The organism is Streptomyces sp. NPDC059080, from assembly GCF_042739975.1.
Classification (GTDB): domain Bacteria; phylum Actinomycetota; class Actinomycetes; order Streptomycetales; family Streptomycetaceae; genus Streptomyces; species Streptomyces benahoarensis.
The window spans coordinates 18280-73986 of the sequence record NZ_JBHYGX010000009.1; the positions used below are offsets into that span (position 1 = coordinate 18280).

The following is a 55707-nucleotide window of genomic DNA, read 5'->3' on the forward strand; positions in this document are numbered from 1 at the left end:
CGCCCCGCCCGGCGCCGCGCCGCCGGCGGGCCCGCCCCGCGCCGCCCCCCCCCCCCCCCCCGCCGCGGGCACGCTCAGGCGGCGGGCGGTTGACCGCCGTCCAGCCGGGCCAGCAGCCGCTCGGCGAGCGGGCGGGCCGAGGCCGGGTTCTGGCCGGTGAGCAGCCCGCGGTCCTCCACGAGGTGCTCGGCCCAGGGCGCCGGTCCGGACGAGAAGTGGGCGCCCTGACGGACCAACGACTGCTGCGAGGTCCACGGCAGGACGTCGAGCAGGGCCACGTCCTTCTCCTCGGCGTCGGTGAACGACGTCATCCGGTAGCCGGTGAAGAGCCAGTCCCCCTGCGCGTCGGTACAGGACAGCAGCGCGGCGGGGCCGTGGCAGACCGCCGCGACCGGGCGCCCCGCCCGATGGGCGTCGGCCAGGATGCGTCCGCAGTGCGGGTCGCACCAGAGGTCGATCATCGGGGCGTAGCCGCCGGGTACGAAGACGGCGTCGAAGGCTTCGCCGCGGATCTCCTGCAACGGCACGGGGTGCGCCAGCCGTTCCCGGTGTCCCGCCACGGCGTCGCGGAGCGCCTGACACCCGTCCGGTGAGAGGCCGGTGCCCTCCGGGGTGAAGCCCGCCGGGTCCGCCTCGGCGGGCCGTCCGTCGGGGGTCGCCGTGGTGACATGCACCCCGGCCTTGTCGAAGACCGCCAGCGGTTCGGTGACCTCCTCGGGCCAGAATCCGACGGTCCGGGTCCTGCCGTCCGTCAACGGCATCCGGGTGGCGGCGGACAGCATCACGAGAATGCGAAGCATGAGTCTTCCTCTCTTCTTACGGGGCCCGGGGCCCGAAGGCCCCGGGCGGTGCGGGCGGTCAGGACCCGTCGAACGGACCGGTGTCCTCGGCGTACAGGCCGAGGGTCCGGAGGAGGGGGGACTCGTCGGCGGAGAACAGCACGGCTTCGCCGGTGCCGCTGCGGTGGGTGTGGTGGTGCCGGGCCCAGGACGGCACGCAGAAGGTGTCGCCCGCCGACCACTCGAAGTCGGTGCCCTCGATCGTGGTCGTACCGGTGCCCTCCGCGACGACGTACACCACGGCGCCCGTACGGCGGTGCGTCCGCGTCCGCTCCCCGGCCCGCAGGAGCTGGAGACGGCAGCCGGTGGTCGGGGTGACCGGGCCGCCCGTCGCCGGGTTGGCGTACTCCAGCACCACCGCGTCGTGGGGGTCGTGGTGACCGGCCCGGGCCGCGTTCTCCAGGGCTTCCCGGCACTTCTCCCACGGGTAGGCGTACAGCGGGGAGCCCTCGTGCCGACGCCGGGTGTCGGGCAGCAGCAAGCCGCCCCAGGTGGCGTGGGTGTCGCGGCGCGGGGTCGTCGGCAGGTGGGTGCCGTCGGGGTGGAGCTCGAAGAAGTTGGCGCCGAGCGTGTTGACCAGGGGGTCGTTGGTGAGGTCCTGCCAGATGACCAGGCCCTCGTCGGCGTCGTTGCCGTGCTCGTGCCAGCGCCGGCCCGGGGTGATGATCACGTCCCCGGTGCCGACGTCGATACGGTCCCCGTCGACGGCCGTCCAGCCACCGTGCCCCTCGTGGACGAAGCGGACGGCCGACGCCGCGTGCCGGTGGCAGGTCATCGACTCCTGCGGTTTGAGGGCCTGCAGACCCGAGTAGAGGTGCCCGCAGGCCGCCTCGTACCCCCGGTGTCCGGGGTTGAGATGGGTGAGGACCCGGAGCGCGGCCGCGTCGCCCTTGACGAACTCGGCGGCCTCCAGGACGAACGGCCGCAGGTTCGCGTACCGCCACATGCAGGGCAGGGACTGGGGGGCCGGGGTCCACGGCAGGTTGTCGTTGACGGCCGACCAGCGGCCCACGGCGTAGAAGGCGCCGAGGCGTTCGGTGAAGGTGTCGGGGTCCGCGGTCGCGGTCGCGGGCGCGGGCGCGGGCGCGGGCGGCGAGGCCGTCACAGGTGGCCGCCTTCCTGCCGCGCCGCGGCGGTGAGTTCGTCCCAGAGGGCGTCGACGTCCTCGGCGCGGGTGTGGATGTTGCCGATCGAGACGCGGATGACATAGCCGTCGTCGGTGACGGTGTGCGAGACGTACGAGCGGCGCCCGGCGTTGACGCGGTGGTGGATGCGGCGGTTGAGGTCGTCGGTCGCCGTGCGGTCGAGGCCGTCCGGCGCGTACCGCAGGCAGACCAGCGGGAACGGCGTGTGCGCGTTGGTGACCTGCCAGTGCGGGGCGGCCGCGGCGACGGAACGCAGCCGGTCGGCGAGGGCCGTGGACGCGGTGAGGCGGGCGGCGATCCCGTCGGTGCCGAACGTCTTGAGGATCCACCACAGCTTCAGCGCGCGGAACTGCCGCCCCAGTTGCAGGGAGTAGTTCATGAAGTCGACGCTGCCGTCCTCATGGCGCGTCGTCAGGTACTCGGGAACCAGCCGGAAGGTGTTGGTCAGCGCGTCGCGGTGGCGGGACAGCAGGGCGCTGGCCTCCATCGGGCAGAGCAGCACCTTGTGCGGATTGGCCACCAGCGAGTCGGCCACTGCCAGGTCGGGCAGGTGCGGCCGGACGGGCCCGGCCAGCCGCCAGAACCCGCCGTACGCCGCGTCGACGTGCAGCCAGACGCCGTGCCGTGCGCAGAGTTCGGCGATGGCGTCGAGCGGGTCGATGCCGCCGGTGGAGGTGGTGCCGACGTTGGCGACGACGGCGAGCGGGCGGTAGCCGTTCCTCACGTCCTCGCGCAGGCGGGCGTCGAGGCCGGCCGGGTCCATGCTGCCGTCGGGCCGGGCGGGCAGGCGCACCACGTTGTCCAGCCCGATGCCGAGGGTGATGGCCGCCTTGTCGATGCTGCTGTGGGTCTGGTCGGAGGCGTACACCCGCAGGACGGGCCCGCCCGCGAGTCCGGTGCGGCGGACGTCGAGACCGGTGAGGTGTTCGCGGGCCGCCGCGAGGGCGTACAGGGTGGCCAGGGAGGCGCCGTCGACGAGTACGGCGTCGCCGTCGGCCGGATAGGCCAGCATCTCGCAGAGCCAGCGCAGCACGGTGGACTCCACCGCGGCGGCGGCCGGTGCCGCGTCCCACAGCATCACATTGACGTTCAGGGCGGCCGCGGCGGTCTCGGCGAGGATCGCCGGGCCGCTGGAACTGTTGGAGAAGTAGGCGTGGAAGCGGGGGTGGTTCCACTGCGTGAGGTGCGGCCGCACGTCCCGCCATGTCTGGTCCAGTACGGCGGCGAAGTCCTGCGGGTCCCTCGGCAGCGGCTCGTCGAACAGCTGGTGGATGTCCTTCGCCGACCGGTCGGTGGTCACCGGCTGCGTCCGTAAGGAGGCGAAGTGCTCGCTGAGCCGCTGCAACAGCAGACGCCCGTTGCGCTCCAGCTCCTCCGGTGTCCAGTCCCCGACCGCCGGGGGCGGGCCGGCGGGCGGCGCGGACGGCGCGGCGAGGTGGTCAGTGGTGGTCATGGTCGACCTCCACGGGCAGCTCCACGGCGTAGCGGACCTCGCGGGGGCGGGTGCAGTACTCGGCTATCAACGGTCTGACCAGGTCCTCTTCGGACTTCAGCAGATCGGCGTGGTCCTCCGCGCTGCGCCAGGGGTAGACCCAGGTGACGACGCGCGGGTCGTCCCGGTCCTGGAGGAAGGTGGCGTGGCCGTTCCAGCCCGGGTGGTGGTGGGCGTTGTCGCCGAGCGCGTCGTCGATGAGCTGCATGGTGCGGGTGGCCTGCGCCGCGGCCTCGTCGGTCAGGTACCAGGTTTCCACGATGGTGAAGGACATGGGCCCTCTCCTTTACTTTCCGCTGGTGGCGAAGTATTCCTGGAGCAGGGATGTGCCGCCGGGAACGAATTTCTCGCAGATGAGCTTGTGATTCGCGCGATTACGCGACTGCTCCCGCCACAAATCGCGGGCCGCCTCGTTCACGTCGTCCGGCGCCCGGCCGTCGCGTGCGGCCTTTTTCAGGGGAGTACGGACGGATTTCAGCAGATCGAGCATCCGCTCGTGGTCGGCGTTGAACTTACCGGAGAATCCGGGGCTGACCCACGGCGGCTCCATCGCGGGTCGCAGCAGGCCGTGGTAGGCGTCGGCGGGGAAGTCCGACGCGTACTGCATCGACGCCGTGGAGGCGCGGTAGAGGCGGGTGAGGGTGGACAGCAACTGTCGGCAGGTGGGCCATTCCTCGCTGTCGAGCGCGGTGTGTAACGCGAGGAGATGGGAGTTCATCATCGTTAAGTGGAGGTGGAAGATGTGATGGCCGAGTTTCCACCTGCGGATGGCGATTTCCTGGTCGCTGGTCAGTTTCATGCCGACATCCTTTGATCTCGGTGCCCGGGGCCGGGCACACCGCATTACGGAGGTCACGGTGAACTTTCGAGCGGGCCGCGCTGGGGAAATTCGCTACCGGCCGGCGGTGAGGGCCAGGGCGTGCTGGAGGAGGAGATTCATCCCGTCCAGCAGATCGGCTCGTTCCGCCTCGCCCAGGCTGGAGTCCCGCAGGTCGTCGGCGACCTTGCGGGTGACCGCGAGGGCCTGCTGCGCCCAGGCGGCATCGGAGACGTCGTCGTAGTGGATGCGGAAGAAGGCGTCGTACTCGTCCGGGCCGCTGAGCTTCCCGGGAGCCGTGCCGTCACGGGGCAGGCTCACCGGGGCGATGAGGCCGTGGTCGTCGGCCGATAAGCGTTCCATCTCGTTTCCCTTTCCGGGGCGGGCACGCGTGGCCCGCGCCGCTACGCGCGGGGGCGCACCACAGGCTTCATCCGAGGGGGTTACCGGTCCCTGCCGTCGCGGTCGCTACGCGGGACGCACCGCGGGCTTCGTCCGGGGTGTGCGGTTGCTGGTCCACACCGCCGCGATCACCAGGGCACAGCCGCCCAGCTGGGTCGGAGTGGGCGTCTCGCGGAGGATGAGGAGGGCGAACGCGATCGCCATGACCGGCTGGAGGAGCAGCAGCGCCGCCGCGGTGTTGGGCGGGAGCAGCGGCCCTCCCTTGCTGATCAGCAGCCAGGCCGCGACCTGGCCGAGGAGCGCCAGCGCCACGATCCAGCCCCACGAGGCGGCCGGGACCGCCAGCGGCAGCCCGGTCGTGAGCAGGCTGATGACACCGGAACTGACGGTGGCCGCGGCCGTCGAGACGCAGACCGGGGTCACCACATGCCGGGGCGAACGCTGGCCACAGCGGCGGATCAGGTACAGATACACCGCGTAGGCGCTGCCCGCACCGATGCCCAGGAGTGCCCCCCGCACGGGGTGCACGGCCTGCGCGCCGGAGTCGACGACGCCGCCCGCCAGTGCGATGCCCACCAGCATCAACGGACAGGCCAGCAGGAAGCGGCGCGTCACCCGCGTGCCGTCCCAGACCCGTGCCAGCAGCGGGAAGACGATCACCTGCACGTTGATGAGCACGGTGGACACCGCGGCGCCGATGTCCAGGATGCTGAGGGTCCACATCACGTAGTCGGCGCCGAGGAACACGCCCGCGAGGATCGCGTTCCGGTGCAGCGCGGCGGGCATGCCGCCGCGCCGACGGGTCTCGTACACGCACATCGGCACGAGGGCGATCAGCGCGATGGCGCAGCGCAGAAAGGCCGCAGTGCCCGCGTTGACGTCGGCGAGTTTGACGAAAACCGCCGACATCGACAGGCAGGCCGCCCCTCCGATGATCAGAGCGGCTGCCTTCGTCTGGGTGCCCGACGTCTCCGGGGCACGCTCGGGGGCGGGGGTTCGGGGCTTCGGTGCGGCTTCCACGTCAGGCAGCCTTCCACCCTCGACGCGACACCACTACTTACTGTTTGTTCGCTGTATTCATTAGCCTTCGCACATGGTGAGTTGGGAGAGAATGCGCGTCTTCGACGCGGTGGCGCGACTGGGGTCGGTCCGCGCGGCAGCCGAGGCGCTGCACGTGACGGGGCCCGCCGTCTCACAACATCTGCGCCGCCTGGAACGCGAGGCCGGCTCCGCCCTCGTCGAACGCGATGGCCGGGGCATCCGTCTCACCCACGCCGGAAGGGTCCTGGCCGCGTCCGCCAACCGGATGACCGAGACGGCGGCGCAGGCCGACGCGGACCTCGCGGCGATCAGCGGCCTGGTCGCGGGGCCGTTACGGGTGGGCGCGGTCGCCTCGGCGTTACGTTCGCTGCTTCCGCAAACCCTGCTGGCCCTCACGGACGCCCATCCGCGTCTGGAGCCCGAGGTCCAGGACGGCGAGGCGTCGGACCTGCTGCCGGATCTGGAAGCCGGCTGGCTGGACGCGGTGGTGATGGAGAGCTGGACCCACGCCCCGGCCCGCATCCCCCCGGGCGTGCTCACCCACCCCCTGGTACGCGAGAACGCGCTCCTGGCCGTCCACCACCGCCACCCGCTCGCCCACCTGACGGAAGTCCCCCTGAACAGCCTGCACGGCCTCGTCTGGGCGAGCTGCCCGACCGGCAGCGACGCCCACCAGGCCCTCGTCGAACTGCTACGCCGCCAAGCGGTCACCGACGTCCAGGTCCGCTACTGCGTGGCCGACTACAGCACCCAGCTCCAACTGGTGTCCGCCGGCCTCACCGCCGCCCTGGTCCCCCGCATGGCCGTCCCCGCCCACCACCCGGGCGTACGCCTCATCCCCTGCCGCCCGGTCGTCACCCGCACCATCTGCGTGGCGACCGCGCCGCGGTCGCAGACCCCTGCCGTACAGGCGTTCATCGCGGGGATGGCGCGTGCGGCGCAGGGGATGGGGCCGGGGGTGCCTGGTCCGGCTGAGCAGGGGGGTGGCGTGGGCGAGGGGGTGGTTCGGGGGTATCGGTCGCATGAGTAGCGGTCGCAGCAGGGAGGGAGCTGATGTGGCGTCAAGGGCGGGTTCGCCCCTACCCCCTTCTGATCGGCCTTCCACCTTGGAACGTGCGGCGGAGTAGCCCTTGTCCGCTCGCGCCGTGCTGGGGCCTGGTCCGGGGCCTTGTAGCCATGCCGGGTTCCGGCAGCTGGCCGATCCCGCTGAGTTCTGTGATGTGGGACTTCTGCAGTTTCCGCGAGAGAGAGCACGCCTCCCCACGCCGCAGTCAGGTCGACAGGGCCGTCCAGGGGTCGACCGGGACCACTCGGGTGCTGCGGCCCTGTTCGTCGAGGATGCGGCCGTAGACCTTGGTCATCTGCAGGACGAGCCTGCGGTCCACCACCCTGGCGTCGGGGTGCTCGCGGGCGATCTTGATCAGCAGTTCGTCCAGGTGGTTCAGGGAGCGCAAGCCCACGATCAGGCCCAGGTTCGCCGGGCTGGTCACGGCCGCGCAGTGCCGGGTCTCCGGCCAACTGCCGAGCGCATTTCCGATGCGCTGCACCTCGACGTCGGGCACAGTCAGCCACAGCAGCGCCATGGTGGGCCAGCCGGCGAGCGGCCGGGCGACGTCGCAGCGGAACGTGATGTCGCCGTGCCGGTGGAGCCGCTCCAGGCGGCGCTTGACCGCCGGCGGAGTGGTGTTGAGCTCGTCGGCCAGGCTCGCGTAGCGGCGCCGGCCGTCGTGCCCGAGCGCCAGGAACAGGGCTCGGTCGGCGGCGCCGAACGGCCGGATCTTGCGTGGCAGCGGGCCGATCGCCTCACGGACCTGGTCGGCCTGGCTGCGGTTCATCACCCCAAGGCGCCAGATGATGCCGCCGAAGGTGCTGCCGAACACGTGGCTGCGGACCTTGGTGACCTGCTCCGGTAGCGGCAGCGTCTTGAGGAGCACGGTCGAGATCGCCGCCAGGGACGGCGCCATGATGAGGGCGAAGACCTCGTACTCGCCGGTGGTCACGCCGACCGTGATCACGTGCGGTAGTTCGGCGAGCCGTTCGGCGACCTGCGTGGCGGTGCCCGGCGCGCAGGAGAATTCGACGATCGCGCCCTTCGACAAGCTGTTGCCCAGTGCCACGGTGATCCAGGCCGCGCCGTCGTCGGTGAGCCGCTGCCAGCGGCGGGCCAGCGTGATCGGCGCCAGCTCCAGCACCTCGGCCAACGTGGTCCAGCTGGCCCGCGGGTTGATCTGCAGGGCGTCCACCAACGCGAGATCGGTTTCGTCCAGCACCCGTGGCCCCCTCGTACATGACAGCCGCATGGCCATGCCGTTGTTTTCCCACATTCTAGCCGGGCCTGATGGAGATATTCATCATTCTGCGGCTCCTGTGCCGAAGCTTCCCCATGCTGCTCCGCATGATGAGCAGTGAGCAGCAGATCGACCTGGTCCTGGCGGGTGCGCGGGTGATCGATCCGGAAACGGGTCTCGACGAGGTGCGCAACGTCGCTGTCAGCGGCGGTCGGATCGTGGCGGTGACCTCGGATCGACTGGCCGGGGACGTGGTCGTCGACGTGTCGAACCGCGTGCTGACGCCGGGTTTCATCGACCTTCACAGCCACGCGCAGACAGTCACCGGGCTTCGGCTGCAGGCCCTCGACGGCGTCACCACGGCGCTGGAGCTCGAAGCGGGCGCGCTGCCGGTCCGAGCGGCCTACGCCGAGGCGGCCGCGGAAGGGCGGCCGATCAACTTCGGCTACTCCGCGGGGTGGGCGCTGGCGCGGATGCGCCTGCTCGACGGCGTGGCCCTGGATGCGTCGTCGTTCGCCATGTTCTCCAAGTACCAGGGCGCACCGAACTGGCGCCGCCCCGTGGGCGCCCGCGACATGGCGAGGGTGCTGGACCTGCTTGAGGAGCAGATCCACGACGGAGCGCTCGGCATCGGGATGCTGGTCGGGTACGCGCCCGACTCGGGCCGCGACGAGTATGTCGCGGTCGCCTCGCTGGCCGCGAGGCTCGGCGTGCCGACGTTCACCCACACCCGCTTCATCTCCACCGAGGAGCCCGGGACCTCGTTGGAGGGCGCGCTGGAGGTGATCGCGGCGGCGGCCGGCACCGGCGCGCACATGCACATGTGCCACATCAACAGCACCTCCAACCGGATGATCGACGACGTCGCGGCGGCGGTGGAGCGGGCTCGGGGAAACGGCCTGCACATCACCACCGAGGCATATCCGTACGGCTCGGCGTCGACCGTGATCGGGGCGGCGTTCCTCGCACCCGAGCTGCTGCACCGGCTCGGCATGGTGCCGAAGAACATCCTCTGCCTGTCCACGGGGGAACGTGTCGCGGACGCGGCGCGGCTGGCGCAGCTGCGCCAGGAGGATCCCGGCGCGCTGATCCAGTTCGACTGGCTCGACGAGTCGAACCCTGCGGACCTGGAAACGTTGCAGCACTCGTTGCTGTTCGCCGACACCGCGATCGCCTCGGACGCCGTTCCGCTGGTGGGGCGAACCAGCGAAACCTGGCCGGTCGCCGACGATGTCTTCACCCACCCACGCAGCGTCGGCTGCTACGCGCGCACCTTCGGCTGGCTGGTCCGCGAGCTGGGCGTAATGCCGCTGGCCGAAGCGGTCCGGCGCTGCACCCTGTTGCCGGCGCAGATCTTGGAAGCGGCCGCGCCCGCGATGAAGCGCAAGGGCCGGATCCAGGTCGGGGCCGACGCCGACATCGTGGTCTTCGACCCCGACGCGATCGCCAGCGGGGCCACCGCCACCCGAGTACGCCCCTCCACCGGCATCGACCACGTGCTCGTGGGCGGCACCTTCGTGGTCCGCGACGAGCAGATCCAACTCGACCACCTGCCCGGAGAACCGATCTTCGGTCGCCACCGCACCTGAAGGAGCAAACATGGCCATGACAAATACGCCAGTGGCGCGGGATGTGCTGTACCGGCGGGTGGGCTGGCGGATCCTGCCGCTGCTCGTCCTCTGCTACACCTTCGCCTTCCTGGACCGGGTCAACATCGGGTTCGCCAAGCTGGCCATGCAGCAGGACATCGGGATCAGCGAGTCGGTCTACGGGCTGGCCGCCGGGATCTTCTTCCTCGGCTACGTGATCTTCGAGGTGCCCAGCAACCTGCTGCTGTCCAAGATCGGCACCCGTAAAACGCTCTGCCGCATCCTGCTCCTCTGGGGGCTCACCGCGGCGGCGATGATGTTCGTCAGCGACCCGACGAGCTTCTACGTGCTGCGCTTCCTGCTCGGCGTGTTCGAGGCCGGTTTCGCTCCCGGCATCATCTTCTACCTCACCTACTGGTACCCGCCGGCGCGGATGGCGGCCCCGCTGGGGCTGCTTCTGCTGCCCGGCCCGATCGGCTCGATGATCGGCGGTCCGGTGTCCTCGTGGCTGATCACGCACTTCGAGGGAACCGCCGGACTGCACGGCTGGCAGTGGATGTTCCTGCTGGAAGGACTGCCGTGCCTGGTGCTCGCGCTGGCCGTCTGGAGGAGGCTGGCCGACTCGCCGGAGCAGGCGACCTGGCTCAGCGCGGAGGAGAAGGAACTGCTGCGCCGCGATCTCGTGGTGGACGGCGACCAGGGCAAGCACGACTTCCGGAAGGTGCTGCGCGATCCCCGCGTCTACGCCCTGGCCCTCGGCCTCTTCTGCCTGATCAGCGGCCTGTACGCGGTGAGCTTCTGGCTGCCGACCATCCTCAAGGAGAACGGGCTCACCGACATCGGCTCGATCGGCCTCTACTCGGCGCTGCCGTACGCGTTCGCGATCGTACTGATGGTGGTGCTGGGACGGCGCTCGGACCGCACCGGTGAGCGCCGCCTGCACAGTTCGATCACCGCGCTGATCAGCGCCGTCGCGCTCGCGGTCGCCGCGTTCACCGCGAGCAGCTTCGTGGTCTCGCTCATCGCCATCATCGTCGCGACGGCCTGTATGTGGGCGTCCTACTCGGTGTTCTGGGCGTTGCCCTCGACCTACCTGAGGGGCACGGCAGCGGCCGGCGGGATCGCCCTGATCAACAGCATCGGCCTGCTCGGCGGCTTCATCAGCCCGACCCTGATCGGTTTCGTCAAGGACGCCACCGGCAGCACGGAGGTGGGCCTGCTCTCGGTGGTGGCCCTGCTGCTGGTCGGCAGCCTCACGATCTACGCCAACCGGCTGCCGGCCGGCGCCCAGCGATCAGCCAGCTCATCCTCATCACCTGCCGCGTCATAGAGCGTGAAACCTACGGCCCCAAAGTCAGGAGAACCCATGGATCACGACACGCCGCTTGGCGGGTGCCGGCCCCGGAGGGTGCCGGAGCTCCGCCTCAACCTGCCCGCGCTGGATCACAATGTCCAGCTCATGGCGGACTGGTGCCGCGATCAGGACGTCGAGCTGGCTCCGCACATCAAGACCACCATGACGCGCCCCATCGTCGAACGGCAGATGGCCGCGGGAGCGTGGGGCGTCACGGTTGCCACCGTGACACAGGCCGACAGTGCCCTGGAGTGGGGGATACGGCGTGTGATCATCGCCAATCAAGTGATCCACCGCGCCGACCTCGCCCTGATCCGGCGGCGGCTCGACGAGATGCCGGGGCTGGAGGTCTACTGCTTCGTCGACTCCCTCAGCGGGGTCGGCCTCGCCCGGTCGGCCATGGACGGTGCACCCCATTCCCTGCGTGTCCTCATCGATATCGGAGCGGACGGATGCCGGACGGGCGTGCGGGAGCCTGCCGCGGCCCGTGACCTGGCCACGGCTGTCCAGGCGTCACCCGGACTCCTTCTTGCCGGTGTTGCGGGCTATGAGGGTGTGCGGCCCAACCTCCGGGACGCCGCCACCCTCACGGATGTCGACGAGCACTGCCGGAAGGCGATCGCAGTGTTCCACAGCCTCACTCCGCTGTTCGAGACCGCGCATCCGGTCTTCAGCATGGGCGGCTCCGCCTTTCCCGACCGAGTCGTCCACGTCCTTGCAGAAGCCGCGCCGCACCGGGGTGATCTGCCGATGGTGCCCGTTCTTCGGTCGGGCTGCTACGTCACCCACGACCATGGCACATACGAACACGTCTCGCCCCTGCCGGGCCTGAGCGCGGCGTTGACGGTCCGGGCTGTGGTGCTCTCCACGCCGGAATCAGGGCGTGCCATCGTCGGTGCCGGGAAACGTGAACTGCCCTACGACGCGGGCCTGCCGGTGCTCGTCAGCGCGCACGACGCGCAGGGGCTGCCGCGACCGGCCACCACGGCGACCGCGACCCAGATCTACGACCACCACCTGGTCCTCACCGAGGCATACGGTCTGCACGTAGGCGACGAGGTCGACCTCGGGATCTCCCACCCCTGCTCCGCCTTCGACCGCTGGCCCGACATCACCGTGGTCGACGACCAAGGCCACGCACGTGAGGTGTGGCACCCGCAATTCCACGGATCACAGTGACCGACCTGGCCCCGGCGTCCCAAGAAGGTCGCCGGCTACCGCCGCCACCGCACGCGTGATCATCAAGAAAGGTACGGACATGAGCATCATCGAGAAGAAGATCGAGGCAATGGGGCTGACCCTGCCCGTGGTCGCCGCACCACTCGCCGCATACGTGCCGGCCGTCCGGTCCGGCCCGTACGTCCACACCGCCGGGCAACTCCCCCTGATCGACGGCACGCTGCCCCTCACCGGCAAGGTCGGTGCCGACATCACTCCCGAGCAGGCCAAGGACCTGGCCCGCACCTGCACGCTGAACGCCCTCGCGGCCGTGAAATCGGTCGCGGGCGATCTGGACCGCATCAAGCGTGTCGTCAAGGTCGTGGGATTCGTGGCCTCCGCACCGGACTTCACCGGCCAACCCGGCGTCATCAACGGTGCCAGCGAACTGCTCGGCAACCTCCTCGGCGACAAAGGCAGCCACGCCCGCAGCGCTGTCGGCGTCGCGGTCCTCCCGCTGGACGCCCCCGTCGAGATCGAACTCCAGGTCGAACTCGCAGACTGAGACCGCTCACCGGTGCCTGGTCATCGCCGAACAACCCGACCGGGGCTCAAACCCCTCTTCGGCGCGCTCGCCGACCGCCGCGACCGTCACCCTCCGCTGGGGATATGCCGCGCTCGCCGCACCGGCCGCTCCGCCGGCGATGAGGGTGCGCCGCGCTCCGCGCCGGCCCTCTGCTCAGGGTCGGGCGGCGGCGGCTTCCTCGTCGCCGCCGGCCGGGCGGGGCGGGTCGGCGAGGCCGAGTTGCAGATGCTCGATGTGGTACACGGCCTGATCCAGCAGCGCGGCGACGTGGTTGTCGTACAGCGCGTACACGATCGAACGGCCCTGGCGGGTGCCCGTGACCAGGCCGAGGTTGCGGAGCAGGCGGAGCTGGTGGGAGCAGGCGGACTGTTCCATGCCGACCTCGGCGGCCAGCTCCGTGGCGGGCAGCGGGCCCTCCCGCAGCCGGGCGAGGATCAGCAGCCGGGAGGGGGTGGCCAGCGCCTGCAGGGTGGTGGCCACCCGGGCGGCATGGGCCGCGTCCAGGCGTGTGCGCGGGACGCTGTCGGCAGGCGGTGCGGCTCCATGACCCATGCACCCCATACTAGGGGCCCTTTCCATGAATAAATGAATGTCTCTTCATGCATTCCTGTTACGGTGGCAGGGTCCCCCCTCTCCCCTGCGTGAAGGGCCCCGTGCCGATGCCTTCCACCCTCACCCGCCCGGCGGCCTCGGGCACGGATGCCCGCGAGGCAGTGGCGCCCCGGCGGCGCACCCGGATCTTCGCCCTGCCCGAGGCCCGCTGGGCAGCCGCCGCTCTGGTGCTGTTCCTGATCGCCCTGCCGCTGCATCTGACCGGCGCGCCGGGGTGGACGTGGGGCCCGTTGTTCGCCCTCACGTACGCCACCGGCGGCTGGGAGCCCGGCTGGGCGGGGTTGCAGGCGCTGCGGGAGAAGACCCTGGACGTGGACCTGCTGATGGTGGTGGCCGCGATCGGCGCCGCCGCAATCGGGCAGGTCCTGGACGGGGCGCTGTTGATCGTCATCTTCGCCACCTCCGGCGCGCTGGAGGCGGTCGCCACCGCGCGCACCGCCGACTCCGTACGCGGTCTGCTCGACCTCGCGCCCTCAACGGCGACCCGCCTGGCCGACGACGGCACCGAGGAGACGGTCCCCGCGCAGCAGCTGCGGGTGGGGGATGTCGTCCTGGTGCGGCCCGGTGAGCGGGTCGGCGCCGACGGCCGCGTCCTGGACGGGGCGAGCGAGGTGGACCAGGCCACCATCACCGGCGAGCCGCTGCCCGTGGCCAAGCAGGAGGGCGACGAGGTGTTCGCCGGGACCCTCAACGGCACCGGCGCCCTGCGTGTGAAGGTCGCACGCGACCCGTCGGATTCGGTGATCGCCCGGATCGTGGCCCTGGTCGAGGAAGCCTCCGGGACCAAGGCGCCCACCCAGCTGTTCATCGAGAAGGTCGAACAGCGGTACAGCCTCGGCATGGTGGCCGCCACGCTCGCGCTGTTCACGGTGCCGTTGCTGTTGGGCGCGGCACTGCAGCCGACGCTGCTGCGGGCCATGACCTTCATGATCGTCGCCTCCCCGTGTGCGGTGGTGCTGGCCACGATGCCGCCGCTGCTGTCAGCGATCGCCAACGCCGGACGGCACGGCGTCCTGGTCAAGTCGGCCGTGGTGATGGAACAGCTCGGTCAGATCGACGCGGTGGCGCTGGACAAGACCGGCACCCTGACCGAGGGCATCCCGTACGTCACCGACCTCCGTCCGCTGGCCGGCTCCGGCCTGAGCGAGGAGGAGTTGCTACGGCTCGCGGCGGCGGCCGAGCACCCCAGCGAACACCCGCTGGCCCGCGCCGTCGTCGACGCCGCCCGCGCCCGCGACCTGGCGCTCCCCGTGGCGGAGGACTTCACCTCCGCTCCCGGCACCGGGGTGACGGCCACCGTCGGCGGCCGCCGGGTGGCGGTCGGCAGCCCCGCCCGGCTGCTGAACGGGCGTACGGACCATCCGGCCGCCGCGGCCGCCGCCCGCTTGGAGGACGAGGGCCGTACCGCCGTCCTGGTCGAGGTCGACGGCGCCCTTCTCGGGGTACTGGGCATCGCCGACCGGCTGCGCGAGGAGGCCGCCGCCACCGTCGCCGCCCTCACCGGTCTGACCGGAGCCGCGCCGGCGCTGGTCACCGGCGACAACCCGCGCGCCGCCGCCCGCCTGGCACACGAGGCCGGCATCACCGACGTCCGCGCGGGCCTCCTCCCGCAGGACAAGGTCGCCGCGGTCAGGGAGCTGGAGCAGGCCGGGCGCAAGGTGCTCGTGGTCGGCGACGGCGTCAACGACGCCCCCGCCCTGGCCGCCGCCCACACCGGCATCGCCATGGGCCGGGCCGGATCCGACCTCGCTCTGGAGACCGCCGACGCCGTCGTCGTCCGCGACGAACTCGCCACCATCCCCACCGTCGTCGCCCTCTCCCGACAGGCCCGCCGCCTGGTCGTGCAGAACCTCATCATCGCCGCGGTGTTCATCACCGGGCTGGTCATCTGGGATCTGGCAGGAACCCTGCCACTCCCCCTCGGCGTGGCCGGGCACGAGGGCTCCACCGTCATCGTCGGCCTCAACGGCCTGCGCCTGCTGGCCGACGCCGCCTGGCGCCGCGCCCGCAACGGTCGGTGAGCCTCCGCGGGATCAGCGCACCGCCGTCCCTCCCCCGCCTCCTGCGCGAGCTGAGCATCCATGGGGGAACGCAGCTGTGTCAGGTCGGCTGACTGCTCTTCCTGGCGCGCTGCACGGCCGACGCTGCCTCAGAGGTCGCCGTTGACGGCCCCGCCACCGGCTGTCCACCGGTGACCCTGTCGCCGTGGTGACCGGGAGCCCATTTCAGTCTGCCGTTCCGAAGCTCGCTTTCGCCCGCTCCACCACTTGCCTGGTTTCCCCCTCCCGGCCGACCGGCCCAAAGGCGACGATCGCGTACAGATTACCGTCCGCCTCCGCTTCGAACCGGTAGTCGACGGCGAACTGTTCACCCAGCTCTTCGTCGGAGTAGGTGAACTCCCGTAGAGCAACATCACCAACTACTCCATGAAACGGTTCATCGTATCCGTTCTTGGTCATCCTGTCGGAATCCGAAGCCGCTTCTATCGATTCGGAGGGAGTGGCTTCCGTCACCGTGAAAATGATCAGCCGGCTCGCCCTGCTGTCCTCCGATTCGTAACTGACCACGTCCGGTTCTCGGGACTCGTCGAAGCGCTACGCGCCGAAGGCGTGTCCGAGTGCTTCGTCGAGTAGCTCCCGCAGGGCGGAGGAGGTCCGTGCGACGGCGGTGGCAAGCAGTGCCGGGCCGCCCGCCAGCGGTGCGAGGAGCGCGCAGCCGTCCTTGGTCCCTTTGCGGAACAGGACGGGGGCACGCTGGAGGTCCAGCTCCGGGCCCACGACGAGGAGTTGGCCGACCGCGCGGTGTCCGTCCAGGACTGCGGGGCCGTCCCATCCTGGCTCGGGGTCCCCGTAGGCGGTGTGCTGGTCGAGCAGCAGGCGGCCGGCGCGGTGGACCCGGATGCGGCTGACGAGGTGGCCCGGCTTCTCGTTGGCTCTGCCCAGGATTTGCTCCTCGCGCAGCACCAGTTGCGAGGTCGCGGCGAGGTTGACCGTGCAGGTCTGATGCAGATTGCTGTCGGCGGCGCTGATCAGCGGCTTCGGCAGCCAGCGTAGGCAGGCGTGCTCCCCGACGCTCAGCCGTACGTCGTAGGTGGCCGGCGCGGTGGTGGGACCGCGGAGGGCGAGCGTGGCGGCGGCTGTGGTGACATCCAGTTCGGCCCGGTCCTCGGCGGTGATGTCTAGGGTGAGCCGGTCGCCGCCGAGCGGGGCGCTCATCGCGCCGATGACGCCCACCGTGGCGGCCCGGCCGCCTGTGCGCATGCGTCGTAGGTGGAACGGGCCGTCGCTGCGCAGTTCCGGCAGGGTGGTGACGCGTCCGTTGTACGTGGCACGGATGCGGGCGGTAGCACGCACGCCATCCGGGTGTCCGCAGGTTTCCTCGGCGCTGGCGGAGGAACCAGTAGGGTCGAATGCGGCCTTGGGCTGGGCGAGTTGAGCGCCGGCGCTCATGCCGCCGCCTTCGCGCGCCAGCGGGTGAGGTGCCCTGTTACCCAGTCGGCCAGGCCGACGCGGAAGGCGCGGAAGGCGCGGAGACTACGGTCCGCGCGCAGCGGCTCGGGGCCGTACGCGTGGCGAGGGGGCATGGTCACGGGGTGATCGAGGTGCATGGAAACTCCAGGCGGGCAGGGTGGATTCAGGAGGCGAAGAGCCGCATGGTCCAGGCGGCGTGCTGCTCTCCGGTGATGTCCAGCAGCGGGGAGGACGCCGATGGCAGGGCGTCAAAGCCCTCGGTCGTCACGCGGGCCGCCGCCTCGGCGGCGGCCGCAGCGACGGTGTCGGTCAGGGCAAGGGCCGGTCAGAAGAGGAAGTACCTCTGCGCCATGGGGACTTCACTCACGTAGGCGCGCGGTACGGTCGCCCCGTTGAGTTCCGTGCGGGCGTCCCCTGTGGTCGCACCACCGATGGTGACCTCGAAGCTGTTGTGATCGACGTCGAGGCTCTCCGGCACCATGTCGTTCAGCTTCATGTCGGCCTTGGTGACCTCCCGGATGCCCGTCGAGATCTCCACGAACTTCTTGACGAGGCCAAGCCCCCCGGTCTTCACCTCCATGACGTTCCCGCTGCTGTCCTGGACGGTGACGACTCGCGAGTTCAACTTGTCGGCCACGCCCGGGGCCGCGAAGTTGTACGAGTTGCTCTGTGGGGAGCGGCCGGTGGAGCCCCAGACCGCCCGCGGCAGGAAAGGCTGCGGCGTCGTGATCGACGCGTTGGCGTCGCCCACCTGCGCGTACGCGAGCTGCCCGCCCTTGAGGACCATGTGCATCTTGACGCCGAAGAACTTGGGCTCCCAGAGCACCAGGTCGGCGAGCTTCCCGGTCTCCACAGAACCGACGTGGCCGTCGATGCCGTGCGTGATCGCCGGGTTGATCGTGTACTTGGCAACGTATCGGCGCGCCCGGTAGTTGTCGTTCGGGATCAGCCTCCCCGCATGGTGCGAGTGGTCGTTGTCGTCAGCGATCGGGCGGACCTTCGCGTGGTCGAGGTCCTCCTTCAAAGGGCCGTAGCGGGATTTCATGACGTGCGCGGTCTGCCAGGTACGCATGACCATCTCACCGATGCGTCCCATCGCCTGGGCGTCGGAGGACATCATCGAAATGGCGCCCATGTCGTGGAGGAGGTCCTCCGCGGCCATGGTGGAGGGCCGGATGCGGGAGTCGGCGAAAGCCATGTCCGCCGGGATGTCCGGGTTGAGGTGGTGGCAGACCACCATCATGTCGATGTGCTCCGCCACGGTGTTCACCGTCAGGGGGCGGGTCGGGTTGGTCGAGGCGGGCAGGACGTTCGTCTCTTTGACCAGCTCGATCATGTCCGGGGCGTGACCACCGCCGGCGCCCTCGACGTGGAAGATGTGGACCGAACGCTTCTTGCCGTCCTTCGTGAAGGCGTCGCGGGTGCTGTCCAGGAAACCGGACTCGTTCAGCGAGTCGGCATGCAGGGCAAGTTGGACCCGACGGCTCTCGCACACGTCCAGTGCCGCGTCGATCACGGCGGGCGTGGCTCCCCAGTCCTCGTGGACCTTGAAGCCGATGACGCCGGCGTCGACCTGTTCGTTGAGGGCGTCCGGGTTCACCGTGCTGCCCTTGCCGAGCAGGCCGATGTTGACCGGGTAGGCGTCCAGGCTCTCGAAGACCCGGGTGATGTGCCACTCGCCCGGGGTCACCGTGGTGGCCGTGCTGCCCTCGGCGGGGCCGGTGCCGCCACCGATGAGCGTGGTCACACCCGAGGCGAGGGCCTCGTGGATCTGCTCCGGGCAGATGAAGTGGACGTGGGTGTCCACGCCACCCGCGGTGAGGATCCGCCCGTTGCCGGAGATGACCTCGGTGCTCGGACCGACCACGAAGTTCGCCGGCTGCACCGGCAGCTTGTCGCTCGGGGCCGTACGGTCCGGCATCTCGAACTCGTGGGGCGGGATCGGGTCCATCGTCTCGGGGTTGTACGCCTTGCCGATGGCGGCGATCTCACCGTCGCGGAGCCCGACGTCGGCCTTGACCACACCCCACCAGTCGAGGATCAGCGCACCGGTGATGACCGTGTCCACGGGCTGATGCCTGCCCTGAGCATCCCCGTTTCGGGGAATGTGGGACATGCCCATCGACGTGCGGATCACCTTTCCGCCGCCGAAGATCATCTCGTTGCCGCTGTGCTTCGGACCGCCGCTCCAGTCGGCCTCGATCTCGACGGTCAGAACGGTGTCGGCCAGGCGGACGCGGTCCTTGGTGGTGGGACCGTACCGAGCGGCGTAATCGGCCCGCTTCAGCACATTGCTCGACGCCGAGTTCTCCGGTGAGCTCGCCGGCCTGCTGCTCGACGGGGTGCTTGAGTTGGTGCTCACCGGTGCGTCACCTCGCGCAGTCCCTTGACCTGTCGGTCTCCCTGGATCTCCACCAGCTCGACGCTGCACTCGTCGCCCGGCTCGAAGCGCACGGAGGTGCCCGCGGCGATGTTCAGCCGCCGCAGCCACGCTGCCTCGCAGTCCTTGAGGTCCTGGAGCGCCTCCCCCTCCGGACCGGGCGGAACCTCGACCTTGAGGACCTTCAGCCCCGGGTTGACCTCGGCGAAGTGGTAGTGGGAACCGACCTGGATGGGACGGTCCGACACGTTCTTCACCCTGATCCTCGTCCTGCCCTCACCCGGCAGCGTGGTGGCGTCTTCCTGTAGGTCTGCATTGAACTCAATCGCCTTGTACCAGGACGCCGCCTCCTGTTCCCGGCACCTGTCACAGCACGAGGACGCGCCGTTGCCACTGCCGCCATCGCAGTCGACCGGGCAGTCCGGCTTGCGCGGTGGCTCGGGGTGCTCGACCTTGCCCGGGTGGACCTCGGGTTCCTCTGCGGCCTCCGGGAAGGGGTCGTGAAGGGTGACCAGCTTGGTGCCGTCCGGGAACGTGGCCTCCACCTGCACGCTCTTGATCATCTCCGGAACGCCGTCCATCACCTCGTCCCGACCGAACAACTGCCGGCCCGAGTCCATGATGTCGCTGACCGTCTTGCCGGCGCGCGCCTGCTCGAAGACGTGCACCGTCAGCAGGGCCATCACCTCGGGATAGTTGAGGAGCAGCCCACTGTCACGGCGCCGCTGCGCCACGTCGGCCGCCACATGGATCAGCAGGCGCTCCTGCTCATGCGGAGTCAAATGCACGATGAGCCGTTTCTCTTGAGCGGACAGTGCATGCGGCCGGACATGCCAAAGAGAACGAAAGACCTCCCCGGACGACGCCAGGCGCGCCTCGATCATCAGGGGGAGAAGTCATCGAGAAGGCCACGGCACAGCTCGCGTACACGATCAGGTGAATGCGAGCCGAAGAGTGCGCAGTCGCCGCCCCGCCCTGCGCAAGGGTCCGGGACCGAAACCGCAGCAGACGCCCCCGATCTGCGCGAACCATCGGTTATCCGGAGAGCGTCAGACCCCACGGGGCCGGTGGGGCAACGGGGCGTGGGGAACGGTGTGGGTTCACCGGTTGAGGATGCGGCGTAGCCAGCGGACGCGGGCCTCGCGGGCGTCGCGGGCGACGGCGGTGTCGGAGGCGATCTGGTCGAAGCCGTGGAATCCGCCTGACCAGACGTGGAGTTCGGCGTCGCCTCCGGCTTGCCAGATACGGGTGGCGTAGGCGATGTCCTCGTCGCGGTAGGTCTCGGCGGCGCCGGCGTCGATGTAGGCCGGCGGCAGGCCGGACAGGTCGGTGGCGCGGGCGGGTGCCGCGTATGGCGGGACCCGGTCGGTGCCGCGGGCCTCGCCGAGCAGCGACGTCCAGCCGACCTCGTTGGCACGCCGGTCCCACACGCCGCGGCCGGCCATCTGCCGGGCAGAGGGGGTGTTGTTGCGGTCGTCGAGCATGGGGCACATGGCCAGCTGGCCGGCGAGGCGTGGTCCGCCCCGGTCGCGCGCCATGAGCGCGACGGCCGCGGTCAGCCCGCCGCCCGCGCTGCCGCCCGCCACCACGATCCGCTCCGGGTCGCCGCCGATCTCCGCGGCATGCCGTGCCACCCACACCATGCCTGCGTAGCAGTCCTCGACGCCCGCCGGGTACGGGTGCTCGGGGGCCAGACGGTAGTCGACGGAGACCACGACGAGCCCGAGGGGTGCGGCCCACTCGCGCAGGATGCCGGGCATGCCGGTGCGGCCGGTCCCGCCGATCATGCCGCCGCCGTGCAGGTGGTGGATGACGGGTGCGCCGTCGGACAGTCCCGCCGGGCGGGCGATCAGCAGCGGGACGTCCGGCGCTCCGTCGGGTCCCGGCACCGCACGCTCCACCACCTCGAAGCTCCCGCCGTCGCGCAGTTCCTCCAGTGTGGGATCGGGAGCGGCCTCGGCGAGGTGCGCGCGCCACCGCGGCACGTCCGCGGGTGACGACGGCTCGGCGGCGCGCAGGTCGCCCAGCCCGTCCAGGACGATTGCTGCTTCCGGGTCGAACGGCACGGGAGCGGGCCGGTTTTCCTGATCCACCGGAGCCGCGGGAGCCGCCGGAGCCGCGGGGGCCTCGGGAGCCGCGGGGGTCCCGGGAGCGGTGGGGGCCGTCGGAGTTGCGGAGGTGGCCGGATCGGCCGGGGCTGCTGGGCCGGTGGTCCGTGAGGGAGTTGCAGGGGTCTGTTGTGGGTCGTCGTCCGGCACGGGGCGGGTGTTCATGGATTCCTTCTGGACGGGTGTGGGCTGCACACGTACTGCTGTCGAGCTACTGGACCATGGGCGCGGTCCGGCACGGGGACCACATCGCCAAGGTGCGCATCACCCCCGGCCCGTCCGCCGCCGCCGCGGTGGTCCGGCGCGGCATCGACCCGACCTCCGCGCAGCGCCGACAAGGTGTTCGGCCCACCTCGATGAAGCCGTCCTACGCCACGGTTCACCGGTCTGGATGGTCAGGGAGCCCGGCGGGCACGTCTTGCGGCGGTCGTGCGCCGGCACCAGCCATTCGGCAATCGGGGCTGCTCACCAGGGGCCGCGCTCCTTCGTATCGGCGGCGGTTCAGTGTTCGAGTACCACCTTGGCCAGCACGATGACCACTCCGAGCAAGAGATTGACAGCACCGTTGACCAACACCACGCGCACCGTGGCGCCGCCCCGCACGACGGGGACGGTTGCCCAGCCCACCTGCTCGGTCAAGGCGACGATCAGCGCGCACCACGTGGTCCCCGCCACCCCCAGGCCGAACAGCGGGCTGATCACCACCGCGGCGGCGGGCGGAACGGCCACCTTGGCGATCGGCCATTCACGCACAGCGACCCGGCGGACCTCCGCCCAGGTCACGGGGTTATCCAGCAGCCGTTCCCCTGCGAGGCGCGCGTAGACGTGTGCCGCCCAGAACACCACACCGGTGATGAGCAGGAGCAGCACCAGCTTGATGCGAGGAATCGAACCGACCGTCCCGGCGGTGGCCACCACTGACGCCGCAAGGATGGAGCCGTAAACAGCCCCCGCGTAGTCCGTCCGCATCCTTGAAGGCGCCTTCGGTGTGTCCCCGTGAGGGGTAACTCGCCATCGCACACACCCAGGATCCACCCGCGTCCACCAGCCCGCACCGTCGCGGCCCTTCAGCTTCGGCCGTCCGGCCACCACGTCGGAGAGCGCGCTCACGCACCGTGGCGGTGCCCACGCGGGGAGAGAGGCAAACCCTTTCCCGGTGCCGTCACCACGTCCCCCGCATGCAGGGCTCGCTGCCGCTCAAGCCGTCTTCGATGATGGGCCACATCTGCCGATGCGCCCAGCCTCCGCCCCCTCCCCGGCACACACGCCCAGACCGGCCAACGGCCCACCCTGCTCAAGCGGCGTTCGGCACCTGCGGACGCTTCCACGAGGACCAGAAAACGCGGCTGCTCACGACCATCACCCAGGCAGGAAAGATCAGCTCGGACCACGGGACGCTGGTGACGACGAAGAGCAGTACCAGTGCCACGAGGAACCCGAGCCAGCCGAGCCAGCGTGGAAAGAGACCCAGGCCACGCCCGATCGACGTAGTGGACAGGGTGAACACCGCCGCCATACGCATTCCATAACTCAACAGCACCGTGTAGGTGAAATGCCGCCCCGCCTCCCAGCTCTGAGGCGTTGCCGCCAGTTGCGAGACGCCGGCCGGCCCCACCAAGCCCTCGGCCCAGGCTGCCAGCGCGAACAGCATCGCAACGAACAGCAGTCCGCTGCCCAGGAAAAGCGTGGCGAAGAACCTGTCCTCCCGCGCACCGACGTAATCGCGTACCGCACCCATGAACCACAGGAAGAAGACCCCGCCGAACGGCACCAGAGCAAGCGCCGTCTGCAGAGCGTCACGGCGCGATGGATCAGCCACCGCGGCCGCCGCACCGTTAGCCTCGCCAGGGAGCGCGAGACGAACCAGCACGATGACCGCAGCCAGCAGCAGCGCGAACAACACCCCTGCCACACCCGCCGCCCGTGGCGTCCGCAACGCCCGCGCCGGATCTCCACCCTCCACCTGCATGAGCCGCCTCCCTGCACGCGACCGCTCCGGGGCCATCGCCCCACCATCGTGTCGCGCAAGGACGCGATCGGGCGCTCAGGCACACCCCCGGCGCAAACGATCACTCCGACGGGCCCATTCGGTCGGACAGCGGCGACGAGCGGGGACCGTCAAGGTCCGCACGGTGCCGTGGCCGTCGGCGGGCCGATGCGGGTGACCCGCTTCAGCGCCTCGTGGGTAGTCCGGTCCCACAGCCCTTCACAGAGCCGGACCGGGTGTCCGTGCTGGTCGATCACGGGCTTGCCCTGATGCATCAGGAATCCGAGGGCCGCTTCGGACAGCAGAATGTTCCGCAGGCTTGTCGGATGCCAGGGACGACCTCGCGCAGCCTTGCCGTACAGCACAGCCAAATGGTCTGCAGGGCTCGTCTCGCCTGCGCGGTTGAGGCAGGCCGCCTCGCTGCTCGGCGTGACATTCTCGGGATCCGCGAGGATCCGCCGTGCGACCTGGCGGATCACCTCCGCGGCATGCGGGTGCAGTTCGACATGATCGACCGGGCCTCCCGGAAGGAGACGGACGAACCGGAAGCCATAGGACGGCTTCCCTTTCGGGCGCCCGGCGGCCCGCATCTTCCGCGTGGCGTCGCGGTTGCGGCGCTGGATGGCACGCAGTTCCCTCTGCGCGCCCCATGCCTCGATCGTGCAGCGGTTCTCGTCCGCCGGGTCGTTCAAGTCCCAGGGTCCGTCGTGGCCGTACGTGACGAGGCACTTCCCCTCGTCACGCATCTTGTAGCCGGTGTTCAGGCAGTCGACGACGTTACGGCCGAGCCGGTCCACGGCAGCCGCCACCAGACCGTCGTGCGGGCCCCTCTCCCCGCGCAACCAGGGGCCCGGTTGTGGGCGGGTCATGGGGTCCGTCGCCCCGGAGACCTCCCAGTCGTCGGCCCAGCCAGTGATGTGGCCACCCACCGCTGCGGCAGCCGCGAGGACATCACTGCGCTGACGTTCCGGTGACGACGTGGATGCCTTCACACGCGACAGGCGCCGCACGCCGAGCAGACACTTGCCGCATCCGTCATAGGGTCGTTCGATCATGTTCTGGTCCGTACCGCTCAAGGTCGCTCCGTTTCGAGCTCGCAGAGTACGGAGAAATGGCGGCCGCCCCTCGGAAGGCGATCTTGGTCAGCCGAGGAAGCTCAACCGGACCTGACGGTCGGGATGAGAGACATTGGTGTCCGCGAAACTCCGCCAAGGCGACTGTCAGGTTGGTCGATCGATGCCCCTGGACCGCCGCGGTCTTCGTTCGGGACGAAGAGGCCGTGGGTTCACATCCCGCCCCCCGACCGAAGAAACAGCAGGTCACACCCCCTCCCTTGCCATCCCCGCCCGGAAAGACTTCCGGTACGCGGCCGGGGTGGTACCCACTCGCTCACGGAAGCGCAGGCGCAGCGTGACCGCCGAGCCGAAGCCCGCGATCCCGGCGATACGGTCGATGGGCAGATCAGTGGTCTCCAGCAGCTCGCGGGCCCGTTCCGTACGCGCCCACAGCAGCCAGCCCAGCGGCGTCATGCCGGTCAGTTCACGGAACCTGCGGTGCAGATGGCGCACGCTCATACCCGCCTGACGTGCGATGTCGGAGAGCGTCAGGGACAGATGCAGATTGCGGTGCAGCCAATCCAGCGTGCCGTGCAGTCGGTCCTGCCAGGCCGCGTCGGCGGCCGGCCCCGGCGGGCGGCGCACGAGCTGGGCCATGTCACCGTCCCGCCGCCGGGGCACGACCAGGGCGCGCGCCGTCCTGGCGGCGACCGCGGCACCGTGGTCCCGGCTGACGAGGTGCAGGCACAGATCGAGACCGGCCGCGAGCCCCGCCGAGCTGAGCACCTGCCCGTTGTCCACGAACAGCACGCTCGGGTCCACGCGCACGGCCGGGTGCGCCTGCGCGAGCTGATCGGCGGCCAGCCAGTGCGTCGCGGCATCCGCACCGTCGAGCAGCCCTGCCTCGGCGAGCAGGAACGCGCCCGTGCAGATGGAGGCGATGCGCGTGCCGCGTGCCGCCGCCCTCCGCAGCAGTTCCCGTACGTCCTCGTCGGGCGGCTGATCCGCCGCGACGCCGGGTACCACGATCGTGTCGGCACCAAGCGCGGCGCGCAGCGGACGGGCAGGGACGACGCCGAAGCATGCGGCCCCGGCCGCTGTGCTGGTGACCGGCGCATCGCCGCACACCAGCACCTCGTACGGCTTCGAACCGTCCGGCCGCCGGGCGAGATGGAACACCTGGCAGGCGGCGGTCAGATCGAAACCGACTGCCCCCGGGGGCACCACAACTGCCACTACATGCATGGCAGGAACCTATCGGGACAGGTCGCGATTGCCGCTGCCGGTCCCGCCGGGCCCCAGGCAGCCTGGGGACATGGAAAGACGACAGGTGTTGCGGCGTACGACTGCGATGGGTGCCGGGGTGCTGGCGGCGGGCGCGATGAGCGCCGCGCCTGCGGGCGCCGCCACCCACGCACATGCCGGCCGCCCCAGCCGCAAGGGCCCGTTCCGCGTGCACATCGTGCTGTTCGACGGGGTGGAGGAGCTGGACTTCATCGCGCCGTACGAAGTGTTCTCGGCGGCCGTCATGCACGGCGGCGACCGGAAGGTGGAAGTCGACTATGTGACCACCGGCGAGACCGGCACCGTGCGCTGCGCGTATGGCACGCAGGTCGCGGTGACCCGCCGTTGGGAGCCGCGCGCAGCCGAGCTGATCGTGGTGCCCGGTGGTGGCTACCGCCGCAAGGACGGCCCCGGCATCTGGGCCGAGATCAAGCGCGGCACGCTCCCCCGGGCCTTGGCCGCGTCCCCACGTCCGGGCCTCACGCTCAGCTCACTGTGCACGGGAGCACTGCTGCTGTCGGAGGCCGGGCTGGTCAAGGGCCGCCGCTGCACCACCCACCGAGGAGCACTCAAGGACCTGGAGAAGGGGGGCGGGGTGCTCACCCCGGCCCGTGTGGTCGACGACGGCGACCTGGTCACGGCGCAAGGCATCTCCTCGGGCCTGGAGTTGGGGCTGTGGCTCGTCAAACGCGAGTTGGGCTCCGAGGCGGCGAACGGCGTCGAGATGATGATGGAATACGAGGCGCGCGGCACCGTCTGGGAAACCCACACACCCCGTTCCCGCTGACCGGACGCCGATCGGACCACCCGCCACACGTCGTCGTCCTCACCGCCTTCGACCTGGACGACTGAGTCCGCAGTCCGGCACGAGGCGACCTCCTACCCGAGGAAGCTCAACCGCACCTCGCGGTCGGGATTGTCGACATTCGTGTCCGCGAAACTCCGCTGAAACGACCGTCAGGGCAGTCGACCCGCAGATCGACGCGATCTCCGTTTGTTTGACGTGCCCCTCGTCCCTGCTGTGGTGATCAGCCCGGCCGATCACCACAGCAGGGCGACATCAGTCGGTTGGGAGGAATGACCCACCCCTGCCTCGTCCGTGCTCCCTGGGACCGAGCCGTCAAGCGTCTGGGGATCCGCGCGTACACACCACACGACCTCCGTCACAAATGGGCAACCCTTACTTTGACGAATGGGGTCGCCCTTCACGAAGTACCCCGCTGGCTCGGACACCGTTCCATCAAGGTCACGGTCGACCAGTACGGGCACCTCACCCAGGACGGACGGGCGCGCTGCCGCCAGGTGGTGACGACGACCTTCCGGGACCACCTCCCGGAGGAGCTGTCGGTCCACCTGGCGGCGTGACCGCTACACGATCCCGAGGCCCCGCAGGACGCGGTGCTGAGGTGGTGCTGGGTTCACGGGGAAGTAGAGGTAGCAGACGCCTCCCGAACCGCTCTTGACCTGGCCCTTTGCGTCGTACCGCTTGGTCCGCAGCCAGATGTTCTCGAACTCCCGGCGACGGTAGATCCGCCGCACAGCCGGGTCATCAGGAGAAGCGGGGTCGTTGGCGATGACGTCGCCGTCGGGGGTGAAGCCGATGACGGTCATGAGGTGGCCGGCGGTGCCGTAGCCCGCGCCGTCGAGTTCGGTGGCGAGGAAGGACTGGGAGGTGATGACGGGGATACCGGCGGCGATGAGGTGTTCGGCGTCGGTGAGGGAGGAGAGGCGGGTCACCACGGACTGGAGGCCGGGGTAGGTGGCGGCGTAGGCGGCGTTGAAGGGCCAGTTGCCGCAGCCCTGGTACTGGTTGTCGTAGGTGCGGCGGGCGGCGAGGCAGACCTGGGGGTCGGCGTACGAGGGGTCGACCCAGGCGAGGTCTTCGGGGGCGGGGCGGCGGCCCCAGTACTCGGTGATCATCTGGGAGGAGGTGGGGCTGCACCACGCCTCGCCGCCGTTGTCGTACTCGGGGTACTGCCCCTTGTGGATCTCCTGGGAGTAGCGCGGGACGGGGAGTTCGCGGCCGGCGGCCGGGCCGGGGGCGGAGGCCGGGACCTCGAAGCGGGCGGGGATGTCCGAGCCCATCGCGCCGAGCCGGTGGACGGTGGGGGTGGCGGTGGTGCCCGGGGTGCGGTGCAGGGTGACGCGCAGCGCGTACGCGGTGAAGCGGGTGCCGCTCGCCGCGTCGTCGAGCGCGAGGGTGTCGGTGGAGACGCTGCTGCGGCCGTCCTTCTGGTCGTCGACGGAGGTGCGGCGGATATCCACATCGCCGTCGCCGGCGGTCCAGCGGCCCATGACGTACCAGGGCGTGCGGCCGCCGTCGGAGTAGTCGGCGCGGGCCTCGACGGTGATCCAGGTGCCGGGCGGGGTGTGGGCGTTCCAGGAGGCGACGAGTTCGGTGGCCGGGACGGCGAGGGTGTGGCGGGGGCCGGTCCAGGTGGCGTACTCCCAGGCGGCGGTACGGCCGGTGTGCGGGTCGCGGTAGTCGGCGGTTCCGGCGGGGGTCTGCAGGCGGATCCCCGCGCGGGCGGACGGCGCCGGGCCGGTCCCGGCGTGGGTGCCGCGCGCCCAGTCGGCGGCGGTGGTCCAGGCGTGGTAGTCCACGGTTCTCCTCGGGCGGACCACCCGAGGCGCCGGCCCGGAGCCCGTGGGGCGCGGCGTGGCGGCCGCGACGGGTGCCGCGGCGGCCGCGGCCGCGGCGAGTGCGGCGGCGAGGACGGTGCGGCGGGGCGCGGAACGTGTCATCGGGATTCCCCCAGTCGGGTGCGGCCTACGGGACGCGGGCGGTGCGGACAGCGGGCGGAACAGGTCGGGTGGCCCCGGACAGCGTACGCACGCCGGGCACCACGGACGGACGGCGCCGGGCCGTGCGGCCGCGGCGCCCGTTGGACGGCAGGGATCAACTATCGCCGGTGCCGCCGCATTTCGGCCAGCGGTCGGACGCGCGTCGTCGGGCCGATGCGAGCGGCGAGCACCGGATACGTACGCTGGCGCGATGAACGACGCCCTGGCACCGCTCGCCGCCCGCCTCGCCGCGCTCCCGCCCTCCTGCGGCCCGGTGCGGCTGATCGGGGTCGACGGGCACGCGGGGTCGGGGAAGAGCACCTTCACCCGGCGGCTGGCCACGGCGCTCGGCGGCGCGCCGGTCATCCGCACCGACGACCTGGCCTGCCACGTGGGACTGTTCGGCTGGGCGGAGCGGTTCCGGGAGCAGGTGCTGGCGCCGCTGTCCCGGGGCGAGCGGGCGCGGTACAGGGTGTACGACTGGGTGCGCCGGGAGTACGGCGAGGTGCGGGAGGTGGCGCCGGAGCCGGTGGTGCTGGTGGAGGGCGTGGGCGTCGGGCGCCGGGCGCTGCGGCCGCAGCTGGCCTGTCTGTTGTGGATGGAGCTGGCGGACGAGCCGTCCTGGGAGCGGGGGCGGCTGCGGGACGGGCCGGGGCTCGCGGAGTTCTGGGATGGCTGGATTCCGGCGGAGCGTACGCACTTCGCGGCGGATCCGTCGCGTCCGTACGCCGATCTTCTGGTGCGGCAGAGTGCGGTGGGGTACGAGGTGTCCGAGGGGCCCGGTTCGGCAACCTGAAGGGGCGTCACCTTCACCCTGTGTCACCGGGGTGGGAGGCGGCGCGGGCGCCGGGTGGCGAGGACCCGCCGACTGCCCAACTCGGCTTGACCTGGGGGGCGTACAGGACTTACGTTCTCATTGTGCGGCTTACAGAGCCGCCCGCAGACGCGAAGCCCCCGGTTGTTCCCCCGTGATCGGGGGCTTCGTTCTGCCCTGATCACCCCTTTCCGCCGCTTCCGGCCCCCTCCTCCCCTCACCGTGGGTCACCGACCTGTTCGCGCCGTGCGTGCCCCCCCTTCTGCTCCCTTCCGTGCATCCCCTGTCGCCCCCTACGGCCTGCGGCGACACCCCGGGTACCATGCGAGTCGGTGCCACGGCAGGGGCGTGCGAGGGGCCGGTGACGACTGCGGGGCGGCGGCAACTCCCGTACGGCGTCCGGCGCTTCGGGCGGTGGCGTGGCAGCCGGTCGGCGGGACACCGGGGCACGTTCTGTGGGGGATGCGATGGACTTGGGTACACCGGGCGCGCCGCCCGCCCCGGCCGAACTCGCCTGGCTGCGCGCGGTCGACGCCTACACCGTCGGCGCGTACCCGCAGGCCGAGGAGGAGTTCCGGGCCGCGGTACGGATGGATCCGACGATGGCCGACGCCTGGCTCGGGCTCCACGCGCTGCGCGCCGACACCTCGACCGCCCTGCTGCGGATGCACCACCACCGCGACCGCTTCGGCGAACAGCGCACCCGCCACGGACGCCCCCTCAACTCCTGGTACTGGCTGGGCTGGTGGGTGCAGCCGGTGCTGGAGAGCCGCCGCGATCTGCTGCTCGCGCACGCCTCCCACTGGCTCGACGGCCGCCATGTCGCGGAGCTGGACCAGGCGCTGGCGGGCTGCCCGCCGGTCGACGCCGACCCGCAGGTCCGCTTTCTGCACGCCTGCCGCGCCTACCTCGTCAAGGACTGGGAACAGCTCGTACGCCACACCGAACCGCTGCTGGACGACCCGGCGCTGGGCATCGAGGCCGGGCTGTTCGGCGGGATGGCGCGGGTGCGGCTGGAGATGTACGGGCAGGCCGCGCCACTGCTGTCGGCCGCGCTGATGCGGTGCCGCAGCGAACAGCCGCAGCGCAAGGAGCTGCGGTACTGGCTCGCCCGCGCCCACGAGGGCACCGGCCGCAGCGCCGCCGCCCTCCCCCTCTACCGCGCGGTGCACCGCGTCGACCGGCAGTTCATGGACACCGCGGCGCGGCTGGCCACCATCACCCAGGCCGACGGGCTGGAGGAGGGCGGCGACCTCGCGACCGTGCCCGCCGCGGGTCAGGAGGCCGGGCGCGACCCCGATCCGCTCGCGCCGCTCGACGCCGTCGACGGGTGGGAGGCACCGGCCGGTGAGGCGGGTTTCCCGGAGGCGGCGGGCGCGGTGCCCGACGCGGCGTCCGCCGCGCGGCACAAGGCGGCGGTGCCCGGGCAGCCGGCCGCCGGGCGGGTGGCCGGGCCCGCCGATCCCGTCCTGCTGGAGCGGGCGCTGGCGGAGCTGGAGCGGATGGTCGGCATGGAGCCGGTCAAGCGGCAGGTGCGGGCGCTCTCCGCGCAGCTGCGGATGGCCGGGCTGCGGGCCGGTCAGGGCCTGCCGGTGCAGCCGCCCAAGCGGCACTTCGTCTTCTCCGGCCCGTCCGGCACCGGCAAGACGACGGTTGCGCGCATCCTCGGCCGGGTTTTCTACGCCCTGGGACTGCTCGGCGGCGACCATCTGGTGGAGGCCCAACGCGCCGATCTGGTCGGCGAGTTCCTCGGCCAGACCGCCGTCAAGGCCAACGATCTGATCGACTCGGCGCTCGGCGGCGTCCTCTTCGTCGACGAGGCGTACAGCCTCTCCAACACCGGTTACAGCAAGGGCGACGCGTACGGCGACGAGGCACTGCAGGTGCTGCTCAAGCGCGCCGAGGACAACCGCGACCGGCTCGTCGTCATCCTGGCGGGCTACCCGGAGGGCATGGACCGGCTGCTGGCCGCCAACCCGGGGCTGTCATCACGGTTCACCAGCCGGGTCGACTTCCCCAGCTACCGGCCGGGCGAGCTGACCGCGATCGGCGAGGTGCTGGCCGAGGAGAACGGCGACCGCTGGGACGACGAGGCCCGCGACGAGCTGCGCAGCATCAGCGGTCACGTCGTCGACCAGGGCTGGATCGACGAACTGGGCAACGGCCGCTTCCTGCGCACCCTGTACGAGAAGAGCTGCGCCTACCGCGATCTGCGGCTGTCCACCTGGCGCGGCACCCCGGGCCGCGACGACCTCGCCACGCTCCGGCTGCCCGATCTGATCCAGGCGTACGGCGAGGTGCGCTCAGGGCGCGGCCCGGACACGGCGGGGCCCGCCCCGCTCTGAACCGCGCGGTGCGCGGCGGCGGGACGGGCCCCCGGGCCTCGGCCGGTCGGCCGGATCAGCCGGTCAGCGCGCGGTCCCCGTCGGGGCGTCCGGCGCCCCCGGTCACCTCGGCGCCGGTGCCGTCCGGTGCGGGAGCCGGGACGGGCGCGGCCGCGTCGCGGGCGCCGTGCGAGGGCGACTCCGTGCGGTGCGCCGGATCGTGCACCTCCCCGACCAGCTTCTCCAGGACGTCCTCCAGCGCGACGAGGCCCAGCACGCGGCCGGTCGGGCCCGCGACCGCGGCGAGGTGGGAGGCGGCCCGGCGCATCGCGGTCAGCGCGTCGTCCAGGGGGAGTTCGGCGCGGAGCGTCGTCATCGGGTGCCAGACGCGCTGCGGCACCGCGCGGTCCCGCTCCTCCAGGTCGAGGACGTCCTTGACGTGCAGATAGCCCATGTACGCACCGCCCGGCGCGCAGACCGGGAAGCGGGAGTAGCCGGTGGCGACGGTCAGCTCCTCCACCTGGCGCGGGGTGACCGTCGCATCGACGGTGACCAGCCGGGCCCGGTCGAGGAGGACGTCGGTGACCGGGCGGCTGCCCAGCTCCAGCGCGTCGGCCAGCCGCTCCTGTTCGGCCGGGGCGAGCAGCCCGGCCTGTCCGGCGTCCTCGACGAGGTGGGTGAGCTGTTCGCTGGTGAAGACCGCCTCGACCTCGTCCTTGGGCTCGACGCCGAAGAGCCGCAGCACTCCCCTGGCGCAGGCGCCGAGCAGCGCGGTGACCGGGCGGCAGAGCCGGGCGAAGGTGACGAGGCCCGGGCTGAACCACAGCGCGGTCCTCTCGGGCGCCGCCATCGCGAGGTTCTTCGGCACCATCTCGCCGATGACGAGGTGGAGGAAGACCACCACGGCCAGGGCGATGGCGTAGCCGAGCGGGTGGATCAGCGGTGCGGGCAGACGGACCGCGGCGAAGAGCGGTTCCAGCAGCTGGGCGACGGTCGGCTCGGCGACGGCGCCCAGCGTCAGGGAGCAGACGGTGATGCCGAACTGCGCCGCGGCCATCATCTGCGGCAGGTTCTCCAGCCCGTGCAGCACCTGACGGGCCCGCTTGGAGCCCTCGGTGGCCAGCGGCTCGATCTGGCTGCGGCGTACGGAGACGAGGGCGAACTCAGCGCCGACGAAGAAACCGTTGGCGAGGACGAGGAGGACGGCGAGGAGGAGCTGCGCGAAGGTCACCGGGCGGCCTCCGCCCCGGCGCCGGCGGTCTCCCGGGCGACACCCGCGGGAGCCGTGCGGACGATCCTTATCCGCTCGGCGCGGTGGTGCGCGACCAACCGCACCCGCAGCCGCCAGCCGTCGAGTTCGGCGGTGTCACCGGGGGCCGGGATCCGGCCGAGTATGTGGGCGACCAGCCCGGCGACGGTCTCGTACGGACCGTCGGGGGCCTCCAGGCCGATCCGCCGCAGCGTGTCGACACGGCAGCCGCCGTCGGCGTCCCAGGCGGGGCGGCCGTCCTCGGCGGGTGCCTGGCCCAGCTCGGGCAGGTCCACCCGGTCGTGCTCGTCGCGGACCTCGCCGACCAGTTCCTCGATGATGTCCTCCAGGGTGACGACACCGGCGGTGCCGCCGTACTCGTCGACGACGACGGCTATCGGCGCCTCGCTGCGCAGCCGCTCCAGCAGCGGGGCGACGGGCAGCGTCGCGGGCACCTGGAGCGGCGGCACGGCGATCCGCGCGGCGGGCGTGCGCAGCCGGTCGGGCGCCGGTACGGCCAGCGCGTCCTTGAGGTGCACCATGCCGACGACCTCGTCGAGGCGGGCACGGTAGACGGGGAAGCGGGACAGACCGGTGGCGCGGGTGAGGTTGACGACGTCCTCGGCGGTCGCGGACGCCTGGAGGGCGCTGACCCGCACCCGGGGCGTCATGACGTTCTCCGCCGTCAGATCGCCGAGCGCGAGGGTGCGGACGAAGAGGTCGGCGGTGTCCTGCTCGATGGCGCCGGCCTGTGCGGAGTGCCGGGCGAGGGAGACCAGTTCGCCGGGGGTACGGGCGGAGGCCAGTTCATCGGTGGGCTCCACGCCGAGGGCGCGGACGAGGCGGTTGGCGACGGTGTTCAGCAGGGTGATCACCGGGCGGAAGAAGCGGGAGAAGGCGTTCTGCGGACCGGCGACGAAGCGGGCCACCTGGAGCGGCTTGGAGACCGCCCAGTTCTTCGGCACCAGTTCGCCGACGACCATCTGTACGGCGGAGGCGACGAGCATGCCCGTGACCACCGAGATGCCGGAGACGGCGCCGCGGGGCAGTCCGGTCGCGGTCAGCGGCCCGTCGAGGACGGCGGCGAGCGCCGGTTCGGCGAGCATGCCGACGACCAGGGAGGTGATGGTGATGCCCAGTTGAGTGCCGGAGAGCTGGAAGGACAGCTCGCGCAGGGCGGCGACGACGGTGGCGGCGCGGCGGTCGCCGTCGGCGGCGGCCCGTTCGGCGTCGGCCTTCTCGACGGTGACGAGCCCGAACTCGGCGGCCACGAAGAAGCCGTTGGCCAGGATGAGGATGAGCGCTGCGGTGAGCAGCAGGAGGGGGCCGGTCATGCCGCCGCCTCCGTCGTATCCGGGGGGTCGGAGGGGGCGGCGCAGGTACTACAGGACGATCCGTCCATTGCCGGAGGGAGTCACTCCTCAGGTCGCAGTGGCCCCGGGCAAGGGGCGGGCGCGGAAGGGCGCCGTGGAGAACAGGGTAAACAGCGGGGCGCCGGTTGCGGCAGGGCCACCGGGCGGTCGCCCGGACGGCGGGTCAGGCCGTGGCGGGGTGGCCGGTGCCGTGGAGTTCGGCGAGGTCGCGCAGCGCGCGGGCGTCGCGGATGGCCTGCTGGCGGGCGATGCCGGGCTGGATGCCCATCGCGGGGAGGCTGGTGCCGTCGGCGAGGTCGAGGTGGACCCAGGCGTCACCGGCCCGGAGGTTGACGCGCAGCACCTGGGCCCAGGCCAGTTCGCGGCGGGTGGTGAGGTTGACGACGGTGACGCCCTCCTGCCGGGCGACCACCTTGGGGCGGGCGAGCAGCAGGAGGACGGCGAGCACCAGCAGACCGACGAAGACGAAGCTGATCCGCTCCCCGCCGGTCAGCTTGGGCAGCGCCATCGCGATGGCGGTGAGGGCTGCGAACTGGACGAGTCCGACGAGGTACAGGACGACCCGGGTGCGGGTCGGCCGGAAGGTCACCGGCAGGCTGGGCAGGGGCGCGGACACGTCGTGGGTCTTCCGTCGGAGGTGTGGGGGCGGTGCGGCGGGGCCGTCAGAGGCGGCAGGCGTGGATGCCGGTGGTGAGGATGGCGCGGGCGCCGAGGTCGTACAGCTCGTCCATGATGCGCTGGGCGTCCTTGGACGGGACCATCGAGCGGACCGCGACCCAGCCCTCGTGGTGCAGCGGGGAGACGGTCGGCGATTCCAGGCCCGGGGTCAGGGAGACGGCCTTCTCGACGTGCTCGACGCGGATGTCGTAGTCCATCATCACGTAGCGGCGGGCGACGAGGACGCCCTGCATCCGGCGGAGGAACTGACGGACCTTCGGGTCGTCGGCGGGGGCGCCGGTGCGGCGGATGACGACCGCCTCGGAGGTGAGGATCGGCTCGCCGATGATCTCCAGCCCGGCGTTGCGCAGCGTGGTGCCGGTCTCGACGACGTCGGCGATGATCTGGGCGACGCCGAGCTGGATGGCGGTCTCGACGGCGCCGTCGAGGTGGACGACGTCGGCGTCGACGCCGTTGTCGGCGAGGTGCTTCTTGACGAGACCGGAGAAGGAGGTGGCGACGGTCATGCCGCCGAACTCCTTGACATCGGTGGCGGTGCCCGGACGGGTCGCGTACCGGAAGGTGGAACCGGCGAAGCCGAGCTGAAGGATCTCCTCGGCCTGCGAGCCGGAGTCCAGCAGCAGGTCGCGGCCGGTGATGCCGATGTCGAGCCTGCCGGAGCCGACGTAGACGGCGATGTCGCGGGGGCGCAGGAAGAAGAACTCGACCTCGTTCTGCGCGTCGACGAGGACCAGTTCCCGGCGGTCCTTGCGCTGGCGGTACCCGGCCTCATGGAGCATCGCCGACGCAGGCTCGGACAGTGAACCCTTGTTGGGGACAGCGATGCGCAGCATGAGGTGCTCTTCTTCCTTCGGTGGGTGAGGTGTGACGGGGCGAGCGGGGCTCAGAGGTGGGCGTAGACGTCGTCGAGGGAGATGCCCTTGGCGATCATCATGACCTGGAGGTGGTAGAGGAGCTGGGAGATCTCCTCGGCGGCGGCGTCGTCGGATTCGTGCTCCGCGGCCATCCACACCTCGGCGGCCTCTTCGACGACCTTCTTGCCGATCGTATGGACGCCGGCCTGCACCAGCTCGGCGGTACGGGAGGTGGCGGGGTCGCCGGTGGCGGCCTTCTGCTGGAGCTCGGCGAAGAGCTCCTCGAACGTCTTCTTGGACATGGTGCTCCTACCCTAGCGGGCAATGTCACTGTGGCGCGCAGCGCCTCGGGTGAAGGGTGGCGGCGGGCGACGGGCGGGGGCGCAGCGCCTCGGGTGAAGGGTGGTGGGCCCGGCGCCACGACGGCCGCCGCGCCAGGCCCGTCCCGTCAGCGCCAGGGTTCCGACACGGTCCGGAGCGTGGCGGCGGTGGCGACGGCGGCGGTGACCGCTTCGTGGCCCTTGTCCTCGGTGGAGCCGTCGAGACCGGCGCGGTCCAGGGCCTGCTGCTCGGTGTCGCAGGTCAGCACGCCGAAGCCGAGGGGGACGCCGGTGTCGACGGCGACCTGGGTCAGGCCCTGGGTGACGCCCTGGCAGACGTAGTCGAAGTGCGGGGTGCCGCCGCGGATGACGACGCCGAGCGCGACGACCGCGTCGTAACCGCGTCCGGCGAGGACCTTCGCGACGACGGGCAGTTCGAAGGCGCCGGGGACCCGCAGCAGGGTCGGCTCGTCGATGCCCAGGTCGGTCAGGGCGCGCAGGGCGCCGTTCACCAGGCCGTCCATCACCTGCGCATGCCACTGCGCGGCGATCACGGCGACCCGCAGGTCCCGGCAGTTCTTCACGGTCAGTTCGGGTGCGCCCTTGCCGCTCACGGTGCTCCTCGGAGGGTGATGGTGGTGTCGTCGGGACGGTCGGGAGGTGCGTTACCGCTGCTCACGGTGGTCGAGCCAGGGGAGGTCGTGGCCCATGCGGTCGCGCTTGGTGCGCAGATAACGGAGGTTGTGCTCCCCGGCCTGGACCGGCACCGGCTCGCGTCCGGAGACGGTGAGGCCGTGGCGCGCCAGGGCCGTGGTCTTGTCGGGGTTGTTGGTCAGCAGGCGGACCGAGCGGATGCCGAGGTCCTGGAGCATCTGGGCTCCGGCCGCGTAGTCACGGGAGTCGGCGGGCAGGCCCAGTTCGAGGTTGGCGTCGAGGGTGTCGCGGCCGCGCTCCTGGAGTTCGTAGGCGCGCAGCTTGGAGAGCAGGCCGATGCCGCGTCCCTCGTGGCCGCGGAGGTAGACGACCACACCGCGCCCGGCCGCGCTGATCCGCTCCAGCGACGCCTGGAGCTGCGGGCCGCAGTCGCAGCGCAGCGAGTGGAAGACATCGCCGGTCAGGCACTCGGAGTGGACACGGACCAGGACGTCCTCGCCGTCGCCGAGCTCGCCGGCGACCAGCGCGATGTGCTCGACGCCGTCGACGGTGGAGCGGTAGCCGTACGCGGTGAACTCGCCGTGCGCGGTGGGCAGCCGGGTGGTGGCCTCGCGGCGGACGGTGGGGGTGGAGCGGCGGCGGTAGGCGATCAGGTCCTCGATGGAGATGATCGCGAGGCCGTGCTTACGGGCGAACGGCACCAGCTCGGGCAGGCGCAGCATGGTGCCGTCCTCCCCGGCGATCTCCACGATCGCGGCGGCCGGGCGGAGTCCGGCGAGGCGGGCGAGGTCGACCCCGGCCTCGGTGTGGCCGCCGCGGACGAGAACGCCGCCGGGGCGGGCGCGCAGCGGGAAGATGTGGCCGGGGCGGACAAAGTCGCCGGGCGCCGAGTCGCCGGAGGCGAGCAGCCGCAGCGTGGTGGCGCGGTCAGCGGCGGAGATGCCGGTGCTCACGCCGTGCGCGTCGGTGGCGTCGACGGAGACGGTGAACGCGGTCCGCATCGACTCGGTGTTGTGCTCGACCATCTGCGGCAGCGCGAGGCGGTCGAGTTCGGTGCCCTCCATGGGGGCGCAGATCAGGCCGCGGCACTCGCTCATCATGAACGCAACGATCTCGGGGGTGGCCTTCTCCGCGGCGAGGACGAGATCACCCTCGTTCTCGCGGTCCTCGTCGTCGACGACCACGACGGGGCGCCCGGCGGCGATGTCGGCGATGGCCCGCTCGACGGGGTCGAGGGCCAGGTCCGCGGCGTCGTCGGCGGGCCCGGGCTCGTACCAGCTCTGCAGTGCGGTCATGCCGCGGCTCCTTCCAGGACGGTGGCGGCGCCGGTGCGCGAGCGCTGCCACCAGTCGCGCAGGCCCCACATGACGAGCGCGAAGTAGACGACGTAGACGAGGCCGGAGAAGGCGAGGCCGCTGCCGAAGGCGAGCGGGACGCCCACCAGATCAACGAGGAGCCAGGCGAACCAGAACTCGACGAGCCCGCGGGCCTGGGCGACCATCGCGGCGAGCGTGCCGACGAAGATGTACGCGTCCGGCCAGGGGTTCCAGGACAGCTGCGGGACGAGGGCGAAGAGGGCGCCGACGGCGGCGGTTCCGGCGGCGGTCCCGGCGAGCAGCAGTCCGCGCTCGCGCCAGCTGGCGAAGCGGACGGCGAGGGAGCCGTCCTGCGCCTGCCGGCGGCCGCGACGCCAGGACCACCAGCCCCACAGCGCGACGACGATGACCAGCAGCTGCTTGCCGACGCCGCCGCTGAGGTGGGCGGAGGCGTAGGCGGCGACGAGGACGACGCCGGAGAGGAACTGCGCGGGCCAGGTCCAGATGGAGCGGCGCCAGCCGAGGGCGAGGGCGGCGAGACCGATGGTGTTGCCGATCATGTCGGACCAGATGACGTGCTGTCCGAAGAGCGTGAACGCCTCGCCGTTGAGCCAGGTCAGGGCGGTCACCGGACGGCTCCCTCGGACGCGGTGCCGGTGGCGCCGCCCGGGCCCAGCAGCCGCTCGACGTACTTGGCGAGGACGTCGACCTCCAGGTTGACCGGGTCGCCGACCTGTTTGATACCGAGGGTGGTGAGGGCGAGGGTGGTCGGGATGAGGCTGATGGTGAAGTGGTCGTCGGCGGCGTCGACGACGGTGAGGCTGACGCCGTCGACGGTGATCGAGCCCTTCTCGACGACGTAGCGGGCCAGCTGCGGCGGCAGCGCGACCGTGACGATCTCCCAGTGTTCGCCGGGGACGCGCTCGGTGATCGTGCCGGTGCCGTCGACGTGCCCCTGGACGAGGTGGCCGCCGAGGCGTCCGCCGAGCGCCATCGGGCGCTCCAGGTTGACCCGCGAGCCGACGGTCAGCGCGCCGAGGCTGGAGCGGTGCAGCGTCTCGGCCATCACCTCCGCGGTGAACTCGCCGTCCGCGGTGTCCACGACCGTCAGACAGACGCCGTTGACGGCGATCGAGTCGCCGTGCCCGGCGCCGTCGGTGACGACGGGGCCGCGCAGCCGGAAACGAGCGGAGTCGCCGTGCTTCTCGACGGCGGTGACCTCACCCAGTTCTTCGACGATTCCGGTGAACACGTCAGATCTCCTCGTGCGGGGTGTGGCGGACGGGGGTGGCGGTGATCCGCAGATCGGGGCCGAGGCGCGCGGTCTCGGTCACATCGAGTCGCAACGCGTCGGCGATGGTGGTGATTCCGGCGTCGCCGACGGCCGCGGGCCCGGCGCCGAGCAGGACCGGCGCGAGGTAGGCGACGACCTTGTCGACGGCGCCCGCGGCGAGGAACGCCCCGGCGAGCGTCGGCCCGCCCTCCAGGAGGACGGAGCGGACGTCGCGGGCGTACAGCTCGTGGAGCAGGGCGGTGATGCGCAGGCCACGGCCGGTGGCGCGCGGGAGCCGCACCAGGGGCGCGAGCCCTTCGAGGTGGGCGGCGTCGGCGTCCTCGGCGACGGCGATCAGGGTGGGCGCGGTGCCGTCCAGGACGCGGGCGCCGGGCTTGACGGCCGAGGCGCCGGAGTCGACGACGACCCGCAGCGGCTGGGTGATCTCGTCGTCGGTGAGTCCGGTGACGCGGGCGCCGAGCTGCGGGTCGTCGGCGCGGGCGGTACCGGAGCCGACGACGACGGCGTCGGCCTGGGCGCGCAACCGGTGGACGTCGGCGTGGGATTCGGCCGAGGAGATCCAGCGGCTGGTGCCGTCGGCGGCGGCGATCCGGCCGTCGAGAGTGGCCGCGTACTTCCACAGGACGAAGGGGCGGCGGCGCACGACGGAGGTGAGCCAGGCTTCGTTGACGGCGGCCGCCTCGTCGGCGAGGAGGCCGCCCTCGGCGTCGACTCCGGCGTCCGCGAGGGTGGCGGCGCCGCCGGTCGCGGTGGGGTTGGGGTCGGAGACGGCGTAGACGACGCGGGTCACCCCGGCGTCGATGAGGGCACGGGCACAGGGTCCGGTGCGGCCGGCGTGGTTGCAGGGCTCCAGCGTGACGAGTGCGGTGCCGCCACGGGCCCGCTCGCCCGCCTCCTCCAAGGCGTGGACCTCGGCGTGCGGGCCACCGGCGCGCCGGTGCCAGCCTTCGCCGACGGTGCGGCCCTCGGCGTCGAGGATGACGCAGCCGACGACGGGGTTGGGGCTGGTGTGCCCGAGCCCGCGGGCGGCGAGTGCGATGGCGCGGCGCATCGCCGCGGTCTCGGCGGGGGCTTGAGTGGCCACCGGGTCCTCCTGCCTCTTCGGGCACGGACTCCGGGGCTGCCTGGATGGCAGAAGCGGAAACAAACCACGGCGTGCGCGCCGCGAAAAGGAGAGCCCGCCCGGAAAAACGCACCGGACGCACCACCTGCGGCGGTCACCGAAGCTCGCCCGCCGCGCACTGCCTCCCATCCGGACTTTCACCGTCGGTGCAGGAATTTCACCTGCTCAACCGGCCGCTGGCTGCGGACGGGTCGCGGACTGTTACCGCCGGTTCGGAATTACACCGACCCCGGAGTGCGCTGCTGCTTGTTTCAGTACACGACCAGTTTGCCACGGTTGATCGTCGGCCATGCGAGCGAACCCTGTGGGGTGCCTCACAAGCTTCCGCGACCACCGGTTTCCGGGACGTGCGAGGTCTGGAATGGATCTCACACCTACGGCGGACCCTCCGTCGGTACGGCGCTCCTCACCCTGACGACCTCAAGGAATGATCCGCGATGGCGACTCTTCTGGTGACCGGCGGTACGGGCACGCTCGGACGGGCCGTCGTCGGCCGGCTGCTCGACGACGGCCACGACGTCCGCTCGCTGAGCCGACGGCTGCCCGCCGGACCGCCCACCCCCGGGCTGCACCCGTACGCGGTGGACCTGCGCGACGGCACCGGGCTGGAAGAGGCGGTGGCGGGTGTGGACACGGTGGTGCACTGCGCGTCCACCCCGTCGGGCGGCGACGAGGAGGCGGCGGGCCACCTGCTGGACGCGGCGCGGGCCGCCGGGGTGAAGCACCTCGTCTACATCTCGATCGTCGGCGTGGGCGGCATCCCGCTCGGCTACTACCGCACCAAGCGGGCGGTGGAACGGATGGTCGAACACTCCGGCGTCGGCTGGACGATCCTGCGGACGACGCAATTCCACGACCTGCTGCTCCGGGTGGTGAAGACAGGCGCCCGCTCACCGCTGCTGCCGTACCCGACGGGGTTGCGCTTTCAGCCGATCGAGGTACGCGAAGTGGCGGCGCGAATGGCCGGGTTGGCCCTCGGCGCCCCCGTCGGCCGGGTCCCGGACATGGGCGGCCCGCAGGTCCTCGACGTCCGGGACCTGATCCGCCTCACCCTCCGCTACGGCGGCCGCCGGCGCCTGACGGTCCCCCTCTGGCTCCCCGGCCGCACGATGGCGGGCTTCCGCGCGGGCGAGAATCTGGCCCCGGGGCATGCGGTGGGGAAGCGGACGTACGAGGAGTTCCTGAAGGAGAGGGCGGGGTGGCGGGAGTGAGGGGGTCGGGGGCGCGGGGGCGGGGGCCTGCTTGCCGAGGTCTCCGCGCACTGGGTGGTCATGTCGGGTGTCGTGATCGTCCTCCGGTTCTGGCGCGGCCTGAAAGCCGGCCGAACCGGGCCGGGTAGCGCCCGGCGGGTTCAGGAAGCCTCCCGGAAAGCTGCCGCCCGACCCGACCGGGGTGCGCCACCCGTATGCCCCGCCCCGTCCCCCTTCGCGGATGCGGGGCCGAGGCGCGTCAGTACCATGAATCTGTGGCACGCATCGTGCTTGTGGAGGACGACGAGACCATCGGTGACCGCCTCGCCAGGACACTGCGGGGCCTGGGGCACGACAGCACCTGGTGTCCCGATGCGGCTTCCGCGCGGGCCCGGGCGGCCCGTGGGCCGGCCGATCTGGTGCTGCTGGACCTGGGGCTGCCGGACGCTGACGGTTTCGAACTCTGCCGCGAGCTGCGCGAGCGCCTGCCGGGCGCGGTCCTCGTGGTGCTGAGCGCCCGTACCGGCGAGATGGACGTCATCCAGGCACTGGAGTCGGGCGCGGACGACTACCTCACCAAACCGTTCCGCCTGGCCGAGTTGCAGGCGCGGCTCGCCGCGCATCTGCGGCGCGCCGGGCCGGACGGTTCGGCCGGGGCGGCCCGGCCGCTGCGCCACGGGAAGCTGGAAATCGACCGGGCGGCCCGGCGGTGTCTGACCCCGGAGGGCGAGACGGAGCTGCGGCCCAAGGAGTTCGACCTGCTGGTCCGGCTCGTCGCGTCCGGCGGGCAGGCGGTGAGCCGGGAGGAGCTGATGAGCGACGTGTGGGACGAGAACTGGTTCGGCCCCACCAAGACGCTCGACGTCCATGTCGCCGCGCTCCGCCGCAAGCTCGGCGGGATGATCCGGATCACGACGCTGCGGCACTACGGCTACCGCCTCGAACCCCCGACGGGCTGACCGTGCGCCGCCGCATCCTCCAGGCGAGCGTCATCGCGGTGGTCTGCGCGATCCTGCTGTTCTCGGTGCCGCTGGGGCTGGCGATCCTGCGGCTGTACCAGCAGGACGAGGTGCAGCACCTGCAGCAGGTGGCCGCCCGGGTGGCGGTGAACGTTCCGGCCGATGTACGGGGACACTGGGACCCGATGGAGCTGCCGCCGCTGCGGCCCGGTACGCACATCGGTGTCTACGACGCCGATGGCCGTCTCGTCCGGGGGTCCGGCCCGGTGCGTGCCGCCGGGCCGCCCGACGGCGATCTGCCGGTGCGCGAGGCCCTGGTGGGCTCGGTGTCCTCGCACCGCGTCGGGAGCAGGCTGGTCGCCGCGGTCCCCGTGGGCACCTCGGAGCGGGTACGGGCCGTGGTGCGGGTCAGTTCCCCGGCCGACGGTCCGCTGCACCGGGCTGCCGTGACCTGGGCCGGGATGCTGGCGCTCGCGGCGGTGGCGGTCGGCGTCGCCGTCGCGCTGTCGCTCCGCTCCAGCCTCAGCCTGGCCCGGCCTCTGGAGGAGCTGGCGGCGACGGCCGCACGCCTGGAGGACGGCGACCTGACCGCGCGCGCCACCGTCACCGGGCTGCCCGAGGCAGACGATGTGGCCCGGGCACTCAACCGCGCCGCGCAGCGCGTGGCGGAGCTGCTGCGCCGGGAGCGGTCGTTCAGCGCCGACGCCTCGCACCAGCTGCGGACCGCGCTGACCCGGGTCCAGCTGGAGCTGGAGTCCGTACCGGCCGATGCGCCGCCCGCGGTGGCGCGGGCGGCGACGGACGCCACGCTGGCCGCGCTGAGCGATATGGAGGCGACGCTCGGCGCGCTGCTGGACCTGGCGCGGGACGTGCCCGAGCGGGTGTCGCTCGACGTGGGTGCGCTGCTGGCCGACGCGGAGCGGCGCTGGCGGGACGAGCTGACGGCCGCGGACCGCCCGCTGCGGGTGACGGCCGAGGAGGATCTGCCCGAGGCGGTCGGTTCGGCGCGCGCCGGGCGGCAGGTGCTCGACGTCCTGCTGGCCAACGCGGTGGCGCACGGCACGGGCGCGGTGACGGTGACCGCGCGGGACGCCTCCGGGGTCGTCGCGGTGGACGTGGCGGACGAGGGCCCCGGCCTGCCCGAGGGGCTGGACGTGTTCGCCCGGCGCCAGGAGAACGACTCCGGCACCGGTCACGGCATCGGCCTCGCCCTCGCCCTCTCCCTGGTCGAGGCGGAGGGCGGCCGCCTGATGGTCACCCGGCGGCGCCCGTACGCCCGTTTCACGTGGCTGATCGCCCGTGGGGGTGCGGACACCGGGGAGTGAACGGGGCGGCTCCCGGGGAGTGCGCACGGCGGGGCGCGCCGCCGTGCCCGGCCGTCCGGCGCGCCGCCGGGCCTCGCCTGTGGCACGCCGCCGCGCCGCCCCCTTGGGCGCGCCTCGCCCGTACGCCGACGACCCCCGCCCCACCCCCCGTTTTGGCGAACGCCACACCCCACGCCACCGGGCGGGTGTCGCACATCACCCCTCCGATCTGCACCGATCGCCCCATATGCCCCTTATCGTCGGCATGACTGGTCGCGTACGGCCGTCCGTACGCCCGTCCGCACATCCCGCCGTCCGTACCGCCGGTATCCGCCGCCTCCCGGCGTGTTCCGGGCAGACGTCTCCCCCGGGCACCCCGTCCGCCGGGCCGGTCCGGCTGGTGCGGCCGCCGGTTCCTGGCCCCCCGCTCGGATCGCGGTGTGCCCGGCTTCTCAGCGAACAGGACTCACCCATGCCCCGCTCCCGTCCCACCCGTCGCGCCCGGGCCGCCGCCGTGGCCGTCGGCGTACTGCTCACCGCGCTCGGCGCCGCCGCCCCGGCCCTCGCCGTCACCGGGACCTACCCGTCCGGCGGCGGGCGGCACGGTTCCGCCGCCGTGGGCGGCGAGCGGGTCGTGTGCACCTCCGGTACGCCGGGCCTCGCCCCCACGCTGTCCCGGGACATCGCCGGCGCGTTCCAGGGGCGCGAGGACACCCCGGCCCTGGCCCTCTACGACGCGTCCACGCAGACCAGCTGCCGGTTCCGGGCCGATACCGCCTTCGACACGGCGAGCGTGGTGAAGGTGACCGTGCTCGGCGCGCTGCTGCGGCAGGCCCAGGAGGCGCACCGGCCGCTCACGGACCGGGAGGGCCACCTGGCCACCGCGATGATCACCCGGTCGGACAACGCCGCCACCAGCAAGCTGTGGCGGCAGGTCGGGCCCGACGGCATCCAGCACTTCCTCACCCTGGCCGGGATGACACACACCGTGCCGGGCGACGGACCGTCCTGGGGCCTGACCCAGAGCACCGCCGACGACCAGCTCACCCTGATGCGCCTGCTGACCCACGACAACGAGGTCCTCGGGCCCGCCGCCCGCTCCTACGCCCTCGGGCTGATGCGGGACGTCGCCCCCGACCAGCGGTGGGGCGCCCCCGCCGGGCACCCGGTCGACGCCACCGCGCAGGTCAAGAACGGCTGGCTGCCGCGGACCACCGACGGCTGGCGGGTGCACAGCGTCGCCGCGTTCACCGGCGGCGGCCACGACTACAGCCTGGCCGTCCTCACCCGTGGGAACCGCACCATGGACTACGGCATCGCCACCATCGAGGCGGCGTCCCGCGTCATCCACCGCGACCTCGGCGCCGCCACCACCTGACCACCCCGGCCGCCCGCTCCCGGTACGCGCAGGCCGCGACGGCCGCCGGCCCGTCGTCCCGCACCGCGAGCGGCAGGTCCACCACCCACCACGGGCCGTTCCGTACCGGCCGCGGGCCCGCGCCGACGCGCACGTCGGCGGGCCCGGAGACGAAACCGGCGCCGACGCCCTTGAGGTACGCCTCCTTGCGGGTCCAGCAGCGGGCGCACGCGGCGGGGCGGTCCGCCGCGGGCAGGGCCGCCAGCTCGGCGCGCTCTCCGGGGTGCAGCAGCCGGACGACCTCCTCGGCGCCGGACGCGGACGGCACCGCCTCCGCGTCGACTCCCACCGGCGCGTCCCCGAAGGCGAGGAGGACGGGCCCGCCGCCCCGGGAGAGCGAGAAGTACAGCGGGGCGTCCGCCACCAGGGGCCTGCCGTGCGGGGCGCCGCAGTGCGGACACCGCTCCCGTACGAAGGTCACCGAGGCGGGGTCGCACCCCAGGTACGCGCCGAACAGCTCGCGGAGCAGCAGATGGGCGGCGGTGTAGCGGGTCCGGGCCCGGACCGGACGGAGTGCGGCGGCGCGGCGGCGTTCGTCGGCGGCGAGAACCGTGTCGGCCGCGTCCGGGCCGCGGGCGCGGAGATATCCGGCGGCGTCCGGCAGCAGCCACACCTCCGGGATGCCCGGGCGCGGCGCGGTACCGGGAAGCGGGTCACGGCCGACGACGCGGACCGCCGGGGTCCGGTTCATCCGGCCGCCTTCCGGCCACCACTGGGGTGCGCGGGGGCCAGGGACCGGGTGGCCGGGGACCGTCGGCCTCCGCTGCGTGCCGGGACACCCGGCAGCGGCTCCGCGCCGCCACCTGCCGGACCGGCGGGCGCCCGGCCCACCACGGTCCGCGGGCCGATCCGGCCGGACGCGCCCACCGCGGCGGGGACCGGCGACGCGGACATCACCGTGCCGGGCCGGTCGTGGAAGGACGACCTGACGTGCACGGTCACCCCGTACCGGGCCGCGTACTCCACGCTGCGCAGCGCCAGCACCTCGGCACCGTCGGCGGCCAGCCGCCGCATCGCCGCGTACGTGACGTGGCGCAGCAGCCGGGCCGACGGGTCGGTGTGCGGGTCGGCGGTGTAGACGCCGTCGACGTCGGTGCAGATCTCGCAGACGTCGGCCTTGAGGGCCGCGGCAAGGGCGATGGCCGTGGTGTCGGAGCCGCCGCGGCCCAGCGTGGTGACCTCGCCGGTCTCGCGGCAGCGGCCCTGGAATCCCGCGACGAACGGGATCTCCCCGCGGTCGAGCGCCAGCCGCACCCGGCGCGGTTCGACCGCGACGATGCGGGCGTCGCCGTGGACGGTGGTCGTCAGGACACCGGCCTGCGGCCCGGTGAACGAGCGGGCCGGAACGCCGAGCGTGGTGACGGCCATCGCGGTCAGCGCGTTCGCGATCTGCTCGCCCGCCGTCAGCACCATGTCGAGTTCGCGGGGGACGGGGTCGGGGGTCACCTCGCCCGCCAGGTGGAGCAGTTCCTCGGTGGTGGCGCCCATGGCGGAGACCACCACGACGACGTCGTGGCCCGCGTGGCGCGCCGCGACGACGCGGGCGGCGACGCGGCGGATGCGCTCCGGGCTCCCCACCGAGGTCCCGCCGTACTTCTGGACGATGAGCGCCATGGTGGCTCCTTCCAGGGCGGTTCAGAATGCCGCGCCCGCGCGGGGGCGGCAGGCGACGGTGACGGCGTCGCGGAGGATCGCACACGCCGTGTCCACGACCTCGGCGGTGACGTTGAGCGGTGGCAGCAGACGGACGACGGCGTCGTCGCGGCCGCCGAGTTCGACGATCAGGCCGTGCCGCAGCGCGAGGGCCTGGACGGCGGCCGCGGCCGCGGTCGCGGGCCGCCCGTCGGCCGGGTCGGCGAGTTCGATGCCGCGGATCAGGCCGCGGCCTCGGACGTCGCGGACCCAGGGGTGGTCGGCGAGCGGCGCGAGCCGGTCCGCGCACTGACGGCCCCGCGCCCGGACGTTGCCGAGCACGTCGTCGCGCCGCATGATCCGGACCGTCTCCACGCCCGCGGCGAACGCCGGCTGGTCACCGCGGAAGGTACCGATGTGCGCGCCCGGCTCCCAGACGTCGAGTGCGGCGTCGTAGAGGATGAGGGCGACCGGCAGGCCGATGCCGCTGAGGGCCTTCGACGCCACGATGACGTCGGGTTCGATGCCGTACTGCTCGAACGCGAACCAGGTGCCGGTACGGCCGCAGCCGGTCTGCACCTCGTCGGCGATCAGCGGGATCCCCAGGGCGCGGGTCAGCTCCCGTACCCGGCGGACGAACGCGGTGCGGGCCGGGACGCTGCCGCCCTCGCCCTGGACCAGTTCGATCAGGACGGCCGCGGGCAGCGGAACGCCGCTGGTGCTGTCGGTCAGGGCGCGCTCCAGCTGGTCGGCGCAGTGCCGGGAGCAGCCGTCGGGGCCCGGGCCCTCGGGGCAGCGGCCGGGGCCGCAGTACGGGAAGAAGTGGACGCCGGACATGCCGCCGCGCTCGGCGTCCTTCCGGGCCACCGGGCCGCTGAGCGCCGTCGTGGCGTAGGTGGTGCCGTGGAAGGCGCCCTGGAAGGTGACGACGTCGGACCGGCCGGTGGCGATCTTGCAGAGCTTGACGGCCGCCTCGACGGCGTTGGCGCCGGTCGGACCGCAGAAGTGCAGCTTCGTACGGTGGCGCAGCCCGGGTGCCAGCATCGACAGCTGGGCCTGGGTGAAGGCGTCCTTGACGGGCGTGGGGAAGTCCAGGCCGTGGGTGAGGACGCCGAGTTGCCGGGCGGCGGCGCGCAGCAGTTCGGGGTGGTTGTGGCCGAGCGGCAGCACCCCGGCGCCGTCGAGGAAGTCGATGAAGACGTTGCCGTCGACGTCCCGTACGTAGGGGCCGTCGCCGTCGGCGAGCGCGATCGGCAGATGGCGCGGGTAGACGCGGGCCGCGGACTCCCAGCGCTCCTGGCGGGCGAGGAGTTCAGCGGAGCGCGGGCCGGGCAGGTCACCGGCGACGTGCGGGCCGGTCACCGCACCGGACGGCGAGAACGCGATCAAGGGGGGCGTGGTGAGGGTGCTCATGGACGTGCTCCACGGGGGGTGCGGGGCGGATCGGCGGGCCGGGCGCCGGGGCGGAGGGTGGCCGGGATACCCCGCCACCGGGTCTCCTCGGGCAGCGCCTCGCCCTTCATCACCAGCGACAGGGCGTCCAGGGACGCGCCGCGGGCGACGCGGGCGTCGTAGAGGACGACGGAGCGGATGCCCACGGACGCGCCACGGTCGACGGTGACCCGGGACATCTTCATCACCCGGTCCTCGAAGAGGTGGGTCTGCAGGGAGGTGAACTGGCCGACAGCCGCGTCGTCCGCCACGTTCACCAGGTCGAATTCGGTGAGGAAGGTGGTGGACAGCCACACCCGGCGGCCCATCCGGGCGCCGAAGAGGCGCAGCAGCAGCGGCGCCCAGGGCGTGCCGAGCAGGAAGTTCATCGCGGTCGGCACGACCAGGTTCTCGTAGAGGCCGGTGACCAGTTCGGTGCGGCGCACCCACATGCTCCACAGCGGCTCGACGCGGGGCCGGTACCCGCCGACGACCAGCCATTTGACGGCCACCGCGGCGAGGACGCCGGACAGCGAGGACGCCATCAGCACCACGGGGAGGAGGAGGAAGACCGCCACCGGCGGGAGGGCCGCGGCGAGGGCGAGGGAGACGTAGGAGGTGCCGAGGATGGTGAGGAGGCCAAGGGCCGGCGGCAGCGTCACCCGGAAGTACTCGACGGCGAGGCGGGCGAGCACCCGGCCCCGGGTCGGGGCGTAGGTCAGCCGCTCGGGGAAGCCGGGGCTGGCCTCGCGGCGCGGCAGGAAGATCGCGGGCGAGCCCAGCCAGGTCGTCTCGGGGGCGATCGGTTCGGCGGGGGCCACGGAGTGGACGCCGAGGAGGCTGTTGTCGCCCATCCGGCCCGAGCCGGGCAGCAGGGCGCCGTTGCCGACGAAGCTGCGGCGGCCCACCCGCGCGGGGGCCAGGGCGAGGTGCCCGTGGTGGAAGACGGCCGGGCCCACCACGCTGACGTCGGCGAGGAAGCTCTGCGGGCCGACCCGGAGCATGTCGGGGTCGACGAAGGTGACCGTGGCGACCTCCGCCCGGTGGCCGGTGCGGGCACCGAGACCGCGCAGGAACGGGATGACGTAGAGGGTGGAGTACAGGGCCTGGGTGAAGGTCAGGCTCATCATCATCATGCCGTCGCCCAGCCACTTACGGAGCCCGAAGGCACTGCGCTCGGGGTGGACGCCGGGGCGGGCGACGGGCATCACGGCCCGCTTGACGGCGAGGACGGCGGCGCAGCTGGCGAGGACCATCAGCGGCGCGGCCCCCGCGGCGGCGAGGCAGCCCCAGCCGACGCCGTCGCCGTGGGCCGTGGCGAGGACGATCCAGGCGCCGCACTCGACGATCAGCAGCGGCAGGAGCAGCAGGAACACCGCGCCGAGCGCGAACCCGGCCAGCACCGGGACCGGCCAGCGGCGGTCGTCCGGGCGGGCGCCGAGGTCCGCCAGGAGGGGCGGCGGGGCGGCCTGCCGGGTGGCCGGGGAGCCTGCCCGGTGTTCCCCGGCCGGGATCTCGGTGTCCTCGGGGACGAGGGACTGCTCCCCCACCGTGGCGCCGTCGCCGAGGACCGCGCCGGGCAGCACCACACTGTTGGTGCCGATGCCGCATCCGGCGCCGATCCGGACGGGGGCGAGCCGCAGCCACCCGCCCTCGACGGTGTGCGCCTCGATGCGGGCGCCGTAGCCGAGGCTGGTGCCCGCGCCGATCGTCACCAGCGACGGCGGCGCGATGACGGTCCCCAGATGGCAGTGGCGGCCGATGCGGGCGCCGAGCAGCCGCAGCAGCGGCGGCAGCAGCGGCGAACCGGCCAGCAGGATCAGCGGCGAGAGGATCAGCAGCTTGTGGGCCAGCCAGAACCGTAGATAGACCACGCCCCACAGCGGATACCGGCCCGGCCGGACGCCCGCCATCAGCAGACGGCTGAGGGCCATCGGCACCACCAGCAGGCTCAGCACCAGCCACCCCGCCTCCATGGGGATCAGGTCGGTCAGCGGCAGCCCCGCGATGGTGTCCAGGGCGCTGCCCGTCTTGATCGCACGGAGGGGCAGGTCCCAGATCTCGCCGAGCCGGTACAGCGCGGCGAGCGCGGCGAGCGCGGGCAGCAGCAGCCAGACGTAGAGCCCGGCCACCTGCGCGAGGCCGCAGGCCAGCACCCGGAGGGTGGAATGGCGCAGCGGGGCGGGGGGCGGCGGGCCGTCCGGTGTCCCGGGTTTCTCGGGTGCGGCGGCCGTCTCGGTGGCGTACGCGGCGAGGTCGCGCACGGTGGGGTGGGCGTAGAGGTCGCCCATGGCGAGGCCGCGCAGGTCCGGGTCCTGCCGCATCCGGGAGATCAGCCGGGCGGCGGTCATGGAGTGGCCGCCCAGATCGCCGAAGAAGTCGTCGTCGGTGGAGATCGGGCCGCCACCCAGGACGTCCTGCCAGAGCGCGGCCATGCGGTGTTCCAGGGGCGTGCGGGGCGCGGTGGGCGGCCGGGCGCGGCGGCCCAGCGGCGGGGAGGCGGGCGGCGGGAGGGCGGCGCGGTCGACCTTGTCGGCGGTGAGCAGCGGGAACGCGGACAGCACCTCGACGAAGGTGGGGATCATGTACGCGGGCAGCTTGCGGCGGAGTGCCCCGTGCAACCGCTCGCGCAGCGCGTCGTCATCCTCGGTGCCCGCCGGGGGCCTCCGGGTGACATAGCCCGTCAGGTCCTGGGCGGTGCCGTCGCGGGCGCGCGGGACGACCACGGCGTTCTCGACGGCGGCGTCCTCCCGCAGCACCTCTTCGATCTCGCCCAGTTCGACGCGGTAGCCGCGGATCTTGACCTGGTTGTCGATCCGGCCCAGGTACGCGATCTCCCCGGACGGGGTGATGCGGCCGCGGTCGCCGGTGCGGTAGATGCGCGGCGCCTCGGCGCGGTCGCGGGTCACCGGGTTGGGCCGGAAGCGGTCCTCGGTGAGGTCGGCGCGGCGGACGTAGCCGAGGGCGACGCCCGGCCCGCCGATGCAGATCTCACCGCTCTCGCCGCGCGCGACGGGCCGCAGCGCCTCGTCGAGGAGGTAGACGCGGTAGCCGGGCAGCGGGGTGCCGATGGTGACCGGCCGGTCCGGGGTGAGTTCGGCGCAGGTGGCCGTCACCGTCGTCTCGGTGGGGCCGTACGCGTTGAGGATGCGGCGGCCGGGCCGCGACCAGCTGCGGACGAGTCCGGGCGGGCAGGCTTCCCCGCTGACGAGGAGGGTGCGCAGCGCCGGGAGCTCCGGGTCGAGGGTGGTGAGCAGCGTGGGGACGCAGCAGAGCACGGTGATCGCGCGCTCGGTGAGGAAGGCGGTGAGTTCCGGTCCGGCGCGGCGGGCCTCCTCCGGTCCGGCGACGAGGGTGGCCCCGGCCATCCAGGCGGGCCAGATCTCCTCCAGCGCGAAGTCGAAGGCGAGGGAGAGGCCCTGGTGGACGCGGTCGTGGTCGGTGACGCCGTAGAGCGGGGCGGCGGCGCGCAGGAAGGCGACGATGTTCGCCCGGGAGACGGCGACGCCCTTGGGGCGGCCGGTGGTGCCGGAGGTGTAGATGACGTAGCACTCGTCGGACGGGTCCTCGGGGGTCTCCGGCCTGGTGTCCGGGGCGCGGGCGAGGGCGTCGGCGGCGCGGTCCAGTGCCAGCACGGGGCAGGGCAGCTCCCGGGTGCGGTCGTCCAGCGACGCGGTGGTGACCAGGTCGTGCAGTCCGCAGTCGGTGGCGATGAAGGCCAGGCGGTCGGCGGGGAACGACACATCGAGCGGGACGTAGGAGGCGCCGCTCTTGAGGACGGCGAGCAGTGTGACGTAGGTGGCCGGGGAGCGTTCCAGCAGGATGCCGACGCGGCGGCCGGGCCCGGCGCCGCGGTCGCGCAGCAGGTGGGCGAGGCGGTTGGCGCGCCGGTCGAGTTCGCGGTAGGTCAGGGTCTCGGCGCCGCATTCGACGGCGAGGTGCGAGGGGTCGCGGTCGCACGAGAAGGTGAAGAAGTCGGCCGGACCGCCGGCGTCGGGCGGTGCCGGACCGCCGGCGTCCGGTGGTGCGGTTCCCCCGTTCCGTGCCCGGATGCGGTGCGGTGTGCCCGTCGCGGTGGAGGTGCTGTACGCGGTGGACACCGACATGAGGTCCCCCTTTTCCCGGAGACGTTTCCCGGGCACCGGGCCGCCGCCCGCGGACCCGCCCACCGGGTCCGGGGCCCGGACCCGGTCCGGAATCCCTTGACGCTGCCGATGCTACGGAGCGGCAGGCCAGGGCCCGGTGCGGTGCGGGTTAGGGCGACGTAAACATCTGAACGGTTCCGGAGAAGGGCTCCGGTTGTACGGCACGGGCGGGCTCGCGCGGGGCGTACGCGGGTCGGGGGGCGCGGGTCGGGGCCGGGCCGGGCAGGACGTAGGCCGGGCCGGGCCGGACGCAGGCCGGGGCGGTCGCGGGCCCGGACGGGAAAGCCGCGGGCCCGGACGCAACAGCGGGCGGGGCGGACACCGGGCTCCCGCCCGTGCCCGCCCCGCCCGTCGGGTGGCGCCGCCTCAGTCGTCCTTCCCCGCCGACCCGTCGTACTCCGTGGTCCCCGCGTCGAGGAGCGGCGCGCCGCGCCGGCCCGCCGTGCGGGAGAGCCAGCGCAGGCTGTGGTAGCCGGTGAGGACGATGAGCGTGCCCAGGGCGATGCCGCCCAGCTCGAAGTGGTCGCTGATCTTCAGGGAGACGCCGCCGATGGCGATGACGACGCCCGCCGCGGCCGGGATGAGGTTCAGCGGCACCGTGAAGTCGACCTTGTTACGGATCCAGATCTGCGCGCCGAGCAGGCCGATCATGCCGTAGAGAATGACGGTGATACCGCCGAGGACGCCGCCGGGGATCGCCGCGACCACCGCGCCGAACTTCGGGCACAGGCCGAAGAGCAGGGCGAACACCGCCGCCGCCGTGTACGCGGCGGTCGAGTAGACGCGGGTCGCGGCCATCACGCCGATGTTCTCCGCGTAGGTGGTGGTGGCCGGGCCGCCGACCGCCGTGGACAGGACGGTGGCCGTGCCGTCGGCGACGATCGCCATGCCCATCTTGTCGTCCAGCGGATCGCCGGTCATCTCCCCGACCGCCTTGACGTGCCCGGCGTTCTCGGCGACCAGCGCCACCAGGACGGGCAGCGCGACGAGGATCGCGGACGCGGAGAAGTTCGGGGCGTGGAAGGTCGGCAGGCCGATCCAGTCGGCGTTGGCGACGCCGGAGAAGTCGATGCGCCAGTGGTCGGTGATCTTGCCGGAGCCGTCGGCGGAGTGGATCTGCCCGGCGGTGCGGTCCAGGACCCAGGACAGCGCATAGCCGAAGAGGAGCCCGAGGAAGATCGCGATCCGCGACCAGAACCCACGCAGCGCGACCAGCGCGAGGCCGGTGAAGAGCATCGTCGCCAGCGCCGTCCACTGGTCCTGCGGCCAGTACGTCGAGGCGGTGACGGGCGCGAGATTGAAGCCGATGAGCATGACGACCGCGCCGGTCACCGGCGGCGGCAGCACCGCGTGGATGACGCGGGCGCCCAGGATGTGGATGGCGATACCGCACCCGGCCAGGCACGCGCCGACCACCAGCATCGCGCCGGTGAGGGTGCCCGCGTCACCGCCCTGGCCCGCGATGACCGCGGAGACGCCGACGAAGGAGAGGGAGGAGCCGAGGTAGCTGGGGATCCGGCCGCGCGTCATGAGCATGAAGAGCATGGTGGCCACACCGGACGCCATGAGGGCGAGCCCCGGGTCCAGCCCCATGAGCACCGGCGCGACGAAGCACGCCCCGATCATCGACACGACGTGCTGCGCGCCGAGCCCGATCGTCCGCCCCCAGGTGAGGCGCTCCCCGGGTTTGACCACCTCCCCCGGCTCCAGGTGACGCCCGTCTCCGTGCAGCTTCCACCCGAAACCAGCCATGATCACTCTCCACATCTGCGACGCCCTGCACGTCACAGAGCCGAGGTGATTCATAGTCGAACGATCGCTTCTGGACAAACCGGCCGTGGGAAGAGCCCGGGTGTCCCCCGGCCGGTCCAGCGCGCCGCGGACGGCCCGGAACGCTCCCGGGCCGCCCGTGGCGGATCAGCGGCCGAACCTCTTCACGGCCTCGTAGTACGTCCACGCCAGCGCGTCGCAGGACTTCTTCTTGGCGCCGGTGTAGCGCGTGCACACCCGGCGGAGGTCCGCGTGGAGCATGGTGTCGAGCCGGGGCTTGTTCGCGGCGAAGGTTTTGGCCGCCTTGTAGTTGCGGTAGCCGAAGTCGTGGTGGGCGCAGGACATCCGGAACGGGAAGCCGAACGGATTGTCGGGCGAGGAGGAGCAGTAGTCGGTGGACCAGTCGAAGCCGTACGCGGACCACTTCGCCCGGTGCGCGCGGGCGGTCGCCCACTGCGTGTAGCTCGTCGGTCCGGTCTGCGTCCAGCGCGTCAGTACCTGCGGTTTGTCGGCCGGTACGGCCTGTGCGGGGGCCGCCGCGACGAGCGTCGCGGCCAGGGCCAGAAGCGGGGCGGTCAGGGCGGCGGCGCGCCGTCGGAACATGCCAACCTCCGGTGTCCGGCGCCGCATTGGCGCGGGATGCGTCCACGCGCGCCGGAGTATGCGGTTCTCAAGGGCCGTTACCCTCCCCGCCGCAGCGACCGCGGCCACAAGAGGGCGCGCCGGTAATTACCCCGTTCCGGTCAAAGCCATACAGGATTGCGCATTGTTCCCCCGGACGGTGCCACGCTGAGCCGATGACGACCACTCAGCAACGCGCCACGGCCGTCCCGTCCGCGCGCGGTACCCGCGGTCCGGCGGCCGTCCGGGCCCGGCTGCGGGCGTCGGCGGACGCACTGCCGGACGGCGACGGCGTGGCCGTCTTCACCCGCGCCTGCCTTGCGGCGGCGCGACAGGGGGACGCGGCGGGCCGCGCGGGGCTGTTCCTGGGGGCGGCGGACGCGGGCGAGCTGGAGCTGCGGCTGGCGCGGCGGTATGCGGCGGCGGTGGACGCGGCGGCCGTCGGGCTGCCGCTCCCGGCCTGCTGGCGGCCGCTGTTCCAGCTGCGGCACCATCCGGGTGTGCGGCCGCTGCAGTTCGCGCTGGCCGGGCTCAATGCGCAGGTCGGGCACGATCTGGTGCGCGCGGTGGTCGACGCCTGCCAGGCGCTGGGGTGTGAACCGGCCCGGCTGGAGGGCGATTTCGACCGGCTGGGCGCGGCGCTGACCGGTCTGGAGGAGCACATCCGCGAGCATCTCGCGCCCGGTCCCGAGGCGCTGGACGTCACCGGTCCGCTGGCGCATCTGGCCGGTGTGTGGAGTCTGGAGCGGGCGCAGGAGGGGGCGTGGGCCGCGGCGCGGATGCTGTGGGGCGCGCGGCGGGCGCCGGAGTTCGCGCGGGAGTGCGCCGAGCGGCTGGACGCGGGCACC

Annotated in this window: 51 protein-coding genes, 2 pseudogenes and 1 riboswitch (1 of these 54 only partly in view); of the genes and pseudogenes, 15 read left to right on the plus strand and 38 right to left on the minus strand. The window is 72.3% G+C overall.

Annotated features, from left to right (window positions below):
- Nucleotides 1-74: 74 nt before the first annotated feature.
- The 7 genes from ACFWWQ_RS09705 to ACFWWQ_RS09735 all read right to left on the minus strand — a co-directional run bounded on the left by ACFWWQ_RS09705 (nt 75) and on the right by ACFWWQ_RS09735 (nt 5715).
- Nucleotides 75-800, minus strand: coding sequence for a type 1 glutamine amidotransferase domain-containing protein (locus ACFWWQ_RS09705; RefSeq protein WP_384592880.1), 726 nt, complete (start codon nt 798-800; stop codon nt 75-77).
- Nucleotides 801-858: 58 nt separating this feature from the next.
- Nucleotides 859-1944: a cupin domain-containing protein gene (locus tag ACFWWQ_RS09710; RefSeq protein WP_384592883.1), complete on the minus strand. Its 1086-nt coding sequence runs from the start codon at nt 1942-1944 to the stop codon at nt 859-861.
- The gene (locus tag ACFWWQ_RS09715; protein WP_384592886.1) at nt 1941-3437 is read right to left on the minus strand and encodes a pyridoxal phosphate-dependent decarboxylase family protein; all 1497 of its coding nucleotides are present in this window, start codon (nt 3435-3437) and stop codon (nt 1941-1943) included. The genes ACFWWQ_RS09710 and ACFWWQ_RS09715 overlap by 4 nt, the downstream gene beginning before the upstream one ends.
- Nucleotides 3424-3750, minus strand: a complete 327-nt coding sequence (locus tag ACFWWQ_RS09720; RefSeq protein ID WP_384592889.1) for a hypothetical protein — start codon at nt 3748-3750, stop codon at nt 3424-3426. The genes ACFWWQ_RS09715 and ACFWWQ_RS09720 overlap by 14 nt, the downstream gene beginning before the upstream one ends.
- A 12-nt stretch (nt 3751-3762) precedes the next feature.
- Nucleotides 3763-4275, minus strand: coding sequence for a hypothetical protein (locus ACFWWQ_RS09725; RefSeq protein WP_384592892.1), 513 nt, complete (start codon nt 4273-4275; stop codon nt 3763-3765).
- Between the two features lie 93 nt (nt 4276-4368).
- Nucleotides 4369-4656, minus strand: a complete 288-nt coding sequence (locus ACFWWQ_RS09730; protein ID WP_384592895.1) for a hypothetical protein — start codon at nt 4654-4656, stop codon at nt 4369-4371.
- A gap of 105 nt (nt 4657-4761) precedes the next feature.
- Nucleotides 4762-5715: a DMT family transporter gene (locus ACFWWQ_RS09735; RefSeq protein WP_384592898.1), complete on the minus strand. Its 954-nt coding sequence runs from the start codon at nt 5713-5715 to the stop codon at nt 4762-4764.
- A 73-nt stretch (nt 5716-5788) separates the two neighbouring features.
- On the opposite strand from ACFWWQ_RS09735, the gene ACFWWQ_RS09740 reads away from it, so the two are divergent.
- Nucleotides 5789-6766 carry a LysR family transcriptional regulator gene (locus tag ACFWWQ_RS09740; protein ID WP_384592900.1) on the plus strand — a complete coding sequence of 326 codons (978 nt, stop codon included), beginning with the start codon at nt 5789-5791 and terminating at the stop codon, nt 6764-6766.
- Nucleotides 6767-7007: 241 nt separating this feature from the next.
- Here the strand turns inward: ACFWWQ_RS09740 and ACFWWQ_RS09745 are convergent, their stop codons facing one another.
- Complete coding sequence (locus ACFWWQ_RS09745) at nt 7008-8006, minus strand: Lrp/AsnC family transcriptional regulator (protein WP_384592903.1); 999 nt, start codon at nt 8004-8006, stop codon at nt 7008-7010.
- Nucleotides 8007-8074: 68 nt separating this feature from the next.
- On the opposite strand from ACFWWQ_RS09745, the gene ACFWWQ_RS09750 reads away from it, so the two are divergent.
- The 4 genes from ACFWWQ_RS09750 to ACFWWQ_RS09765 all read left to right on the plus strand — a co-directional run bounded on the left by ACFWWQ_RS09750 (nt 8075) and on the right by ACFWWQ_RS09765 (nt 12690).
- On the plus strand, nt 8075-9613 hold the full coding sequence (locus ACFWWQ_RS09750) for an amidohydrolase family protein (RefSeq protein WP_384592906.1): 1539 nt from the start codon (nt 8075-8077) through the stop codon (nt 9611-9613).
- A 16-nt stretch (nt 9614-9629) separates the two neighbouring features.
- Nucleotides 9630-10943, plus strand: a complete 1314-nt coding sequence (locus ACFWWQ_RS09755; protein ID WP_384592909.1) for an MFS transporter — start codon at nt 9630-9632, stop codon at nt 10941-10943.
- A gap of 36 nt (nt 10944-10979) precedes the next feature.
- Nucleotides 10980-12146 (plus strand): alanine racemase, encoded by a 1167-nt coding sequence (locus ACFWWQ_RS09760; protein WP_384592912.1) that lies wholly within the window; start codon nt 10980-10982, stop codon nt 12144-12146.
- 79 nt (nt 12147-12225) lie between these two features.
- Nucleotides 12226-12690, plus strand: coding sequence for a RidA family protein (locus ACFWWQ_RS09765; RefSeq protein WP_384592915.1), 465 nt, complete (start codon nt 12226-12228; stop codon nt 12688-12690).
- A 174-nt stretch (nt 12691-12864) separates the two neighbouring features.
- On the opposite strand, the gene ACFWWQ_RS09770 is transcribed toward ACFWWQ_RS09765, so the two are convergent.
- On the minus strand, nt 12865-13263 hold the full coding sequence (locus ACFWWQ_RS09770; protein ID WP_384592918.1) for an ArsR/SmtB family transcription factor: 399 nt from the start codon (nt 13261-13263) through the stop codon (nt 12865-12867).
- 107 nt (nt 13264-13370) lie between these two features.
- On the opposite strand from ACFWWQ_RS09770, the gene ACFWWQ_RS09775 reads away from it, so the two are divergent.
- Entirely contained in the window at nt 13371-15344 is a 1974-nt protein-coding gene (locus tag ACFWWQ_RS09775) for a heavy metal translocating P-type ATPase (RefSeq protein ID WP_384592921.1), read from the plus strand.
- Nucleotides 15345-15548: 204 nt separating this feature from the next.
- Here ACFWWQ_RS09775 and ACFWWQ_RS09780 read toward each other — a convergent pair whose 3' ends face one another.
- From ACFWWQ_RS09780 to ACFWWQ_RS09835, 12 genes and pseudogenes are all read right to left on the minus strand, one after another.
- On the minus strand, nt 15549-15890 hold the full coding sequence (locus tag ACFWWQ_RS09780; protein WP_384592924.1) for a hypothetical protein: 342 nt from the start codon (nt 15888-15890) through the stop codon (nt 15549-15551).
- Between the two features lie 27 nt (nt 15891-15917).
- Complete coding sequence (locus ACFWWQ_RS09785; protein ID WP_384592927.1) at nt 15918-16772, minus strand: urease accessory protein UreD; 855 nt, start codon at nt 16770-16772, stop codon at nt 15918-15920.
- A complete protein-coding gene (locus ACFWWQ_RS09790) occupies nt 16769-16912 on the minus strand; it encodes a hypothetical protein (protein ID WP_384592931.1) in 144 nt (47 codons plus the stop codon). The genes ACFWWQ_RS09785 and ACFWWQ_RS09790 overlap by 4 nt, the downstream gene beginning before the upstream one ends.
- Before the next feature lie 44 nt (nt 16913-16956).
- Nucleotides 16957-17100, minus strand: a pseudogene (locus ACFWWQ_RS09795) (urease accessory protein UreF); the annotation flags it as partial.
- Nucleotides 17101-17118: 18 nt separating this feature from the next.
- The gene (gene ureC / locus ACFWWQ_RS09800) at nt 17119-19083 is read right to left on the minus strand and encodes an urease subunit alpha (RefSeq protein WP_384593335.1); all 1965 of its coding nucleotides are present in this window, start codon (nt 19081-19083) and stop codon (nt 17119-17121) included.
- Nucleotides 19084-19151: 68 nt separating this feature from the next.
- On the minus strand, nt 19152-19430 hold the full coding sequence (locus ACFWWQ_RS09805; RefSeq protein ID WP_384593338.1) for an urease subunit beta: 279 nt from the start codon (nt 19428-19430) through the stop codon (nt 19152-19154).
- Between the two features lie 237 nt (nt 19431-19667).
- Nucleotides 19668-19961: pseudogene (locus tag ACFWWQ_RS09810) on the minus strand (urease subunit gamma); the annotation flags it as partial.
- A gap of 312 nt (nt 19962-20273) precedes the next feature.
- A complete protein-coding gene (locus ACFWWQ_RS09815) occupies nt 20274-21239 on the minus strand; it encodes an alpha/beta hydrolase (RefSeq protein ID WP_384593341.1) in 966 nt (321 codons plus the stop codon).
- 543 nt (nt 21240-21782) lie between these two features.
- Entirely contained in the window at nt 21783-22250 is a 468-nt protein-coding gene (locus ACFWWQ_RS09820) for a hypothetical protein (RefSeq protein ID WP_384592934.1), read from the minus strand.
- 325 nt (nt 22251-22575) lie between these two features.
- Nucleotides 22576-23250 carry a hypothetical protein gene (locus ACFWWQ_RS09825; protein WP_384592937.1) on the minus strand — a complete coding sequence of 225 codons (675 nt, stop codon included), beginning with the start codon at nt 23248-23250 and terminating at the stop codon, nt 22576-22578.
- Between the two features lie 149 nt (nt 23251-23399).
- Nucleotides 23400-24323 carry a recombinase family protein gene (locus ACFWWQ_RS09830; protein ID WP_384592940.1) on the minus strand — a complete coding sequence of 308 codons (924 nt, stop codon included), beginning with the start codon at nt 24321-24323 and terminating at the stop codon, nt 23400-23402.
- Nucleotides 24324-24587: 264 nt separating this feature from the next.
- Nucleotides 24588-25568 (minus strand): GlxA family transcriptional regulator, encoded by a 981-nt coding sequence (locus ACFWWQ_RS09835; RefSeq protein WP_384592943.1) that lies wholly within the window; start codon nt 25566-25568, stop codon nt 24588-24590.
- 70 nt (nt 25569-25638) lie between these two features.
- Here ACFWWQ_RS09835 and ACFWWQ_RS09840 point away from each other — a divergent pair, with 70 nt between their 5' ends.
- Both ACFWWQ_RS09840 and ACFWWQ_RS09845 read left to right on the plus strand, forming a co-directional pair.
- Nucleotides 25639-26394, plus strand: a complete 756-nt coding sequence (locus ACFWWQ_RS09840; protein WP_384592946.1) for a DJ-1/PfpI family protein — start codon at nt 25639-25641, stop codon at nt 26392-26394.
- A 290-nt stretch (nt 26395-26684) separates the two neighbouring features.
- A complete protein-coding gene (locus ACFWWQ_RS09845) occupies nt 26685-26972 on the plus strand; it encodes a tyrosine-type recombinase/integrase (RefSeq protein ID WP_384592949.1) in 288 nt (95 codons plus the stop codon).
- Nucleotides 26973-26975: 3 nt separating this feature from the next.
- Here ACFWWQ_RS09845 and ACFWWQ_RS09850 read toward each other — a convergent pair whose 3' ends face one another.
- The gene (locus ACFWWQ_RS09850; protein ID WP_384592952.1) at nt 26976-28352 is read right to left on the minus strand and encodes a peptidase C39 family protein; all 1377 of its coding nucleotides are present in this window, start codon (nt 28350-28352) and stop codon (nt 26976-26978) included.
- A 250-nt stretch (nt 28353-28602) separates the two neighbouring features.
- Here ACFWWQ_RS09850 and ACFWWQ_RS09855 point away from each other — a divergent pair, with 250 nt between their 5' ends.
- Both ACFWWQ_RS09855 and ACFWWQ_RS09860 read left to right on the plus strand, forming a co-directional pair.
- Nucleotides 28603-29187, plus strand: a complete 585-nt coding sequence (locus tag ACFWWQ_RS09855; protein ID WP_384592955.1) for a uridine kinase — start codon at nt 28603-28605, stop codon at nt 29185-29187.
- Nucleotides 29188-29672: 485 nt separating this feature from the next.
- Nucleotides 29673-31550 carry an AAA family ATPase gene (locus ACFWWQ_RS09860; protein WP_384592958.1) on the plus strand — a complete coding sequence of 626 codons (1878 nt, stop codon included), beginning with the start codon at nt 29673-29675 and terminating at the stop codon, nt 31548-31550.
- Nucleotides 31551-31605: 55 nt separating this feature from the next.
- On the opposite strand, the gene ACFWWQ_RS09865 is transcribed toward ACFWWQ_RS09860, so the two are convergent.
- The 10 genes from ACFWWQ_RS09865 to ribD form a co-directional block, all read right to left on the minus strand.
- Nucleotides 31606-32760, minus strand: coding sequence for a hemolysin family protein (locus tag ACFWWQ_RS09865; RefSeq protein ID WP_384592962.1), 1155 nt, complete (start codon nt 32758-32760; stop codon nt 31606-31608).
- A complete protein-coding gene (locus ACFWWQ_RS09870) occupies nt 32757-34112 on the minus strand; it encodes a hemolysin family protein (protein ID WP_384592965.1) in 1356 nt (451 codons plus the stop codon). Before ACFWWQ_RS09870 ends, ACFWWQ_RS09865 begins: the two co-directional genes overlap by 4 nt.
- A 202-nt stretch (nt 34113-34314) precedes the next feature.
- Nucleotides 34315-34767 carry a PH domain-containing protein gene (locus ACFWWQ_RS09875; RefSeq protein ID WP_384592968.1) on the minus strand — a complete coding sequence of 151 codons (453 nt, stop codon included), beginning with the start codon at nt 34765-34767 and terminating at the stop codon, nt 34315-34317.
- A 46-nt stretch (nt 34768-34813) separates the two neighbouring features.
- On the minus strand, nt 34814-35662 hold the full coding sequence (hisG, locus tag ACFWWQ_RS09880; RefSeq protein ID WP_384592971.1) for an ATP phosphoribosyltransferase: 849 nt from the start codon (nt 35660-35662) through the stop codon (nt 34814-34816).
- 50 nt (nt 35663-35712) lie between these two features.
- Nucleotides 35713-35985, minus strand: coding sequence for a phosphoribosyl-ATP diphosphatase (locus ACFWWQ_RS09885; RefSeq protein WP_384592974.1), 273 nt, complete (start codon nt 35983-35985; stop codon nt 35713-35715).
- Between the two features lie 146 nt (nt 35986-36131).
- Nucleotides 36132-36617: a 6,7-dimethyl-8-ribityllumazine synthase gene (gene ribH / locus ACFWWQ_RS09890; protein ID WP_384592977.1), complete on the minus strand. Its 486-nt coding sequence runs from the start codon at nt 36615-36617 to the stop codon at nt 36132-36134.
- A gap of 51 nt (nt 36618-36668) precedes the next feature.
- On the minus strand, nt 36669-37952 hold the full coding sequence (locus tag ACFWWQ_RS09895) for a bifunctional 3,4-dihydroxy-2-butanone-4-phosphate synthase/GTP cyclohydrolase II (protein ID WP_384592980.1): 1284 nt from the start codon (nt 37950-37952) through the stop codon (nt 36669-36671).
- The gene (locus tag ACFWWQ_RS09900) at nt 37949-38602 is read right to left on the minus strand and encodes a nicotinamide riboside transporter PnuC (RefSeq protein ID WP_384592983.1); all 654 of its coding nucleotides are present in this window, start codon (nt 38600-38602) and stop codon (nt 37949-37951) included. The genes ACFWWQ_RS09895 and ACFWWQ_RS09900 overlap by 4 nt, the downstream gene beginning before the upstream one ends.
- Nucleotides 38599-39225 carry a riboflavin synthase gene (locus ACFWWQ_RS09905; RefSeq protein WP_384592986.1) on the minus strand — a complete coding sequence of 209 codons (627 nt, stop codon included), beginning with the start codon at nt 39223-39225 and terminating at the stop codon, nt 38599-38601. Before ACFWWQ_RS09905 ends, ACFWWQ_RS09900 begins: the two co-directional genes overlap by 4 nt.
- A gap of 1 nt (nt 39226) precedes the next feature.
- Entirely contained in the window at nt 39227-40351 is a 1125-nt protein-coding gene (ribD, locus tag ACFWWQ_RS09910) for a bifunctional diaminohydroxyphosphoribosylaminopyrimidine deaminase/5-amino-6-(5-phosphoribosylamino)uracil reductase RibD (protein ID WP_384592989.1), read from the minus strand.
- Between the two features lie 150 nt (nt 40352-40501).
- Nucleotides 40502-40632, minus strand: a riboswitch (FMN riboswitch).
- Nucleotides 40633-40827: 195 nt separating this feature from the next.
- Here ribD and ACFWWQ_RS09915 point away from each other — a divergent pair.
- The 4 genes from ACFWWQ_RS09915 to ACFWWQ_RS09930 all read left to right on the plus strand — a co-directional run bounded on the left by ACFWWQ_RS09915 (nt 40828) and on the right by ACFWWQ_RS09930 (nt 45221).
- A complete protein-coding gene (locus tag ACFWWQ_RS09915; protein ID WP_384592992.1) occupies nt 40828-41601 on the plus strand; it encodes an SDR family oxidoreductase in 774 nt (257 codons plus the stop codon).
- 254 nt (nt 41602-41855) lie between these two features.
- Nucleotides 41856-42539 carry a response regulator transcription factor gene (locus tag ACFWWQ_RS09920; protein WP_384592995.1) on the plus strand — a complete coding sequence of 228 codons (684 nt, stop codon included), beginning with the start codon at nt 41856-41858 and terminating at the stop codon, nt 42537-42539.
- Between the two features lie 2 nt (nt 42540-42541).
- Entirely contained in the window at nt 42542-43864 is a 1323-nt protein-coding gene (locus ACFWWQ_RS09925) for an ATP-binding protein (RefSeq protein ID WP_384592998.1), read from the plus strand.
- Nucleotides 43865-44315: 451 nt separating this feature from the next.
- Nucleotides 44316-45221 (plus strand): serine hydrolase, encoded by a 906-nt coding sequence (locus ACFWWQ_RS09930; RefSeq protein ID WP_384593001.1) that lies wholly within the window; start codon nt 44316-44318, stop codon nt 45219-45221.
- Here ACFWWQ_RS09930 and ACFWWQ_RS09935 read toward each other — a convergent pair.
- From ACFWWQ_RS09935 to ACFWWQ_RS09960, 6 genes are all read right to left on the minus strand, one after another.
- Nucleotides 45187-45951, minus strand: a complete 765-nt coding sequence (locus ACFWWQ_RS09935) for a 4'-phosphopantetheinyl transferase family protein (RefSeq protein WP_384593004.1) — start codon at nt 45949-45951, stop codon at nt 45187-45189. The two genes, ACFWWQ_RS09930 and ACFWWQ_RS09935, sit on opposite strands and share 35 nt — an antisense overlap.
- Nucleotides 45948-46874, minus strand: a complete 927-nt coding sequence (locus ACFWWQ_RS09940) for an aspartate kinase (RefSeq protein ID WP_384593007.1) — start codon at nt 46872-46874, stop codon at nt 45948-45950. Before ACFWWQ_RS09940 ends, ACFWWQ_RS09935 begins: the two co-directional genes overlap by 4 nt.
- A gap of 21 nt (nt 46875-46895) precedes the next feature.
- Nucleotides 46896-48305 (minus strand): aspartate aminotransferase family protein, encoded by a 1410-nt coding sequence (locus ACFWWQ_RS09945; protein WP_384593010.1) that lies wholly within the window; start codon nt 48303-48305, stop codon nt 46896-46898.
- On the minus strand, nt 48302-52429 hold the full coding sequence (locus ACFWWQ_RS09950; protein WP_384593013.1) for a Pls/PosA family non-ribosomal peptide synthetase: 4128 nt from the start codon (nt 52427-52429) through the stop codon (nt 48302-48304). Before ACFWWQ_RS09950 ends, ACFWWQ_RS09945 begins: the two co-directional genes overlap by 4 nt.
- 405 nt (nt 52430-52834) lie before the next feature.
- Entirely contained in the window at nt 52835-54220 is a 1386-nt protein-coding gene (locus ACFWWQ_RS09955; protein WP_384593016.1) for a uracil-xanthine permease family protein, read from the minus strand.
- Between the two features lie 165 nt (nt 54221-54385).
- A complete protein-coding gene (locus ACFWWQ_RS09960; protein ID WP_384593019.1) occupies nt 54386-54841 on the minus strand; it encodes a phospholipase in 456 nt (151 codons plus the stop codon).
- A 194-nt stretch (nt 54842-55035) separates the two neighbouring features.
- Here ACFWWQ_RS09960 and ACFWWQ_RS09965 point away from each other — a divergent pair, with 194 nt between their 5' ends.
- On the plus strand, nt 55036-55707 hold the 5' portion of the coding sequence (locus tag ACFWWQ_RS09965) for a DUF5995 family protein (RefSeq protein WP_384593022.1). 39 nt of this gene lie beyond the right edge of the window; the window shows 672 of its 711 coding nt (coding positions 1-672); its start codon is at nt 55036-55038; the stop codon falls past the right edge of the window.

Excerpts from the sequence above, each read along its gene's own strand:
- ACFWWQ_RS09845 (WP_384592949.1), top strand. The coding sequence starts at position 26,685 with ATGACCCACCCCTGCCTCGTCCGTGCTCCCTGGGACCGAGCCGTCAAG.
- ACFWWQ_RS09820 (WP_384592934.1), bottom strand. The coding sequence starts at position 22,250 with ATGCGGACGGACTACGCGGGGGCTGTTTACGGCTCCATCCTTGCGGCG.
- ACFWWQ_RS09720 (WP_384592889.1), bottom strand. The coding sequence starts at position 3,750 with ATGTCCTTCACCATCGTGGAAACCTGGTACCTGACCGACGAGGCCGCG.
- ACFWWQ_RS09930 (WP_384593001.1), top strand. The coding sequence starts at position 44,316 with ATGCCCCGCTCCCGTCCCACCCGTCGCGCCCGGGCCGCCGCCGTGGCC.
- ACFWWQ_RS09840 (WP_384592946.1), top strand. The coding sequence starts at position 25,639 with ATGGAAAGACGACAGGTGTTGCGGCGTACGACTGCGATGGGTGCCGGG.
- ACFWWQ_RS09705 (WP_384592880.1), bottom strand. The coding sequence starts at position 800 with ATGCTTCGCATTCTCGTGATGCTGTCCGCCGCCACCCGGATGCCGTTG.
- ACFWWQ_RS09935 (WP_384593004.1), bottom strand. The coding sequence starts at position 45,951 with ATGAACCGGACCCCGGCGGTCCGCGTCGTCGGCCGTGACCCGCTTCCC.
- ACFWWQ_RS09950 (WP_384593013.1), bottom strand. The coding sequence starts at position 52,429 with ATGTCGGTGTCCACCGCGTACAGCACCTCCACCGCGACGGGCACACCG.
- ACFWWQ_RS09830 (WP_384592940.1), bottom strand. The coding sequence starts at position 24,323 with ATGATCGAACGACCCTATGACGGATGCGGCAAGTGTCTGCTCGGCGTG.
- ACFWWQ_RS09750 (WP_384592906.1), top strand. The coding sequence starts at position 8,075 with ATGGAGATATTCATCATTCTGCGGCTCCTGTGCCGAAGCTTCCCCATG.
- ACFWWQ_RS09870 (WP_384592965.1), bottom strand. The coding sequence starts at position 34,112 with ATGACCGGCCCCCTCCTGCTGCTCACCGCAGCGCTCATCCTCATCCTG.
- ACFWWQ_RS09885 (WP_384592974.1), bottom strand. The coding sequence starts at position 35,985 with ATGTCCAAGAAGACGTTCGAGGAGCTCTTCGCCGAGCTCCAGCAGAAG.
- ACFWWQ_RS09785 (WP_384592927.1), bottom strand. The coding sequence starts at position 16,772 with ATGAGCGCCGGCGCTCAACTCGCCCAGCCCAAGGCCGCATTCGACCCT.
- ACFWWQ_RS09825 (WP_384592937.1), bottom strand. The coding sequence starts at position 23,250 with ATGCAGGTGGAGGGTGGAGATCCGGCGCGGGCGTTGCGGACGCCACGG.
- ACFWWQ_RS09725 (WP_384592892.1), bottom strand. The coding sequence starts at position 4,275 with ATGAAACTGACCAGCGACCAGGAAATCGCCATCCGCAGGTGGAAACTC.
- ACFWWQ_RS09775 (WP_384592921.1), top strand. The coding sequence starts at position 13,371 with ATGCCTTCCACCCTCACCCGCCCGGCGGCCTCGGGCACGGATGCCCGC.
- ACFWWQ_RS09855 (WP_384592955.1), top strand. The coding sequence starts at position 28,603 with ATGAACGACGCCCTGGCACCGCTCGCCGCCCGCCTCGCCGCGCTCCCG.
- ACFWWQ_RS09940 (WP_384593007.1), bottom strand. The coding sequence starts at position 46,874 with ATGGCGCTCATCGTCCAGAAGTACGGCGGGACCTCGGTGGGGAGCCCG.
- hisG (WP_384592971.1), bottom strand. The coding sequence starts at position 35,662 with ATGCTGCGCATCGCTGTCCCCAACAAGGGTTCACTGTCCGAGCCTGCG.
- ACFWWQ_RS09760 (WP_384592912.1), top strand. The coding sequence starts at position 10,980 with ATGGATCACGACACGCCGCTTGGCGGGTGCCGGCCCCGGAGGGTGCCG.
- ACFWWQ_RS09960 (WP_384593019.1), bottom strand. The coding sequence starts at position 54,841 with ATGTTCCGACGGCGCGCCGCCGCCCTGACCGCCCCGCTTCTGGCCCTG.
- ACFWWQ_RS09860 (WP_384592958.1), top strand. The coding sequence starts at position 29,673 with ATGGACTTGGGTACACCGGGCGCGCCGCCCGCCCCGGCCGAACTCGCC.
- ACFWWQ_RS09730 (WP_384592895.1), bottom strand. The coding sequence starts at position 4,656 with ATGGAACGCTTATCGGCCGACGACCACGGCCTCATCGCCCCGGTGAGC.
- ACFWWQ_RS09765 (WP_384592915.1), top strand. The coding sequence starts at position 12,226 with ATGAGCATCATCGAGAAGAAGATCGAGGCAATGGGGCTGACCCTGCCC.
- ACFWWQ_RS09955 (WP_384593016.1), bottom strand. The coding sequence starts at position 54,220 with ATGGCTGGTTTCGGGTGGAAGCTGCACGGAGACGGGCGTCACCTGGAG.
- ACFWWQ_RS09895 (WP_384592980.1), bottom strand. The coding sequence starts at position 37,952 with ATGACCGCACTGCAGAGCTGGTACGAGCCCGGGCCCGCCGACGACGCC.
- ACFWWQ_RS09850 (WP_384592952.1), bottom strand. The coding sequence starts at position 28,352 with ATGACACGTTCCGCGCCCCGCCGCACCGTCCTCGCCGCCGCACTCGCC.
- ACFWWQ_RS09715 (WP_384592886.1), bottom strand. The coding sequence starts at position 3,437 with ATGACCACCACTGACCACCTCGCCGCGCCGTCCGCGCCGCCCGCCGGC.
- ACFWWQ_RS09915 (WP_384592992.1), top strand. The coding sequence starts at position 40,828 with ATGGCGACTCTTCTGGTGACCGGCGGTACGGGCACGCTCGGACGGGCC.
- ACFWWQ_RS09770 (WP_384592918.1), bottom strand. The coding sequence starts at position 13,263 with ATGGGTCATGGAGCCGCACCGCCTGCCGACAGCGTCCCGCGCACACGC.
- ACFWWQ_RS09755 (WP_384592909.1), top strand. The coding sequence starts at position 9,630 with ATGACAAATACGCCAGTGGCGCGGGATGTGCTGTACCGGCGGGTGGGC.
- ACFWWQ_RS09740 (WP_384592900.1), top strand. The coding sequence starts at position 5,789 with ATGGTGAGTTGGGAGAGAATGCGCGTCTTCGACGCGGTGGCGCGACTG.
- ACFWWQ_RS09835 (WP_384592943.1), bottom strand. The coding sequence starts at position 25,568 with ATGCATGTAGTGGCAGTTGTGGTGCCCCCGGGGGCAGTCGGTTTCGAT.
- ACFWWQ_RS09945 (WP_384593010.1), bottom strand. The coding sequence starts at position 48,305 with ATGAGCACCCTCACCACGCCCCCCTTGATCGCGTTCTCGCCGTCCGGT.